At 41.9% G+C, this 57,671-nt stretch carries 62 protein-coding genes, 2 riboswitches and 1 other annotated feature (1 of these 65 running past the window's edge); of the genes, 7 read left to right on the forward strand and 55 right to left on the reverse strand.

Annotated features, from left to right (window positions below; translation table 11 throughout):
* Positions 1–107: 107 nt before the first annotated feature.
* Positions 108–245 carry a protein YhfH gene (gene yhfH, locus BLT18_RS02770; RefSeq protein ID WP_091270960.1) on the reverse strand — a complete coding sequence of 46 codons (138 nt, stop codon included), beginning with the start codon at positions 243–245 and terminating at the stop codon, positions 108–110.
* 202 nt (positions 246–447) lie between these two features.
* Between yhfH and BLT18_RS02775 the strand changes: the two genes are divergently transcribed.
* Both BLT18_RS02775 and BLT18_RS02780 read left to right on the forward strand, forming a co-directional pair.
* Positions 448–660: a hypothetical protein gene (locus BLT18_RS02775; RefSeq protein ID WP_091270962.1), complete on the forward strand. Its 213-nt coding sequence runs from the start codon at positions 448–450 to the stop codon at positions 658–660.
* A gap of 113 nt (positions 661–773) precedes the next feature.
* Positions 774–1,004, forward strand: coding sequence for a hypothetical protein (locus tag BLT18_RS02780; RefSeq protein WP_091270964.1), 231 nt, complete (start codon positions 774–776; stop codon positions 1,002–1,004).
* Positions 1,005–1,006: 2 nt separating this feature from the next.
* Here the strand turns inward: BLT18_RS02780 and BLT18_RS02785 are convergent, their stop codons facing one another.
* The 3 genes from BLT18_RS02785 to BLT18_RS02795 form a co-directional block, all read right to left on the reverse strand.
* On the reverse strand, positions 1,007–1,249 hold the full coding sequence (locus BLT18_RS02785; RefSeq protein WP_091270965.1) for a hypothetical protein: 243 nt from the start codon (positions 1,247–1,249) through the stop codon (positions 1,007–1,009).
* A gap of 64 nt (positions 1,250–1,313) precedes the next feature.
* The gene (locus BLT18_RS02790) at positions 1,314–2,801 is read right to left on the reverse strand and encodes a RecQ family ATP-dependent DNA helicase (RefSeq protein WP_091270966.1); all 1,488 of its coding nucleotides are present in this window, start codon (positions 2,799–2,801) and stop codon (positions 1,314–1,316) included.
* The gene (locus BLT18_RS02795; RefSeq protein ID WP_175487344.1) at positions 2,779–3,858 is read right to left on the reverse strand and encodes a helix-turn-helix domain-containing protein; all 1,080 of its coding nucleotides are present in this window, start codon (positions 3,856–3,858) and stop codon (positions 2,779–2,781) included. The genes BLT18_RS02790 and BLT18_RS02795 overlap by 23 nt, the downstream gene beginning before the upstream one ends.
* 167 nt (positions 3,859–4,025) lie before the next feature.
* Between BLT18_RS02795 and BLT18_RS02800 the strand changes: the two genes are divergently transcribed.
* Both BLT18_RS02800 and BLT18_RS02805 read left to right on the forward strand, forming a co-directional pair.
* Complete coding sequence (locus BLT18_RS02800) at positions 4,026–4,274, forward strand: ferredoxin (RefSeq protein WP_091270970.1); 249 nt, start codon at positions 4,026–4,028, stop codon at positions 4,272–4,274.
* A gap of 275 nt (positions 4,275–4,549) precedes the next feature.
* Entirely contained in the window at positions 4,550–5,041 is a 492-nt protein-coding gene (locus BLT18_RS02805) for an inorganic diphosphatase (protein ID WP_091270971.1), read from the forward strand.
* Positions 5,042–5,057: 16 nt separating this feature from the next.
* Here BLT18_RS02805 and BLT18_RS02810 read toward each other — a convergent pair whose 3' ends face one another.
* On the reverse strand, positions 5,058–6,134 hold the full coding sequence (locus BLT18_RS02810; protein WP_091270973.1) for a M14 family metallopeptidase: 1,077 nt from the start codon (positions 6,132–6,134) through the stop codon (positions 5,058–5,060).
* Between the two features lie 150 nt (positions 6,135–6,284).
* Positions 6,285–6,505: a binding site (T-box leader), on the forward strand.
* Positions 6,506–6,647: 142 nt separating this feature from the next.
* Between BLT18_RS02810 and serA the strand changes: the two genes are divergently transcribed.
* On the forward strand, positions 6,648–8,270 hold the full coding sequence (gene serA / locus BLT18_RS02815) for a phosphoglycerate dehydrogenase (RefSeq protein ID WP_091270974.1): 1,623 nt from the start codon (positions 6,648–6,650) through the stop codon (positions 8,268–8,270).
* Positions 8,271–8,365: 95 nt separating this feature from the next.
* Here serA and BLT18_RS02820 read toward each other — a convergent pair whose 3' ends face one another.
* From BLT18_RS02820 to BLT18_RS02960, 29 genes are all read right to left on the reverse strand, one after another.
* Positions 8,366–8,767, reverse strand: a complete 402-nt coding sequence (locus tag BLT18_RS02820) for a hypothetical protein (RefSeq protein ID WP_091270976.1) — start codon at positions 8,765–8,767, stop codon at positions 8,366–8,368.
* Between the two features lie 84 nt (positions 8,768–8,851).
* Positions 8,852–9,343 (reverse strand): M23 family metallopeptidase, encoded by a 492-nt coding sequence (locus BLT18_RS02825; protein ID WP_175487345.1) that lies wholly within the window; start codon positions 9,341–9,343, stop codon positions 8,852–8,854.
* 70 nt (positions 9,344–9,413) lie between these two features.
* On the reverse strand, positions 9,414–10,514 hold the full coding sequence (locus BLT18_RS02830) for a Ger(x)C family spore germination protein (protein ID WP_091270979.1): 1,101 nt from the start codon (positions 10,512–10,514) through the stop codon (positions 9,414–9,416).
* Positions 10,511–11,608 carry a spore germination protein gene (locus BLT18_RS02835; protein WP_091270981.1) on the reverse strand — a complete coding sequence of 366 codons (1,098 nt, stop codon included), beginning with the start codon at positions 11,606–11,608 and terminating at the stop codon, positions 10,511–10,513. Before BLT18_RS02835 ends, BLT18_RS02830 begins: the two co-directional genes overlap by 4 nt.
* Before the next feature lie 15 nt (positions 11,609–11,623).
* Entirely contained in the window at positions 11,624–13,126 is a 1,503-nt protein-coding gene (locus BLT18_RS02840) for a spore germination protein (protein WP_245705152.1), read from the reverse strand.
* Positions 13,127–13,578: 452 nt separating this feature from the next.
* A complete protein-coding gene (locus BLT18_RS02845) occupies positions 13,579–14,157 on the reverse strand; it encodes a cob(I)yrinic acid a,c-diamide adenosyltransferase (protein WP_091270984.1) in 579 nt (192 codons plus the stop codon).
* Positions 14,158–14,171: 14 nt separating this feature from the next.
* Positions 14,172–14,615: a bifunctional adenosylcobinamide kinase/adenosylcobinamide-phosphate guanylyltransferase gene (locus BLT18_RS02850; RefSeq protein WP_091270985.1), complete on the reverse strand. Its 444-nt coding sequence runs from the start codon at positions 14,613–14,615 to the stop codon at positions 14,172–14,174.
* Positions 14,567–15,172: a histidine phosphatase family protein gene (locus tag BLT18_RS02855; RefSeq protein ID WP_091270987.1), complete on the reverse strand. Its 606-nt coding sequence runs from the start codon at positions 15,170–15,172 to the stop codon at positions 14,567–14,569. Before BLT18_RS02855 ends, BLT18_RS02850 begins: the two co-directional genes overlap by 49 nt.
* Positions 15,130–15,930 (reverse strand): adenosylcobinamide-GDP ribazoletransferase, encoded by an 801-nt coding sequence (locus BLT18_RS02860; protein WP_175487346.1) that lies wholly within the window; start codon positions 15,928–15,930, stop codon positions 15,130–15,132. The genes BLT18_RS02855 and BLT18_RS02860 overlap by 43 nt, the downstream gene beginning before the upstream one ends.
* 2 nt (positions 15,931–15,932) lie before the next feature.
* The gene (locus BLT18_RS02865) at positions 15,933–17,429 is read right to left on the reverse strand and encodes a cobyric acid synthase (RefSeq protein ID WP_091270990.1); all 1,497 of its coding nucleotides are present in this window, start codon (positions 17,427–17,429) and stop codon (positions 15,933–15,935) included.
* A complete protein-coding gene (locus BLT18_RS02870; protein ID WP_175487347.1) occupies positions 17,426–17,980 on the reverse strand; it encodes a bifunctional adenosylcobinamide kinase/adenosylcobinamide-phosphate guanylyltransferase in 555 nt (184 codons plus the stop codon). The genes BLT18_RS02865 and BLT18_RS02870 overlap by 4 nt, the downstream gene beginning before the upstream one ends.
* Positions 17,974–19,056 carry a pyridoxal phosphate-dependent aminotransferase gene (locus tag BLT18_RS02875; RefSeq protein ID WP_091270993.1) on the reverse strand — a complete coding sequence of 361 codons (1,083 nt, stop codon included), beginning with the start codon at positions 19,054–19,056 and terminating at the stop codon, positions 17,974–17,976. The genes BLT18_RS02870 and BLT18_RS02875 overlap by 7 nt, the downstream gene beginning before the upstream one ends.
* Positions 19,043–20,008, reverse strand: a complete 966-nt coding sequence (cbiB, locus tag BLT18_RS02880) for an adenosylcobinamide-phosphate synthase CbiB (protein WP_091270995.1) — start codon at positions 20,006–20,008, stop codon at positions 19,043–19,045. The genes BLT18_RS02875 and cbiB overlap by 14 nt, the downstream gene beginning before the upstream one ends.
* Positions 20,005–21,489: a heme ABC transporter ATP-binding protein gene (locus tag BLT18_RS02885; protein WP_091270997.1), complete on the reverse strand. Its 1,485-nt coding sequence runs from the start codon at positions 21,487–21,489 to the stop codon at positions 20,005–20,007. Before BLT18_RS02885 ends, cbiB begins: the two co-directional genes overlap by 4 nt.
* Before the next feature lie 27 nt (positions 21,490–21,516).
* On the reverse strand, positions 21,517–22,560 hold the full coding sequence (locus BLT18_RS02890; RefSeq protein ID WP_091270999.1) for a FecCD family ABC transporter permease: 1,044 nt from the start codon (positions 22,558–22,560) through the stop codon (positions 21,517–21,519).
* Positions 22,541–23,527 carry an ABC transporter substrate-binding protein gene (locus tag BLT18_RS02895; RefSeq protein WP_091271001.1) on the reverse strand — a complete coding sequence of 329 codons (987 nt, stop codon included), beginning with the start codon at positions 23,525–23,527 and terminating at the stop codon, positions 22,541–22,543. The genes BLT18_RS02890 and BLT18_RS02895 overlap by 20 nt, the downstream gene beginning before the upstream one ends.
* 516 nt (positions 23,528–24,043) lie before the next feature.
* Positions 24,044–24,233: riboswitch (cobalamin riboswitch) on the reverse strand.
* Positions 24,234–24,284: 51 nt separating this feature from the next.
* Positions 24,285–25,013 (reverse strand): class I SAM-dependent methyltransferase, encoded by a 729-nt coding sequence (locus tag BLT18_RS02900; RefSeq protein WP_091271002.1) that lies wholly within the window; start codon positions 25,011–25,013, stop codon positions 24,285–24,287.
* A gap of 30 nt (positions 25,014–25,043) precedes the next feature.
* A complete protein-coding gene (locus BLT18_RS02905; RefSeq protein ID WP_091271004.1) occupies positions 25,044–26,831 on the reverse strand; it encodes an ATP-binding protein in 1,788 nt (595 codons plus the stop codon).
* Positions 26,831–27,547, reverse strand: a complete 717-nt coding sequence (locus BLT18_RS02910; protein WP_091271005.1) for a response regulator transcription factor — start codon at positions 27,545–27,547, stop codon at positions 26,831–26,833. The genes BLT18_RS02905 and BLT18_RS02910 overlap by 1 nt, the downstream gene beginning before the upstream one ends.
* Positions 27,548–27,633: 86 nt before the next feature.
* Positions 27,634–28,821, reverse strand: a complete 1,188-nt coding sequence (gene ccsA, locus BLT18_RS02915; protein ID WP_091271007.1) for a cytochrome c biogenesis protein CcsA — start codon at positions 28,819–28,821, stop codon at positions 27,634–27,636.
* 6 nt (positions 28,822–28,827) lie between these two features.
* The gene (gene resB / locus BLT18_RS02920) at positions 28,828–30,468 is read right to left on the reverse strand and encodes a cytochrome c biogenesis protein ResB (protein ID WP_091271008.1); all 1,641 of its coding nucleotides are present in this window, start codon (positions 30,466–30,468) and stop codon (positions 28,828–28,830) included.
* Positions 30,469–30,691: 223 nt separating this feature from the next.
* Positions 30,692–31,414 (reverse strand): pseudouridine synthase, encoded by a 723-nt coding sequence (locus BLT18_RS02925; RefSeq protein ID WP_091271010.1) that lies wholly within the window; start codon positions 31,412–31,414, stop codon positions 30,692–30,694.
* Between the two features lie 433 nt (positions 31,415–31,847).
* Complete coding sequence (locus BLT18_RS02930) at positions 31,848–32,381, reverse strand: spore maturation protein (RefSeq protein ID WP_091271011.1); 534 nt, start codon at positions 32,379–32,381, stop codon at positions 31,848–31,850.
* 2 nt (positions 32,382–32,383) lie between these two features.
* Positions 32,384–32,977, reverse strand: a complete 594-nt coding sequence (locus BLT18_RS02935) for a nucleoside recognition domain-containing protein (RefSeq protein WP_091271013.1) — start codon at positions 32,975–32,977, stop codon at positions 32,384–32,386.
* The gene (locus BLT18_RS02940; protein ID WP_091271015.1) at positions 32,978–34,105 is read right to left on the reverse strand and encodes a D-alanyl-D-alanine carboxypeptidase family protein; all 1,128 of its coding nucleotides are present in this window, start codon (positions 34,103–34,105) and stop codon (positions 32,978–32,980) included.
* Positions 34,106–34,251: 146 nt separating this feature from the next.
* Entirely contained in the window at positions 34,252–34,602 is a 351-nt protein-coding gene (spoVAE, locus tag BLT18_RS02945; protein ID WP_091271017.1) for a stage V sporulation protein AE, read from the reverse strand.
* Entirely contained in the window at positions 34,599–35,612 is a 1,014-nt protein-coding gene (gene spoVAD, locus BLT18_RS02950; RefSeq protein ID WP_091271019.1) for a stage V sporulation protein AD, read from the reverse strand. The genes spoVAE and spoVAD overlap by 4 nt, the downstream gene beginning before the upstream one ends.
* Positions 35,613–35,616: 4 nt before the next feature.
* A complete protein-coding gene (spoVAC, locus tag BLT18_RS02955; RefSeq protein ID WP_091271021.1) occupies positions 35,617–36,084 on the reverse strand; it encodes a stage V sporulation protein AC in 468 nt (155 codons plus the stop codon).
* A 12-nt stretch (positions 36,085–36,096) separates the two neighbouring features.
* Entirely contained in the window at positions 36,097–36,519 is a 423-nt protein-coding gene (locus BLT18_RS02960; RefSeq protein ID WP_091271023.1) for a hypothetical protein, read from the reverse strand.
* Between the two features lie 171 nt (positions 36,520–36,690).
* On the opposite strand from BLT18_RS02960, the gene BLT18_RS02965 reads away from it, so the two are divergent.
* Positions 36,691–37,389: a DUF421 domain-containing protein gene (locus BLT18_RS02965; protein ID WP_091271025.1), complete on the forward strand. Its 699-nt coding sequence runs from the start codon at positions 36,691–36,693 to the stop codon at positions 37,387–37,389.
* An 89-nt stretch (positions 37,390–37,478) separates the two neighbouring features.
* On the opposite strand, the gene scpB is transcribed toward BLT18_RS02965, so the two are convergent.
* Together scpB and BLT18_RS02975 are read right to left on the reverse strand one after the other, a co-directional pair.
* The gene (gene scpB, locus BLT18_RS02970) at positions 37,479–38,036 is read right to left on the reverse strand and encodes an SMC-Scp complex subunit ScpB (protein ID WP_091271027.1); all 558 of its coding nucleotides are present in this window, start codon (positions 38,034–38,036) and stop codon (positions 37,479–37,481) included.
* On the reverse strand, positions 38,033–38,782 hold the full coding sequence (locus BLT18_RS02975) for a segregation/condensation protein A (RefSeq protein WP_091271160.1): 750 nt from the start codon (positions 38,780–38,782) through the stop codon (positions 38,033–38,035). Before BLT18_RS02975 ends, scpB begins: the two co-directional genes overlap by 4 nt.
* A 176-nt stretch (positions 38,783–38,958) precedes the next feature.
* Here BLT18_RS02975 and BLT18_RS02980 point away from each other — a divergent pair, with 176 nt between their 5' ends.
* Positions 38,959–39,495: a DUF309 domain-containing protein gene (locus BLT18_RS02980; RefSeq protein ID WP_091271028.1), complete on the forward strand. Its 537-nt coding sequence runs from the start codon at positions 38,959–38,961 to the stop codon at positions 39,493–39,495.
* A gap of 55 nt (positions 39,496–39,550) precedes the next feature.
* Here BLT18_RS02980 and BLT18_RS02985 read toward each other — a convergent pair whose 3' ends face one another.
* The 19 genes from BLT18_RS02985 to xerD form a co-directional block, all read right to left on the reverse strand.
* Positions 39,551–39,934, reverse strand: a complete 384-nt coding sequence (locus tag BLT18_RS02985; protein ID WP_322787545.1) for a GNAT family N-acetyltransferase — start codon at positions 39,932–39,934, stop codon at positions 39,551–39,553.
* Between the two features lie 289 nt (positions 39,935–40,223).
* On the reverse strand, positions 40,224–40,697 hold the full coding sequence (gene ribH, locus BLT18_RS02990) for a 6,7-dimethyl-8-ribityllumazine synthase (protein ID WP_091271030.1): 474 nt from the start codon (positions 40,695–40,697) through the stop codon (positions 40,224–40,226).
* A 50-nt stretch (positions 40,698–40,747) separates the two neighbouring features.
* Positions 40,748–41,941 carry a bifunctional 3,4-dihydroxy-2-butanone-4-phosphate synthase/GTP cyclohydrolase II gene (locus tag BLT18_RS02995; protein WP_091271164.1) on the reverse strand — a complete coding sequence of 398 codons (1,194 nt, stop codon included), beginning with the start codon at positions 41,939–41,941 and terminating at the stop codon, positions 40,748–40,750.
* A gap of 47 nt (positions 41,942–41,988) precedes the next feature.
* The gene (locus BLT18_RS03000; protein WP_091271032.1) at positions 41,989–42,639 is read right to left on the reverse strand and encodes a riboflavin synthase; all 651 of its coding nucleotides are present in this window, start codon (positions 42,637–42,639) and stop codon (positions 41,989–41,991) included.
* An 11-nt stretch (positions 42,640–42,650) separates the two neighbouring features.
* Entirely contained in the window at positions 42,651–43,733 is a 1,083-nt protein-coding gene (gene ribD, locus BLT18_RS03005; protein WP_091271039.1) for a bifunctional diaminohydroxyphosphoribosylaminopyrimidine deaminase/5-amino-6-(5-phosphoribosylamino)uracil reductase RibD, read from the reverse strand.
* 220 nt (positions 43,734–43,953) lie between these two features.
* Positions 43,954–44,104: riboswitch (FMN riboswitch) on the reverse strand.
* A gap of 655 nt (positions 44,105–44,759) precedes the next feature.
* Positions 44,760–45,197, reverse strand: a complete 438-nt coding sequence (locus BLT18_RS03010; protein ID WP_091271040.1) for a peptidylprolyl isomerase — start codon at positions 45,195–45,197, stop codon at positions 44,760–44,762.
* 73 nt (positions 45,198–45,270) lie between these two features.
* On the reverse strand, positions 45,271–46,590 hold the full coding sequence (gene lysA / locus BLT18_RS03015; protein WP_091271042.1) for a diaminopimelate decarboxylase: 1,320 nt from the start codon (positions 46,588–46,590) through the stop codon (positions 45,271–45,273).
* 116 nt (positions 46,591–46,706) lie between these two features.
* Positions 46,707–48,242 carry a spore germination protein gene (locus BLT18_RS03020; RefSeq protein WP_281242325.1) on the reverse strand — a complete coding sequence of 512 codons (1,536 nt, stop codon included), beginning with the start codon at positions 48,240–48,242 and terminating at the stop codon, positions 46,707–46,709.
* 39 nt (positions 48,243–48,281) lie between these two features.
* Positions 48,282–48,704 carry a stage V sporulation protein AB gene (locus tag BLT18_RS03025; RefSeq protein WP_091271043.1) on the reverse strand — a complete coding sequence of 141 codons (423 nt, stop codon included), beginning with the start codon at positions 48,702–48,704 and terminating at the stop codon, positions 48,282–48,284.
* Positions 48,665–49,309, reverse strand: a complete 645-nt coding sequence (locus BLT18_RS03030; protein WP_091271045.1) for a stage V sporulation protein AA — start codon at positions 49,307–49,309, stop codon at positions 48,665–48,667. Before BLT18_RS03030 ends, BLT18_RS03025 begins: the two co-directional genes overlap by 40 nt.
* A gap of 97 nt (positions 49,310–49,406) precedes the next feature.
* Entirely contained in the window at positions 49,407–50,156 is a 750-nt protein-coding gene (gene sigF, locus BLT18_RS03035; protein WP_091271047.1) for an RNA polymerase sporulation sigma factor SigF, read from the reverse strand.
* An 11-nt stretch (positions 50,157–50,167) separates the two neighbouring features.
* Positions 50,168–50,608, reverse strand: coding sequence for an anti-sigma F factor (gene spoIIAB / locus BLT18_RS03040; RefSeq protein ID WP_091271048.1), 441 nt, complete (start codon positions 50,606–50,608; stop codon positions 50,168–50,170).
* Between the two features lie 2 nt (positions 50,609–50,610).
* Positions 50,611–50,961: an anti-sigma F factor antagonist gene (gene spoIIAA / locus BLT18_RS03045; protein WP_091271049.1), complete on the reverse strand. Its 351-nt coding sequence runs from the start codon at positions 50,959–50,961 to the stop codon at positions 50,611–50,613.
* A gap of 134 nt (positions 50,962–51,095) precedes the next feature.
* Positions 51,096–52,274: a D-alanyl-D-alanine carboxypeptidase family protein gene (locus BLT18_RS03050; protein WP_091271168.1), complete on the reverse strand. Its 1,179-nt coding sequence runs from the start codon at positions 52,272–52,274 to the stop codon at positions 51,096–51,098.
* Between the two features lie 516 nt (positions 52,275–52,790).
* A complete protein-coding gene (locus BLT18_RS03055; RefSeq protein ID WP_091271051.1) occupies positions 52,791–54,092 on the reverse strand; it encodes a pyrimidine-nucleoside phosphorylase in 1,302 nt (433 codons plus the stop codon).
* Positions 54,093–54,198: 106 nt separating this feature from the next.
* Complete coding sequence (locus BLT18_RS03060; protein ID WP_091271053.1) at positions 54,199–55,023, reverse strand: purine-nucleoside phosphorylase; 825 nt, start codon at positions 55,021–55,023, stop codon at positions 54,199–54,201.
* A gap of 2 nt (positions 55,024–55,025) precedes the next feature.
* Positions 55,026–55,841 carry a purine-nucleoside phosphorylase gene (locus BLT18_RS03065; protein WP_281242328.1) on the reverse strand — a complete coding sequence of 272 codons (816 nt, stop codon included), beginning with the start codon at positions 55,839–55,841 and terminating at the stop codon, positions 55,026–55,028.
* A 24-nt stretch (positions 55,842–55,865) separates the two neighbouring features.
* Positions 55,866–57,059: a phosphopentomutase gene (gene deoB / locus BLT18_RS03070; protein ID WP_091271054.1), complete on the reverse strand. Its 1,194-nt coding sequence runs from the start codon at positions 57,057–57,059 to the stop codon at positions 55,866–55,868.
* A 34-nt stretch (positions 57,060–57,093) separates the two neighbouring features.
* Positions 57,094–57,671: the 3' portion of a site-specific tyrosine recombinase XerD gene (gene xerD, locus BLT18_RS03075; protein ID WP_091271056.1), read on the reverse strand. Its footprint extends 310 nt past the window's final position; 578 of the gene's 888 nt are visible here — the last part of the coding sequence; the start codon falls outside the window, past its right edge; it ends in the stop codon at positions 57,094–57,096.

Here is a 57,671-nt window from a genome sequence, read left to right on the forward strand (position 1 = left end):
ACCGCTTACCGAGCACGTGGATATACAATGAACACTCACGTAATAAAACTTGCCAGCCGAAGGCTCATAATAAAAAAAGAAGAACGGCTTCCCGTCCTTCCCATCATCTATAGCGCTGCTTTCCTTAAGCATTTGTCGCATTTATTCATATATGATTCATGCATTTCATCCATAACATCCCCACAATCCTCACATTGTTTCGGCGGCAAATTTCTGAAAAACTCTGTTATTTTTTTCACTTCCATTTCCCCTCCCAATTGATGTTAATAACATTGTATTATAACAGTTTTGTTTTTGTCAACTTGTTTTAAAACAAAAAACTGCCCATTTTTATACCTGTAATAAGACACACTAAATTACCAATAAATACTCGCAGATTTTTCATAGCAAGAATCTGTCACAGTAGATTATAATAATAGAGAACTCACTGACAGGGAGATGACGCGCATGGATTTGACAGTTTTTCTTATCGGAACGGGATTATTCGGGGCAGGCTTTTTTTTACTGTTGTTCCTATTGTTAACAAAAAAACGTCTAATTGTTCCTTTTATATTAATGGGGATAGGTGTCGCTATCTGTTTTATCGGATTGGTCCTCTCTTCTCCTTTAACAGAAGAGGAACAAGCCTCAACAGAAGCACGGCACACTCTATCACGTTAATACATATGTTCATTCCTCTGTACGAGGAATTTTCATTTATATGTTTGAAAATTCTAACAAATTGGCGTATACTAACAGTAGTAAACTTCATGAAACACAGGGGGAAAAGGAATATGCTTTTAAACAAATTAAAGTGCCGCTCGCTTGTCACCGATGATGATGTCCGTTATAACTTCCGGCTTGGTATTCCTGTTGAAGTTTATTGTGTGAAAGCAAAATCAACATTGGTTTTTGGCCGAATTGAACATTATAATAAACAATATATTTGTGTGGCTGGTCATTGGTTTCATCGCGATCGTTTTATCTTTTTTGGACAGCGGCACCTCGAAAAAATAAGTTCTTAAACTTATGAATGGTACAGGGTCATCCATGCCAATACCGTAACACCGGTTACAATAAGCAAAAATACAACAAGCAGCACGCGTACAAGTGTCACACTTTTAATACGTTTTTTCTTTCGATGCACTTTTTTTCGCGGCGGCAGTGATAACACATCAACCGTATCATCGTCATTGCGCTTTTTTGTCTTTTGTTCTGTTTGGTAACGAAGTGTTTCCGCCTGCTCCCTTTGTCTCGAAGCTCCTGCCATATCACATCACCTTCTTTTTCACCTATTGCACACATACACAAACATTTTATCATAATTGTCTCTCTTATGGATGCAAAAGGGAAGCCAGGCGTTCTTGCCATGTCCGCTCTCCTGCTGCTTGATCCGCATGTCCTTTTTCCTGTCTGAGCGGGGAAATTCCACAAACATCACAACACTGTTTTAGACGCTGTTTTTGTTTTTCACCAAACGCATGCAAGAGCCTTTCCCTTCTGCATGAGTCATCACTCCACAACCATTGCTCAATTTGCCTCAGCTTTCTGTACTTCCATGTTTTTCGCTTATGAATAATTTCGAGCAAATACGTTTTCACTTCCTCTATATCCACATCTTGTGACGCTGTTTCTGTTTCCTGCCACTTTTTAAAATAATAATAAATAAAGCGGGCATGCACTTCCTCTAAACCGCATTGTTGTATTAAAAAAGTCAAATCCCATTGACGGCTTTTTTCTTTCCACCATGTAAGAACAGCACTCAACTCTTCTTCTGCTGGAAACTCTTTTTCAATTAAGTGCCGCGGCAAAAACAAATCATTTTCCGTTCGGAGAATAATGGAAGTGCTTCTTTGGCCGTCACGGCCGGCACGTCCCATTTCTTGTATATATGACTCTAAATCCTTGGGATAATCATAATGGATAACAAATCGGATATTTGGCTTATTTATCCCCATACCAAAAGCATTCGTACAGCATATGACATCGACTTCACCTTGTAGAAACTGCTGTTGAATAAGGTTTCTGTCTTCTTGTGTCATACCGCCATGATAATAAAATGCCGAAACGTCGAGACGGTCTGTCATAAGCCGAGTCAGCTGTTCAGCTTTTTTCCGGCTGGACACATATACCATTCCAGGCATAGGCATGCTTTTTACATAGTTCAGCAATGTTGTTTTTTTCTCTTCTGTCGTTGGTACAGAAGCTGCTTCGATGGAAATATTTGTACGATCAATAGAATCACAAAAAAGGACGGGGCGGACACACTCTAGTTGATATAAGATGTCATCTCTCACTTCTGGCGGTGCAGAAGCTGTTAAGGCCAGGCACGGCGGTGAACCTAATGCTCTTCGCACTTTGCCTAACTGCAAATAATCGGTACGAAATTCATGCCCCCACTGTGAAATACAATGTGCTTCATCGACCGCAAACAAAGAAATTTGTTGTTTGGCTAACGCTTCACACACGTTTTCCTGCTGAATGCTTTCCGGCGAAATATACAAAATTTTATACGAATCCAGGTGCTGCATAATCCAATTTTTCTCTTGAAAGGATAAAAAACTGTTATAGGCGGCGACTTGTTTGAGACCCTTTTGTTTTAACTCCTGTACTTGATTTTCCATCAATGCTAAAAGCGGTGAAACCACTACCGTTAAACCTTCATTAATAAATGCAGGCAGTTGGTAGCAAAGCGATTTGCCAGAACCAGTTGCAAGCATTGCAAATACGTCTTGCTGATTGAGGACTGCTTGAATAATACTTTTTTGATTTTCTTTAAAAGATGTGTAGCCAAAATACTTAAACAGGTAGTCTTCGAGCATGTTTATGCGAACCTCCGAAATACGCTAATGTTAAGCGGATAGCAAAATAATCAGCAGCGATGTTGTGCCATTCAAGGTGCTCTTTTATGACTTTTAAGCGAAATGTGCCTGTTGTCTCGGCTGCTTTCATGATGTCTGATTGTAAGGAAACGGGGACATAGCTGTGAATGGCAAAAGATGGTTCTTCTGAAGCAAGCTCGACTACATGATCTTCAATTGTGCTGCGCTTTAGTCTTCGGGCTTTCGCAATTTGATCGATATCCATGCCCTTCATCAAGTACATCCGTGTTTTTCTCGCCGTTTCCGTCAACACTTGCTTCTGCGTCAGGCCAGCAGCACATTGTGACAAATAGATGGTGGTTTTTGCATGTTCAATAAGGTCATGGAGCACTGCTTGAAAACGAAACGCACTTTCATCCTCGCCAAGATGTAAGCGGTAAGCCGCTTGATGTAAGGTTTGACCCGTACATTGGTAACCGGAAAGCCGATTTGTAAATAACACAGCATCTCGTTGCGGGACATTTTTTAAAACATTGTACAACTCGTTATGAAGTTGGGAAGCAGCAGCTTTTTTTTCTGCTTTGCTTTTTGGCCAGCGTTGTTTTAACCACTGCTGAACAGATACATCATCAAAAACGGGCAAAAAAGAGCGCTCGTTATGTATAGAAAACGATAAGCATTGTACGAATAACGCCAGCCGTTTCCAAAAAACCGGGGCGGCTTGTCCATGCTTAAATCCTTGAAAATAATGAGGCCATTCATATTTACTTAGAAATGCAGTGACGACTTCTTCACCTTTTGTTGTTAAAGAAGCTTGCTTTCGAGAATTCTCTGTAAAATAATGGCCTTTCAACGCATTTGCCTCTTTCTCAAATGAGGATGCACGCCAGTTTGTAAGCATAGAAAAGAATGGAGTTACCCCGTACCATTTAACGTCTTGAATTGTCTGTGAGGAACGCTTTCCTTGTAAAATATGAAAAATAGCATTAACGCTGCGGTCTCCATTGCACTTTTGCAGTAAGTACAAAAGCACGTAATGACGAAACGTAAGCTTCACACAGGCCGCCTCCATTCAGCTTCAATATATTGCAGATGAAGCATATTGCTTCCTGATTTTCTGTTGAAAAGTTTATCATGAAAGCATACAATATGAAATAGACAAAAAAACGTCTAACAGTATTATATTTTTATGGATAGGAATAGATTTTCAGGAGGGTTACACTCATGGCAAAATATACAATTGTAGATAAAGATACGTGCATTGCGTGCGGCGCATGCGGAGCTGCTGCTCCCGATATTTATGATTACGACGATGAGGGACTGGCAGAAGTTATTTTAGATGATAATACCGGAACGGTCGAAGTTCCTGAGGAATTAGAAGAAGATATGCTGGATGCTTTCGAAGGATGCCCGACAGATTCCATTAAAATTGCTGATGAATCATTTGACAGCGATCCGTTAAAGCATGAATAGATACAGCAGCAGACACCGGTGATAAACCCGGTGTCTTTTTATTGTAAATAAAACAAAAACATTTAAAGTTGGCGTTTTTTTATCTAACACAAGCACCCGCCTGCTCAGATGCTCACGGCGTGATTTCCTTCAGCGCTGCTACAAAACATGACGCTCTTAGCTGAATTTTGTGCTTGCGCTTTTTTTGTGAAAGATTTAAATTTTTCATCTCTACACTTTCCTGCTATAATCAAAATGGTAAGTTTATACTTATACATAATAAAGGAGGCGAACGTATGGCTGCAGAAAACAAAGTAGTAGACGCGGTAATTGAAATTCCGACAGGCAGTCAAAACAAGTATGAGTTTGACAAAGAAAAAGGAGTCTTTAAGCTGGACCGAGTCCTCTTCTCTTCCATGTTTTATCCGGCAGAGTATGGCTATATCGATGAAACATTAGCTTTAGATGGAGACCCGCTCGATATTTTAGTGCTTGTGACAAATCCTACTTTCCCTGGCTGCGTCATCGAATCCCGTGTAATTGGCTACTTAAACATGATTGATGATGGCGATGAAGACCAAAAGCTGCTCGCGGTACCTACTGAAGATCCTCGTTTTAAAGATGTGTATTCCATTAATGATATTCCACAACATAAGCTGGATGAAATTGCTCACTTCTTTAAAACATACAAAGATCTTGAAAACAAAAAAACCGAAATCGGCAGCTGGGAAGATGCAAGCGCAGCAGCAGAGCTTACAGACGCCTGCATCGAACGCTATCAGCAATAATTCACAACGGACTCGTTTACCGAGTCCGTTCTTTTGTGAAATCGAAAAATGTGAGACTTTCTAACAACAGCGGCAGTGCTGTCAGCCATATTCTTGCTGAGGCCTCAAACGGAAGCGGATTTTGTCCAACGCCTGTTTCCACTGTAAACCCCGGCCGTTTAAATTCTTTTATAAACCAATCTTTGTAACCAGCCTTGCTGTCCGCTGTTTGCACTGCTCGGTACGAACTTGCACGTGCCAGCCGGTGGGCAAATTCTCTGCTGACCGGCGGTTCTTGCTGTTGATAACCCCAATATATTTCCTCTCCTTGAGAATGAAACGCTATCACCGCACTGAATTCTTCTTTCATCGTTAATGTATAGATGGCTCTGGCTTCTGGTTCGGTCAGCGGTGCTTCCCCTCCATAATGCCTGAAAAACGGCCGGCTTGGGCTCGTTTGTGCTTCTTCATGCCACCCGGCAGGCCACTGGTGATTAAGATCCACCCCGCATGCGTTCGCTGACCAATGATGAAACTGTTGATACCCGTAATTTATCTTGTTAATTTCATCATAATAAGGGTGCCCGTCATAAAGCCCTTCTTGAACAAGCTCTGCTCCATCAGGATTAACGAGTGGAACGGCATAAATACTTGTCTCTTGCAGCACATTTTCTATATTTAACCCCCGCCAGCTTTCCTTTTGTTGTATTTTTTGCTGCAATGTCTTTAAAAACTCCATGAGCAGCCACGTGTTCAGCCATTCATTTCCATGCCACGTAGCAGATAAGAAAATTTTATAAGGACCGTCTCCGGCTTTAAATAACCATAAAGGCTTGCCCATTCGCGACTGGCCGATCGTTTCACATGTAAATGCCGTCAACTGTTGTTTGTCCTCTTCCAGTTCACGAAATCCATATTCGTAGCAGCACCTGATTTTATCGAGCATGATGTCTCCAGGTCCAGGATCTGGAATCTGCAAAAACGCTCCCGGTTTAATATAATCTTGTGCGGATAATAAATCTCTGTTGCAGGCAAGCAAATCTTCTGTCCGCACTTTATTGTGATAAGCAACTTTTGCTAATGTATCACCTGGCTTTACTTGATAAGAAACCATAACACCCCTCCTGTATAGAATACACAGTAACAACACAAAATGAATCTTTGCTGTCACAAACTGAATTGACATTTACATAATCATATGATAAATTGCAAACAACTAGTATTAATGTGAAACATTTACCGTTTATAAAGAAACAACCGCACAAAAAATGCATTGAAGAAGAATGATGAAATGTATGTCATGTCAGAGAGCCGGGTCAGCTGGAAACCGGTATGATTCATTTCTGATAGCACTTCTGAGCAGCCTCTCTGAAAGCAGCAGTAGGAGCGGACGGGTAACCCGTTATCTTGGAGCAGGAGCTCCCTGAGAATCAGAATCTTGTATTCTGCAATGAGGGTGGTACCGCGGAAACTTCCGCCCCTCACGAAATTATTCGTGTGGGTGGAAGTTTTTTTACATTGCAGGTTTCCCTCAACGTCTTGTGAATAAACCGGCATATTTATATAACCTTTACAAAAGGACTCCGGTTTACATATTCTTTCATATCAACAAAGGAGTGGAGAATGAATGATTCAACAGCCAGTAGCAGAGAAAGCAGAGGAACAGGTGCTAAACAATACGTTCCGAGTTCTTGTTTCCGACAATATGAGCGAACAGGGACTAAAACCATTATTAGACAATGACAACATGGATTGCGTACAGCAAAATGTAAATGACACCGATGATTTGGACGAATACGATGCATTGCTTGTACGAAGCGGCACAACAGTAACTGCAGCCTTAATGGACCAAATGAGCCGTTTGAAAATTATCGCCCGGGCGGGTGTTGGTGTGGATAATATTGACATTGATGCCGCAACTAAACGAGGCATTGTTGTCATTAATGCCCCAGATGGAAATACAATTTCTACAGCTGAGCACACATTTGCTATGATTATATCGCTCGCACGAAAAGTTCCTCAAGCTAATGCGTCTATTAAAGGCGGAGAATGGAATAGAAAAGCGTTCCAAGGAACCGAACTGCGTGGAAAAACACTAGGCATTGTTGGTTTCGGACGTATTGGCTCTGAGCTGGCCAAGCGTGCCCGCGGCTTTGATATGTCTACCATCGTGTACGACCCATTTTTAACGAAAGAACGCGCAGAAAAAGCTGGTGTACAGTTAGCAGACTTGGATGAGTTATTGCCGGAAGCAGACATTATTACCGTGCATACTCCTTTAACAAAAGAAACTAAAGGGTTGCTTGGCATGGAAAACATCAAAAAGACGAAGGAAGGCGTATTTCTCATTAACTGCGCCCGCGGCGGGATTATTGATGAAGATGCACTCAAGCACTACTTGGAAAATGGCCACGTAGCTGGTGCGGCATTGGATGTATTTGAAGAAGAACCTGCCCAAGATAATGAATTGCTAGCCTTTGATCAAGTTATTTCTACTCCTCATATTGCAGCGTCTACAAAGGAAGCACAATTAAACGTTGCAGCACAAGTATCAGAAGAAGTGCTGCAATTCTTAAAAGGCATGCCAGCACTGAACTCTATTAACTTGCCGGCTATGTCTAAAGAAAAATTTGAAACACTGCAGCCGTACTATGAATTGTCCAAAAAAATGGGGCATATTTTATCTCAAAGCATGACAGGACCTGTACAGGATATTAACGTTCAGTACAGCGGAGAAGTAACAGAACTAGAAACATCTGTCCTCACTCGTTCATTGATTGCCGGCTTCCTGCAAACCCGTATTGACGCTCCGGTTAATGACGTTAATGCTTCATTGATTGCGAAAGAACGCGGTATTAATTATGGGGAAAAACACCAGACAAATGCCCTTGGGTATTCCAACTTGATTCAAGCAACGGTTGAAGAAGAGAACCAAACATTTACTATTCACGGCACATATGTGAAAGAATATGGTCCACGCATTGTGCGCATTAACGACTTTCATGTTGATTTTTACCCGACGGGACACCTCATCTATATTAAACACACCGACAAGCCGGGTGTAATCGGCAAAATGGGACAATTGCTCGGAAAACATGAAGTCAATATCGCAACGATGCAAGTGGGACGTAAAGAAGAAGGCGGCGACGCTATTATGATGTTAGCTGTCGACAAAGAAGCAACTGAAGACGTACTAAACGACTTAACCTCCATTGAGGAGATTACGCGTGCCGATAAAATCGAAGTGTAATAACATTGCACAGCATAAAACCCCGTTCCTGTCAGCAGGACGGGGTTTTTACATGGTAAGAATATGTAAGTACTACGGAAAATCTACACTCGATGTTAAGGCCATATGTATTGTAAAATGTTATTCCACTGCTGTTTACGCGGCTGCCTCAAAAAACGCCTGCCTGCTTTTGTGATATAAACACGCTGTTCGTCTTTATCTATCCAATGGTTATCCAGCAAAACTCGTTCTATAAACTGATAATAAAAAACATCCCTTGGCTTTGTGCTTTTTGTTAAATGGTGGCTGCAGAACGCTTTCTCCATCCCTTTCCAAAAACGCCGGTGAATATTATGATTATCATCCAATCTAATTTGTTCATGCAGTGCTATTTTTTTTAATACAAACAAAAACCTCTCCAATATCCATTCTTCATCTTCTGCGTAAGTCTGCTGGTTTAACCACATTAAAAATGAAGTATGTAGCGGCTCGAGCTGCTCGTGTGTCTTTGTCTTCATTTCATCATCTTCCTTTACCCAAAGACTTCCCTTTCATTCTATCATGCAGATGGACTCTTTTTTGTCTCTTCTTTCAACCTTTCTCTATGATATTTCTTGTTTGTTTAACACTTGTAACGGATCAACAGCAAAAATTTTATCTTCTGTCCATTCCTTCTCGTGAAACTCAAAGTGCAAATGAGGACCAGTCGAACGGCCAGTGCTTCCTATCGTGCCGATCACTTCCTTTTGCTTGACATCGTCTCCTTCACTTTTCCACCTCTCCTCTAAATGGGCATACAGCGTCTCCTCACCCGATTCGTGAAGAATAATAATTACATTTCCATAGGAAGAAGAAAAATATGATTTCACTACTTCACCAGACTGCACTGCGTGAATAGGTGTTCCCTTTTCAGCCGCTATATCAATACCATAGTGTGTGCCACCACGCGTACCAAACATATCACTTAACTCCCCCTCTACCGGCCAGACATATTCACTGGCAGCATATGACGTGGACACTCCGATAAAAATGAAGATAAGAAACAGCACGGCTGAGAAAAAACCGACAATCATAAAACGCTGAATATAATTCATACGTACCTCCTGTACGATTAGATTCCTTGTAAAGGTATGACAACGAATCACGATTATGAACAATAAACATTTATTCAATGGCACCTGACTGCAGTATTTCCAAATGGACATGAACATTTGCTTCTATATTAGGATAAACGGTGTCTTTCCATTTCGTTGGATTCCAATCTCGCGTTTGGCTGCGGTACTTTTCGCCAAAACCTAGCGGGTCAATATTTGCGTCTTGAAATTTTTGGATTAACTTTTCACATTCTGTTTTTATCGATTGTTCTATCTGCTTTTTTACTTGGTTGACTGCTTTTGAATTATTTAAATTAATGTTTCCAGTAAAACTCGTCACTTCTGCTTGAACCTTCAAATCAACATCATAAACAGGATAAGGTTCTCTCGTTTTTTCTTTGTAACGCACATCTGAAAACACGTTTTCTATCACGACATATTCTTGCTTTCCTTCATGTTTCACGCTGAATTGATTGGTGCCGCCTTGATTTCCATCACGAAGCTGGCTGAAAAAATATGTTTCGTTTAAATCAATACTGTCTACATAACGATCACTGTCAAATAATGCTAATCCCTCAATTTGTGGTATTTTCTCTGCTTTTTTAATCAGCGGCAAATAAGCATCTTTTCCATCGCTATACATGTCAAACAAGAACAAATGCATATTCGTCTCAGGGATACTTTCAAACCGAATATTTTGTTCGATAAGATCAGAAAAATACAAACCAATCCGCTTTTGTTTCTCCCCTTCGATAGACATGACTTCTTCTGTTGAAGCATCTGTCACACTTAAATAAATGCGGCTTCCAATTCTTGGATTACGGTAAATAGACTTTACATACTCTTCCAGTCCCTCTTCTGCTACACTTTTCCCAAATAGTGTAACTCTGACTTGTCCGTAACGAAGCGGCTGCTGAGCACGCTGGTTTAAAATATTACGAGCTTCTTCCGTCGTTTCTGAGACAATAGACTGAACTTCCATACTTAACGTATTTTCTTCTCCCTGCTCTAAAAAGACAGGAAAAGTAACCGTGTATTTTAATTGATCTTCATCGTGCTTATCAATGCCTATCGTCTGGATAAGCAAAATTTCATCAATGATCTGTGTATCTATGATGCATCCAGTAGTGAACACCAGCAATAAGAGTGCAAGCATACTTTTTCGCTTCATGTTTCATTCTTCCTTTTCCACTTAGAATGAATAAACTGCACGGCACATAAAAAAGGAATATATGCAATGATAACCCAAAATCCAATCTGGTTTACCCACTCATTTAACGTGTTTACCGCTTGCCGGTTATCTATGGGCGGCACAACAATAATCAGCGTTAAAACCATAAACAAAACGACATAGCGTTGTTTGATGGAAAACAACCGCTTTAATCCGCGGCTTGCCCCCCAAAAAGCTGTCACGATGTTAGGAACAACGATAATCAGCCATAAGGAGATACCTAAATATTCAAATCGCTCAATAAATGGAAATTCAATAATTTTAAGCAATGTTAACGTCGGCCAAATCGTAATTTTTAACTGACCTTCACTAAAGAATGCCAGTGTCACAATCATTAACAGCGTATAAACGACCACACTTGCCCAGTGGCCGAGCTGTGCCCATTTATGCGATCGGTAGCCATGTTTAATAAATGGGTAAAACAATAGCAGCAGCTCAAAACCGATAAATGTCAGCGTTGTATCTTTTGCTCCAGCCAGGATGTCTTTTAACGAATGCTTCCATATCGGCAGGAAATTCAAAAAATCTGCGTATTCCAGCGGCATAAGCAAAATAAAAAATAAAATGGAAGGAATAAAAACACCCGCTACGCACAATCCGACAACTGTGCGGAAACCTCCTTTAATAACGTAATAGACAAAACCTGCAGCAAGCACCGTCAGCACCCAGGTCGGCAAATCTTCAAACACCCATACTTGAATAACTTCAATGTATGTTCTTAAAACGAGAACACCGGTCATATAAAAATACAAAATGAGTGCAAGACTTAGCAGGCCTCCAAGCCATTTGCCAAATAAATTCCGATGAACTTCAATCACGTCGTTATGATTTACCTTTAAGATGTAATACATCATGCGGATCACAAGAGAAATGACAACACCGGCAATAATCACCGGGATCCAGCTGTCATAACCACTGGACTTGGCGATAATTCGCTGAAATCCGAGCATGCCTACCCCGACCTGCATCGCATGAATAATAAAAAAAACCATTGGAGGAGACACTTGAAACTTTTCTTTTACTTTTACATGCATATCTGCCTCCTCCTTTTATTCATCAATATCTTTTTCTTTATCGGCCTTTGCCATGCTCATTCTTTTTTTCGATTCCGGCCGCATCTGTGTCGGACGCTTTGTGAATGTGCTGTACGGAAGGCGCACAAATGTATCTTTCCAATCTGCCAGACGAAGCGGATAAAATGGAGAAAGATACGGACGTCCTATCGATTCTAAGCGAATTAAATGCGCGAGAAAAAAAGCAAGTGTTAAAGCGATACCTACCGCTCCAAACAGAGCAGCAAAAATAATAAATGGAAAACGAATGACACGAACAGTATTGCCCATTTGATACACCGGCGCCGTAAAAGAGGCCAGCGCCGCTAATGCAACTACAATTAACAAAATATTGCTCGTCAATCCCGCTTCCACTGATGCCTGCCCGATAACAATACCGCCAACGATACCAATAGTCTGGCCGACTTTTGTCGGCAGTCGCGCCCCGGCTTCTCGTAACAGTTCAATGGTAAATTCTAAAAACAACGCTTCAAGGACCGGTGGAAATGGAATATTGCTTCGTGATGCAATAATTGTTGCCAATAAATCTTTTGGAATTAATTCATAGTGGTAAGTCAAAACAGCTACATACACCGGTGTTGCAAATACAGAAAACACGAATGAAAACAATCGGAGCACACGCACAAAGGAAGCAATGTACCACGGCAAATAGTAGTCTTCTAGTGATGTAAAAAACTCTACTAACGTCGATGGAGTTACAATCGCTTCCGGAGATCCATTTGTCATAAAAATAACTTTTCCTTCTGCTAGTGAAGCAGCAACACGGTCAGGGCGTTCCGTGTTGACAAACTGCGGAAATACCGTCATAGAGTGGTCTTGTATCATTTGTGCGAGCGCATTTGTACCGAGCACCTCATCAAATTGTACTTCCTTAATACGCTGCTCAACCGTTTGAACGTTTTCATCATCTGCAATACCATCAATATATAAAATCGCTGTCTCTGTCTTTGACAGCGTTCCAACTCCAATTTTGCGGATTCGCAAATCTTCAATCGGCAGTCTTTTGCGTACAAGAAAAATGTTTGTTTCCAGCTTTTCGACAAACGACTCCTGTGGGCCGATGACACTGAATTCGGTCTCAGGAACACTGACTTCACGCTGCACATCAGCGGGTGCATTAATAAACAGCACTTCGTTTTTATTATCTGGGAGCTGGCAAGCAGCAAACCCAGACAATAATTTATCATTGGCAACGGTAATATCACTTGTTACCTCCGTATTATCCACATAAACAGCTCGTTCAACATCACCTGCCGTTTTCCACGGCTGCGACTTTAATGGTTTACATATATCTACATTAAGACGCTCATGATCAATCAGGGAGTTATAATACCAAAACGTAAGATTGCCAAAAGGTGTTTGCAGCACCTTTTTAATAAAATCTTCATTGTTCTGAGAAAGAGCAGCCAGCCACTCCGACACGTTTTTTGACCGCGGTGAAGCTGCGTAAAACTGTTGCTTTCGTCGAAGAAATTTCATTGTCTGCTCCTTTCTGCCGAAGATGGAAGTCATTGTTAGTATGGAACATAACCATGCAATTATTCTTCCTCTGTTTTTAGGCAAACAAAAAGAGACTGGATCAAATCTAAAACAGGTTACTTAAAAGCCGAACAATAAGATATGAAAGCATATTTTAAGCAAGTGCCGTCAACATACGAAGACTCCCTCCGGAAAGCCGGCTAAGACCAGCCACATCGTGTGGCCAACGCCGACACCAGCACGTCCTGTGCATCGAAGTACGAGCTGAAGATCCACTTGGTAAAGGCCTGTTCGTTACCAAATCAGCTGAGGCCGTGCCCGCGGAACGCGACGTATGTCGACGGAGCAGCAACAGAAATTCCTGTGATAAATAAATAATCCGAACTGATTTATTAATAAATCAGCTCGGATTATTAGATGGTTCCTATACTTGTGTTCCAGCCTCTTTTTGTTTAGTCATTTTTCTTTTTTTTTGATCGAAACACAATCGCACTTCGCTCATATTCTACATCTTTAACGTGCAGGCGGTGATTGGCAACTCGTGCTGCCGCAAAAAAGTAGTCCGATAATCGATTTAAATATTTGAACACTTCATTGTTTATCTCTTCTTCTTTCATAAGGGCTGCAGTTGTACGCTCTGCTCTTCTTGTGATAGTCCGGCAGATGTGTAAATCAGCTGCTTCTTTTGAACCTCCAGGAAGAATAAAACGTTCTAGTTCTGGCGCTTCCTTGATATATACATCAATGCGCTCTTCGAGAAACGTAATCATTTCCGCATTCACTTTATAGGCAGCATCACTTTTTACATTCGCTAAATCACTGCCGCAGTCAAACAATTCGTGCTGAATTTTAATGAGCTCGGGTTGTATATCTGAAAAAATACTTTCGTCAAGTCCAGCAGCTGCTTTTGCTACAAACGCATTTAATTCATCACATGTACCGTATGCTTCAACTCGGATATGATCTTTATCTCTTCTGCCTCCGATAATGCTTGTTTTGCCTTTGTCACCGCTTCTTGTGTATAACCTCAACGTGACTCCCCCTCTTATAAAAGTTTTTTAGCAATTCCAAACCAAATCATATACATGTCATTAGCATGCTGGGATAAATACTGAAACAGCCGGCCTGTTTCATCACGGAACCGCCGGGTTTCCTGCTCCATCGGTACAACGCCTTTTGTCACATCGGTGCCAATAATAATCAATGTCCGTCCCGCACATGCTTTTTCCCAGTGCCGCAAAGGCTGCACAAACGTTTCATAAAATAGTGCGCCGCTGCGTCCGCTGCCTTCACTTGCATATGCTTTTAAACAATGCTCTATGCCTTCAATGACCACTGTATCCGCTTCTGTGTGCTGTAATTCTAAAATATCTGTCCAATCTTCTTGATAGCCGCAATACCAGCGGCAGCTATTCTGTATTTTTTCGTTAAAATTTGTAACTACCCACTGTTTTTTTCCGTTACATGCACCTCCTGTAATGAAATACATTTCCACTCTCCCCCTTCGATACGAAAAGTTATGGCCAGTCCGCCTCCATACGGGATGTGCCAGCGTCTATCTGCTTCTCGTTTGGATAAATACATTCTGCACCATTCTCGAATCCAGCCGCTGTGTGTCACCACCGCCATATTGGAACGGCTTTTCGTTGTCATTTCTGTCCAGCTTGCGTGAATGCGCTGCCTAAATGCTGCTAAGCTTTCTCCGCCCAAAGGAGTTTGGTGCTCAAAATCTTCTATCCAGCGACGATAAGCCGGAGACGATTTTAATTCTTCATACGTTTTTCCTTCGAAATGGCCAAAATACAGCTCGCGCAAATCTTTGTGAATGTTCATCACGGCATGAGGAAACAACAATGCTGCTGTTTGCACAGCACGCTGCAAATCGCTTGTCCACACTTCTTCTGCACACAGACAGCCGGCCCTTTCAGATAAAAGCTGCCGCTGTGAATGTAATAGAGGCGTGTCGAGCCAGCCGCAATACTGTTTTTTTTGATTGCTTTCTGTCATGCCATGACGTAAGAAATATACAGTACGCTCGTGAACCATATTACTGTTTCCACTCCTTCACATAACGCTCCAGCCATGTCTCCGTTAATTCCGCCAAACCATTTTATAAACAAATAACGTCCCAGCCAATATACGGCAGCCACTATCATGCCGATAAACATACCTGCCCCTATATATGATGGAGCCAGCAAAAATAAAAACAGAAGCCAGCAGCTAGAAATCAGAAGCAGCATCCATGCATCGTATTGTTTAGAGTCAGCCCGAAACCAAGCAGCTAACCCATCTTTTTTTGCCAGCGGAGCAGAAATGAGCAAGTGTCCCATCGCTGTACGTGCTAAAACCGGGGCGGTAAGGAGTACAAACCATATTGGCAAAACGTCGGTTTCTAATACATACATAACAAATAAAAGACGCCCCGCAAGCAAAAAGATCGTCGTCCAAACAGCTGCTGCACCTGTTCGGCTGTCTTTCATAATCTCTAATTTTTGCTCTTTGTCCCGCCAGGAAAACGCCGCGTCACTCACATCCATCCATCCGTCTAAATGTAAGCCGCCATGCAAGACGACAGACAGCAATACAATAAAAAAGGCCAAGATGTAAGCCGGCAAATACAGTGATTCCAGCACTATATACGCTGCCCATGTCACCAAACCAATAAGTGCTCCGCAAATGGGGAAGAAGAACACAGCATACCGGGCGGTTTTTGTATCCCACACAGCATTTTTGGCAGGAAATATACTAAGAAAAGCAGCCGCCATTTGAAATCCTTGCCAAAGCAATCGTTGTGTTTCTTTCATATTCATCTCTTTTCCATCATAGTTATCAAGTTATCTATATTTAAATGCTCTTCCAAAGCATCCGCCAGCTCATTTAAACGTTTTTCTTTATTAGCACTGTAAGGGACCAGGGCCTGCAGCTGTTTTCCTTGTGACTGCCTTAATTGATTTAACCACCAGTGCCGAAACGAATCATTATGAAAGAGATGGTGAATATACGTGCCGATAGTGGATGCATCACGGGACATCATGCCTTCCGGCTGTTTTTCTTCACTATAAAACAATGGTTTCCATTCGCTACCTTTGTCATCGATGTGTGCTAACCCGCTATGTATTTCAAAACCCGAAACGGCCATTGTTTTGCTTTCATCAAAGAACCTGCCTTGCCACTGATTGGTCTGTTTACTCGTCTCAAACGTCGTATAAAGTGGAAAAATCCCCATGCCTTCTGCAGTTTTGCCTGCGACTCCTGTATCTGCTCCATGTGCGTCAATCAACTGCTTTCCTAACATTTGAAAGCCGCCGCATATCCCCACAAGAAAGCGCCCTTGTTGATAATGTTCGATGATTTTCTCTGTTAACCCCGCAGCCGCTAAGTGATGGTAATCATGAATCGTGCTCCGTGTACCGGGAAGAATCACTGCATCAGGACAGCCAAATTGATTGGCTTCACGCACAATGCGAACCGCCACATCACGTTCAGCTAAAAATGGCTCCACATCCGTATAATTGGATACATACGGCATAGCGATAACAGCAACATCCAAGGCAGAAGACGTTTCAGCCTTCGTGTGAAGCGTAGAAAATGATAGTGAATCCTCCTGCTCGATGCGAATATCCATAGCGGGCAGCACGCCTTGCACAGGAATGCCTGTATGCTGCTCGAGCCAAGTGATGCCGCTTTTGAAAAGTGCCGGGTCTCCCCGGAACTTATTGACAATCACACCTTGGACTCGGTCGCGATAGTGTTTTGGCAAGAGCTGCAAGGTGCCGGTAATACTTGCAAACACCCCGCCTCTTTCGATGTTGCCCGCTAATAAAGCTGGTACATCCGCAATCGCTGCTGTTTCTAAATTAGCGAGATCTTTATCCATTAAATTAACTTCAGCTGGGCTCCCGGCCCCTTCCATTAACACCACATCATAGTTTGCTGATAATGTTTGCAACGAGTCAGCAACTGCTTGTTTGGCGATGGTGAAAAAATCACTGCGATATCTGGCCGCATCAGGACTTCCAAGTGATTTCCCTCGTACAATTACTTCGGATTTTCTGTCGCTTCTAGGCTTTAACAGAACAGGGTTCATATCTACAGTAGGAACAACGTTTGCAGCTTCGGCTTGCAATCCTTGAGAACGCCCGATTTCATGACCGGTTGCTGTCACATAAGAATTATTTGACATATTTTGACCTTTAAACGGAGCAACGTTTATTCCCCTGTTATAGAGCGCACGGCACAATCCCGTCACAATATAGCTCTTTCCGGCATCAGATGTTGTTCCCCAAACCATCAATCCTTTCAATTCAAAATCCCTCCTTTCATCACGACATGGTTTCCGCATTCCATTCTTACAGCAGTATCTGCTTTCAAAACAATATATTGATGCAGCTCTCCCAATACTTTTACATAACGAAACAACTGCGGATGAAAAGATACAGGCTCATGAAATATGTCATTACTTACAATAACGACGTGTTTTGCTGCAGCCTCTAATGCATGTACAGCGCATATCATTTTGCTTTTCAGTGCTTTTTCAGACGGCATTTCACCACTTTCTTGAAACATTTCGTTACTAAGCCACGTCGTTACACAGTCCAAAAATACCACATCATCTGTTGTAAGGTGCTTGGCAGCCTCTTCTAACTGCATAGACCACTCCAGCGTTTCCCATTGTTTTTGTTTAGCGCACCGGTCTTGCTGGTGTTTTTTTACCCGCTGCTGCATTTCTTCGTCTGTTGTCACGGCGGTTGCCAAATAAATTAACCTGCCGCTGTCTGTTTGCAGCTGCTCTGCCATCTGTTCTCCAAAACTGCTTTTCCCGCTGCGTACTCCTCCGCACACAAATATCAGCACGTGTGATTCCACCTTGTTAAACAGCAAAGCAGCTGATTATTTTCTTTTTCTGTTTTCACAGCCAAACGTATGTATCTTCCTTCTAACCCTGGAAAATGATACGTATGTCGTGCGTGCAGCCCTTCTTTCGCCATATATGTTAATAATGGCTTTACATCACGCTTGTCTTGCTGACGCAGTAAATAAAAGTTCACAGCCGATGGAAAGACTTTCAATCGGTCTAGTTGCTGCAGCTCGTTGATGACACGCTGCTTTTCCTTCTCTATCTGCTGCACCGTGTTTTTTACGAAATCCTCTTGTTCCAATAAGTACAGCATCGCTTTCTCTGCGATGCTATTCATATTCCACGGAGGAAGAAAAGATGCCAGCGTATGAATAACGTCTTCTGCTGCCAATATGTAGCCAAGCCGCAAACCCGGTACAGCATACATCTTCGTCATCGATCGCAGCAGCAGTAAATAGCGGTTGTCTCGCAGCTTATGGTGATAGGACACCGGCTCTTCCTGAAAATCATAAAACGCCTCGTCTATCACCACCCACTTCTTCTGTTGCTGTCCATAGTCTATAAGTTGTTGAAGTTCTTCTTGCCAGACAGCCGTTCCAGTCGGATTATTTGGGTGGCATAACCATATGCCATCTGCTTTCGAAATATATGGTTCTATTTGCTCAAATGTCCACTGCCAGTTTGTTTGTTCCGTCGTTTGAAAAGAAATGACATCAGCCCCGTTAGCCTGAAGCGCTTGTTTATATTCCGTAAAGGTTGGTTCCATAAGAACGACCTTTTTATTCGCAAATAACCGCGCCGCAGCAAAGATTAGTTCCGCCCCGCCATTTCCCGGAAGGACATTATTTTGATAGATGTCTAACTTTTCTGCTAGATGCTGCCGTACCTGCTGATGATTTGGATCCGAATAATAAAATACTGTCTTCGTCCATTCCATAAGCTGCTGCTGTAATCCAGGCGGCGGACCGTATGGATTTGTGTTTACACTGAAATCACTAACAGGGGGGGCATGGTCTTGCTGCAGCTGCTGATTGAGTGCACGCGGCATTGCCCCATGTTCAGGCCATGACATGTATTACACCTCCTATCATCCATAATAAACTGATAAAAAGAAGAATCGTTACGTGCCAAACCGTAATGCCTTCTGCAATAAGCACGTGCTGCACAGGACGTTTCCCTACACCGAAATACGGGCGTTGAACGAGCTTATCCGGATAAGGTGTCGGACCGCCTAATCTGATGGCTAGCACTCCTGCCATAGCTGCTTCCCCATATCCGCTGTTTGGGCTTTCATGTAAATGGGCAAAGTGTTTAATCACATACACCGCTTCTTGCCACGTGGCGGCTTTAATTTTCCAAACAGAGACGGTCATGACCGCTGCCGTAATACGAGCAGGAATTAGATTTAATACATCATCGAAACGCGCACTTGCCCAGCCAAATTGTTTTAACCGCTGCGATGTATATCCTAACATGGCATCAGATGTGTTAATATAACGATACAATACAGCCAGTGGTGCTCCACCTATCAGTGCATAAAATAATGGTGCCGTCACACTGTCCGAAATGTTTTCGCCAATACTCTCCAGAACTGCTCGGATAATGCCGGATTCTTCCATTTGGCTAGTATCTCTAGAAACAATCATCCCCGTTTGGGTACGAGCGTTTGACAGATTGCTATTTGACAGGCTTTCATAGATAGAGACTGCTTGTTTGACCATACTTTCCCCGCCAATCATCAGCCAAATAATGACCGCTTCAAACAACACGCCAAGCCAAATGGAAACAGAATAAGCACCGTACGTGAATGCAATGGCAGCGGCTAATAAAAAAGCAGCGGATATTAGGCAAAAAACAATACCTTTCCCTTTTCGAAATCGTCCTTGATTCAACCTTGTTTCCCCAAACTGAATGAGCTTCCCCATCAACACAACAGGATGCACCGCTGTTTTGGGATCACCAAATAAACGATCCATTACATACGCTGCTGTAACAGCTAGAAGATGCAGTATTACCCAGCTCATATTTCATTCCCAGACCTTCGTTTTAAATAGTGGTTTAATGTACGAGACACCGCGTCATACACAGCTTTTCCGATTGTTTTGCCAACAGGGGTGATGGTACCGCCGTATTCTATTTCCTCTCCTTCACTTAACGCCGCAACAAGCACGCTGTCTGTCGATGTCCCCGTAGCAAGTGTTTTCGTTTTTGGATCGTAAATACGATAGTCCATCAGCGCTTTTGTTTTTGCTTCGGTTGCTGTCATCATAATTTGTGCATATGCTGCTTCACTCAACCTGTGAGCAACAAATATCCAAAGGTTAATCGTTCCAGCCGTATGGTTCATGGAATAATATTCATATGACTTGGACACATCCACAGCATTAGACGTACCGGCTGTAGCGTACACAAATACATCATGATTGTCCCCTGCCATCCTGACAAAAGCGCCATCGTCAAGCCGGGCTGCTGTCATCATCGCTGCTGTATCATCTATATCTAATCCTATTTTTTTTAAATAGGCAGTATACTCTTGTTTCGGCTGATCACAGGCATAATCTTTATCGACGTGTCTGTTCACAAAATAACGATGCCAGCCAAACCCTGCCCCTACTACCGCTGATGAAAAGGTTTTCCAATGAAAAGGTGACATCAGACACACATGCCCAGGTGTTTTTTCTATGGAGAGAGAATCTAATACGTTCTCTCTTTTTCTTTCCAATGTGTCCGAAGACGGCTCTAGTGTAATAAGCGGACTTGGAACGGAAGGGTGTTCTTTTCTTTCTAAATGAGCCTGGTATACATGTTCTAATCTGTTTTTCTCCATTACAACAGATGGCTTATCTAATGCCTTTTGCCTGCCATCTTCTAGCAGCAGAACACGGTGGCTGTACATTGCTGCCATGTTTAAATCGTGAAGAACAGCAATAACCGTTAACTGCTTTGTTTTAGACCAGTCTTTTAATGTGTCCAGTAAATTTAATTGATAAGAAATATCTAAATGATTGGTTGGTTCATCCAGAAGTAAAATATCAGGCTCTTGTGCCAAAGCGCGTGCTAATAGTACTCTTTGTTTTTCACCGCCGCTTAAGCTGTCCATAGGGTGGTTGCTAAATGATAACACTCCCGTCTCTTGCAAGGCTTTATCAACGATGTGTTCATCTTGTTTTTGCTGAAAGGAAAACCAGCCTTTTTGATGAGGATATCTTCCTAATTCAACTACTTGCCGGACCGTATAGGAAAACGCAACGTCTGTCTGTTGTGGAAGAACAGCTATCTTTTTAGCTATATTTTTTTGCGTATAGGCGCCAAGACGCTTGTTGTCCACGATGATTTCCCCATCGTCAGGTTTTAGTGCTCCATACATACATTTTAATAATGTTGACTTTCCACTGCCATTTGGACCAATCACACCAAGTATTTCTCCAGCTTCCATATCAAAGCTAATATTTTCAACAACTGGCTTCATCCCGTACCCAGCTGTTACATTTTTCACCTGTATCACTGAATCATCTCCCGCTTATACCTCATGTTATCTTGTTTTTGTACGCCGTTGCTGAAATAGCAGCATGCCAAAAACCGGTGCACCAATAACTGCTGTAATGACTCCAATAGGCAGTTCCGTTGGTGCAATGATTGTCCTGGCAGCTAGATCTGTCAAAACGAGAAAGCCGCTTCCTGCAAACATAGACATCGGCAAAAGCAACTGGTGATTGGGACCGACTAACAATCGAACTAAGTGAGGAACCACCAGCCCAACAAATCCTATCGTTCCAGATACAGATACAGCCGCACCTGTTAAAAGTGAGGCACCTGCTAAAATGATTATCCGCCGCTTGTCGGTGTCTACGCCTAATGTTTTGGCTGTCTCTTCTCCAAACACTAGTGCATTTAATTCTTTTCGATTAGCAAATAAAAGGACAGCCCCAACGATAAAAAATGGGAGAATCAACCATATGTAATCCCAGCCGCGCATACTCACACTGCCCATCAGCCACGATATAATCTGCCGCAGTTCATCTCCTGTTAAAGCAATAACCAAAGAAATAAGTGAACCTAAAAACGAGCTCACAATAATCCCTGCTAAAATAATTGTTTCTGTGGACAATGTTTTTTCAATAAATCGTACAAATCCTAATAAGCCAAGTAACGTGAGAAATCCTGAAAAAATACTAATCACCGGGAGGGTAAAACTTCCTAACAACGGAAGCGACAGCCCAAAAAATAGAACGATTACTGCTCCCAATGCGGAACCCGAGGAGACTCCCAGCGTATAAGGATCAGCTAACGGATTTTTTAGTAATCCTTGAAAAGCCGCCCCGGCAAGAGCTAAAGAAGCTCCAACAAGGGCAGCCAACAACACACGGGGAAGGCGTATATCCAAAATGATTGCAGCATGCGTAGGAGAAATATCAGCTGGCATCTCTTTGGGCCAAACCGCCGTCCATAAAACGTTCATACTGCTGTGAAAGGGGATTGATAAGCTGCCGACGGATATGCCAACGACCACACTAACAAGCAGGAATATACAGCCGCACGCCAGCCACAAAAGCCAACTACTCTTCTTTAAATACATCCGGATACACCAGCTCTGCCAGTTGCTGCATGCCTTCTGTCAAACGCGGCCCTGGGCGGCTTACCATGTCATTGTGAATGTCATAAACCTCCCCGTTTGCAACAGCCGGTACTTCCTGCCAAGCCGCCCGCTCTTTAATTTCAGCAGATGGATTATCCACATAATAACCATACGTGGTGACAATCACATCAGACTGCAGGTTAACCGCTTCTTCTTCACTATAGGGAATCCAGCCTTCTTCACTGCCTGCAGCATTTTTGGCATTAATTGTTTCAAGCATTTCGTGAATAAATGTGCCTTGACCAGTTGTGTAGATTTCTGGCGGCGGCTGAATTTCTACCCATACGCTTTTTTGTTCCTCAGTGTCAATATTTTCGGCCTTTTCTTCTATTTCAGCAGCGTCTTTTTTCATATCAGCAATGATTTCCTCTGCTTTTTGTTCTGTCCCCGTCGCTTTTCCAATCATTTTCATTGAGTCATAGGCATCATCAAAAGATGCTGCGTCATTTACGACCAGGACATCAATACCGGCTTCTTTTATTTGTTCAAATCCTTCTTCACCTGCATGTCCAGAAGAAGCATGGGCAAGAACTAAATCAGGTTCTAAAGCCAAAAGTGTTTCCATATCAAAGTCCATGCCTCCAACACTCTGTTTTTCTGCTGCTTCCTCTGGATAATTGCAATAATCGGTTACTCCTACTATTTCATCATTTAACCCTAATGCAAAAGCAATCTCTGTATTACTAGGTATTAAACTGACAATGCGTTCGGGCTTTTCTTCGATAACGAGCTCTTCTCCAAGACCATCTGTTAGCGTGACGGGAAAAGCACCCTCTGTCTGTTCTTTTGATACATCTTCTTGTGCTGGTGTATTTTCTGCCTGTTCTGTTTCTTCTCCTGTTGCACATGCTGTGACATACAGAAAAGACAAAAGTGCAACAAGCACCAAGGAAAGCCTTTTTTTCATGTGTATGTCTCCTTTCATTATGTATATAGAAATGAATGAGCTTGTCTGTTAAACAGCTGTTCCGTGTGTTCCTCAAACTAGAAAAACGGCTCGTGCTGCCAAGACCAAATGACAAAAGGTATCGTTTTTAGATTGGCACACGGTTGAGGTGCATTGATAGAAGCTTTTTGCACATCAGGAAAGGTTTTCTCTGTTAAAGTGATGAAAGTTTAAGAAAGATGCAAACGCCCTAAAAGGATGACCCGGTTGATGGCGGTTAAAGGAGGCATCTGCGGGAAAGCTGCAGCGAAAAATTCATAGAGGATATATTCCCTAATGAGCTCAAAGCACTGTCCGCGGCAAATGAGCCGCGAGGACCATCCAACCAGAAATATCGTCATCCCAGCAAACTTCACAGAACCTATTTTTCGGGTATAAAAAAAGCTCCCCTTCATAAAGGAGAGCGAATGAACTGCTTTGTGATGTAAACGTACCTCTATCACAGACAAGTCATTCGGCTACCCTTTTCCTCGAAAGGTAAACACCGCACTACAGGCAGGTCTCCTGACTTGCGCTATATTGTTCGCCTTCCCGTCCTTCCTTTGACAGTGGCGTCATGAACAATATCCTTGCTGCGCTTACAGTGGCGGGACCGTGCCGGACTTTCACCGGACTTCCCTTTTAACATGCATGACCACCATGCATGACCTCTAGTAATCTCATTATTCATTTCTTCTTTCATTATACATAAAATCTCTTTACATGAAAGAGATTCGTATTATTTTTTCTGGCAAATAAAAATCTGGCGGGGCGATTCCTCTTTTTCATAACGGGAAGCGTCATAATCGCCAAAAACATGTAACACGTCGAATTGATTGCGCTTCAGCATCTCCATAAGCTGCGGCTGTTCATATAACTTCACGCGCTCTTGATACTCGCGTTTCATATCATTTTCTTGGATAGTAATTTTTTTGTACACAAAATCAGGTGACATTTCCCGCTTTTGCGTAATATGAAGACCGTCTTTCACTGATTCATCCTCTGGAACAAGATGATTGCGCACATAAGATGGATTTAAATAATCAAAGCAAAACCAGCCTCCGCTCCTTAATGCTTCCGTCGCGCGCGTGAACACCAGTTCATTTTCTGCATCATCGGTAAAATAACCAAAACTCGTAAACAAGTTAAACGCCACATCATACTCTGAAAGCAGAGGCACATCCCGTATATCCGACCGCTGATACTGAACAGGGAGATTAGAAGTTAAATCAATGGCTTTTTTTAAAAGCGCTGGTGATAAATCCACACCAGTGACGTGGAGGCCTTTTCGAGCAAGCCACCTGGCGTGTCTTCCATTCCCGCAGCATAAATCAATTGCCTTCATTCCAGCTTCTAGCGGGAGATAACTCATTATTTGCGATAACTCACTGGCTGCTTTTTCTTCATCTCGATGATCATAGATTCGTAAATAATCTTCTTGAAAATGTTCTTCAAACCATGCTTTCATCCTGCTTCCCCCAAACACATCACGCTGTTATCAGCCTTTATCTTTTTCCAAAGGCAAGTAAAAACGAAAGGTAGTGCCTTCATTTTGTTTACTATGGACTGTAATATCACCATTGTGGCTATCGACAATATTCTTAGCAATGGCCAAACCTAAGCCTGTACCACCTTTTTCACGTGTCCGTGCCTTATCGGCCTTATAAAAACGCTCAAATACATACGGTAAATCTTCTTCTGGTATGCCTGAACCGGAATCTTCCACTTCTATGGTTAGCTGCTTTTCGGTATTGGACACGATTATTTTCACATGTCCATCCACGCTAGTATGGCGAATAGCGTTGTGAATAAGGTTGGTTAACACTTGTTCAATACGATCAGGATCGAAGTATGCTTGACTATACTGATGTTTCTGTTCTAGCTCCAAGTCTACTGCCGCATCGTTCGCTAAACCTTGAAACTTTTTATATACTTTTTCCAGGAAGCTGGACACATCTACCCATTGTTTTTCAAGCTGAATATGACCAGCTTCCATTCTAGCTAAATCAAGCAACTCATTAACGAGCCTTCCCATCCGTCTCGACTCATCATAAATAATTCTCCCAATTTCTTGTGTTTCTTCCTTACTTTGCGCAATATCATCAATAATTGCTTCGCTGTAGCCTTGTAACATCGAAATCGGCGTTCGCAGTTCATGAGAAACGTTGGCAATAAAATCTTTGCGCAGCTTATCGTGCTGCCTCTCTTCTGTCATGTCACGTATAACAGCTACCGTTCCTCGAACAAACTGTTTATCATAGAGCGGTGTCATTAATACAACATACACCCGGCCTTGCACATCCATTTCAATCATTTGTTCTTTTTCCAAGGTCACTACTCGCTGAAACAATTTTTTTACTTCTTTTGGCAGGTGTTCGATTTCTGAATGGGTATCCGGTGCATGTTCATACGAATAAGCCTGTAAAAACCGATTGGCCGGGGGATTTGTAACAACCATCGTGCCTTTTCTATCCATTGTAATAACACCGTCAGCCATGCTTGTTAAAATCCGGCTTAATTGCTCTTTTTCTTGATTTAGAGCCATGATGTTTTGGTTTAACTCACGTCTCATTTTGTTAAATGCTATTCCTAGTTGTCCAATTTCATCATTGGTTACTACAGGAACTTTGGTTTCAAAATTACCTTTAGTCACTTCTAAAGCGAGCTCCCGCATTTTTCGAAGTGGTGCTGTTATTCTAGATGACAAAAAGACCGCAAAAAACGCAGTTAGTACAATAGCAATTCCTGCTGAAAATAAGATAATTTGCTTTGTTTCACCCGTTGTATCTTCAATAATAGACAACGATTGGTAAAGAAAAACAGATCCCGTTTCTCCTACTGCCGTCTCAAAAGGCATTCCAACGATAAATATTTCGTTATGAATCTCTTCCCCATTTTCATACGTCGGAAAATCACCATGTGTAATCACCGCTTCATTGTTGGCAACACGCGACAAGCGTTCGTCTTCTCTAAACAGTGAAAGCGGGAGGTGAACACCGGCATTGGGGCTTTCGGACTCCCACTCGCTTCCATTTTGAAACACAACGACCGTTGTATTATATGAATCTGCGATATGCTCGACAATATTTAATGCTTCCGATGAACTGTCGTATTCTTCTAGAATGTTAACAATTCCATTAGCGTGATTGGTTAATTGTTCTTCTGCTTCCGTGATGTGAAACCTTTCAAAAAACTGAAGCAGCAATATCGTTAACACGAGCAGAACAACGAGCACCAATAACAAAATCGTCACCGATAACTTCCCGACAACACTGCGCCAGATCATTATTCTTTCACAGCCTCAAATTTATACCCAACACCCCATACCGTTTTAATCATATCCGCCGCTTCCTGCGACACTTTGCTTAACTTTTCTCTTAAACGTTTAATGTGTGTATCAACCGTTCTCAAGTCACCAAAGAAGTCGTAATTCCATACATCTTTTAACAATTGTTCTCGTGAAAATACTTTATCCGGGGCTTGGGCTAGATAAAGGAGAAGCTCGTACTCTTTTGGTGTTAAACTAATCACTTCATCATTGGCTGTCACCCGGTGGGCATCATTGTCAATTGTAAGGTATGGAAAGACGAGCACATCTTTTGTTTGTGTGTCGGTTTGCAGGAATTTCGTCGACGAAGAGCGTCTTAACAAAGCTTTCACCCGCAAAATGACTTCTCTTGGAGAAAACGGTTTGACGATATAATCATCGGTCCCTACTTCAAACCCTTGAACTCGATTTGCTTCTTCTCCCTTTGCCGTCAACATAATGACAGGTGTCGCTTTTGATTTTCTCAACTCCTGGCACACTTCAATACCATCCATCCCAGGCATCATTAAATCAAGCAAAATGACATCATAGTCTTTATTTAACGCTAAATCAAGTGCTTTCTCACCGTTTTCTGCTTCTTCTACGATGTATTCTTCCCGCTCTAAATACATTTTTAATAGTCTGCGGATACGCTCTTCATCATCAACCACTAAAACCGTTGCGTTCTCACTCATCATTTATTCCTCCTGCTGATTACTCATTTTTCACTTATAAAACAGCTGCTCCTTACCACAATGAGGAACAGCTATTCATGTCATCGTTAAGCATAGGAGTGTAGACCGGCGATAACGAGATTTACAAATATTAAGTTAAACATAATGATAGCAAATCCAATCACACACAGCCAAGCAGAACGTTCACCGTGCCAGCCTTTGGATAGACGTAAGTGCAGATAAGCAGCATAAAACAAGAACGTCACCAATGCCCATACTTCTTTTGGATCCCATCCCCAAAATCTCGTCCACGCAATCTGTGCCCAAATCATCGCAAAAATCAAACCGCCTAGTGTAAACACTGGAAAGCCTATCGCAATCGCACGATAGCTTACTTCATCCACTGTTTCGGGATGGATGCCTTTTAGCAGCGGTTGAATCGCTCCACCAATCGGCTTGCGCAAAATCAGGCGAAGTAATGCATACAATACAATACCTGCAAGTAATGACCAGAGAACCGTATTGGCATCGTCACTTCTCAGCCAAGCCGGCATGGACAGCAGCGGCTGCATTGCTCCATCCGTTAAAAGCTCTCCTTCATTAGGACCCAGTATTGGAGGGAGGTTGTACGTCATTTCTGCATCATTGCCGTTTTCATCCACATATTGAAAAGACGCCTCATAATTTGCGATAGCAAAAATATAGCGGATAAGTACAAAGCTGACCACACTGACCAAACTATACATAATGAACTCAAGCCAAAAAACTTTTTTCCCTCTGGCGGTAAAGTCCAGAGTGCGTACAAGGTAAATTAAGCCAGCCGCAAAACCAATTGATAAGATACCTTGACCAATGGCCGTAGTGGTAACATGTATCTTTAACCAATTACTCTGCAAAGCCGGAATCAGCGGCTCTACTTCTGATGGGAAGACCGAAGCATACGCAATAATCAGCATGACAATCGGCATGGTAAACATACCTAATACATTCGTTTTGTAAATGCCATACAAAATGATAAATGCAAAGCTAAGAGCTATGCCTAAAAATGTCGTATATTCAAACATATTACTGACCGGAGCGTGTCCAGCTGCCATCCACCTCGTCACAAAATAACCGACAGCAGACACAAAGCCGATAATGGTTGTAATAAAACCGAAGGTGCCCCAGCGGTTGCCAGACATATCTCCTTGTTTGTTACGCCACTTTTTCCCTGTTACAGAAACAGTAAAAAAAATCGTTGCTAGTAAATACATAAAGAAGGTGATTAGTAATAAGTTTCCGCTCAGCGTTTCCATACCTCGTCATCCCTTTCCTTCGCTTTCCTTATCGTTCTTTTGTTTCAACTTATCTTCTGGCATGACTAACCCAGTTTCGTCAGATAAGGATTGGAAGTCTTTCCTTAAAGATTCCCAATGTTTATTGGCATGGCCAGCTATCCACACGTCCTTGTCTTTTTGTTTTATCCAAATACGACGGTGTGACCAATAGGAACCTTGAATCAAACCAATCATAAAGATAGAGGCCCCTACAATAATAAACGGCAGCGTTAAATCTTTTCGAACCGTCAAGGCAGTTACATTCTTCGTATTCACATCACGAAAGCTCATTTGATAGTCATTTTCTTTGAACACGTCTTCGTTTCTCTGAATACCTACAAAGCTGTATTCTCCATCAGGATGCTCTGGTGAAAACATTTGAAAAATAAACGCAGGGTTGTCCGGTATGCTTGAGGTAGTTGATGGCTCCCCATCATCATTGAATTCAAAATTTGGAAAATACGAATCAATGACCACCTTATAACCATCACCAAGGTCATACTCATCTTTTGGATCAAACAAATCTATTTCAATGGTGTCAATGCTCTCACCTGTTTCACGATTATCGAGCGAAAAAGTCATAGTATTTAATTCATTTAATTTATAATCAAGCTGATACAAAGCAAAGTTATCAAAACGAAGCGGGTGGTTGACACGTATGTCTTCTTCCTTTACTTCCTCTAATTCTGGCGTTGTCCCTACTACGCTTGTGTCCGCTCTTTTATATAATACAGCATCCGTTTGGAAATTTTTCACTGTCGGGCCGCCTGCTCGTTCTAAAGCTTCTTGAAACGTTTCATCATTTTCATCATACAACTCTACGATAAACCGTTCATTTTCAATAAAGTATTGGCCATCCGTTCCAGGAATAACTTCGGTTTCTCCTTCTCTTACCCAAACAATGTCATCCACATACATCCCTGGGAAAAACCGAAGCATAGCCCCGGTTAAAAAGATAACCAAGCCTAAATGATTAACATAAGGCCCCCATCTGGAAAAGCGTCCTTTTTCCGCTAACAGGCTGCCGTTTTCTTCCCGGATATTGTAACGTTTCCCTTTAAGCACCGCTTTCGCTTTATCAAGCGTATTGTCTGCATCCCGAACAGTCGTATGGCCAAATAAACGCTGCCTTTTTAAAAATGCTTCGTTTCGCGGTACCCGCTGATTTTTTAATGCTTTATAAAGCGGCACCACACGGTCAATACTGGCAATGATTAAAGAAATACCGAGAGACGCAATCAGTGCCATATACCACCATGAACCATATAAATTATGAAAACCTAACGTATAATAAATTTGACCAGCAATGCCGTATTCGTCTTTGTAGTGCTCGGCCGGATCTACCGTGTTGGGTATGTACATTTCTTGTGGAAATATAGTGCCAATGGACGAGGCAACTAATGTTAGTACAATAATCCATATTCCTACTTTTACCGAAGAGAAAAAATTCCATATCTTATCCACCATTGATTTGTTGTACGTTTGCGATCTTCTTGCAGCACCTTCATAACGCATGTCTACCATGGACGCATTTTTTCCCTTTTCTTCCAACGGCTTGCCGCAATTCTGGCATAACTGGGTACCATACGGATTAACGTGTCCGCAGTCACATTTTATTTCGTTCATAAGAACACCTCGATAAGACAAAGCAATGACAATTTCCAGCAGCAGCCCAAATTTCTCTCCTATATTTAAAAATACTTACAGCTGTGCCGCTCTCGCATTGTTTTAAATGTCATTTTTCGATTGTAAATTGTATGAGCCTCTCATTTTTGTCCTAAATAAGAATCCGCTCATCACTTATTATAACGCCATGATACCGGTTCATATAGATGTCGTTTTATGAAACTTATGTGACAGCACTTTCTTTCAGTTTCTTCACTTCAAAAGGTTTTAGTACGCGCTTTTCTCCTGGCTTTAAATGACCCAGTGTCAAATAGCCGTACTTTTCACGCTTCAGCTTCTTTACAGGATGACCAGCTGCTTCAAACATTTTTCGAACCTGCTGGTTTCGCCCTTCGTGGATAACGATTTCGATAATAGAAGCGTCCGCTTTTTTATTCGCTGATTTTACCCTTACTTGTGCTGGAGCTGTCTTTTTGCCATCGATATGAATGCCGCGCTGTAATTTTTGCAGCGTTTCTTTACTAGGTTTTCCTTTAACTTTTGCGATGTACGTTTTAAGAACTTTACTTTTTGGATGCATCATCACATTTGCAAACTCACCGTCATTTGTAAGCAGCAAAAGTCCAGAAGTGTCGTAATCGAGACGTCCAACTGGAAATATTCTTTCCTCGACTTCTTCAAAAAAGTCAGTTACTACTTTCCTGCCTTTATCATCTTTAACAGCAGAAATGACTTGCTTTGGTTTGTAAAACAAAAAATACACTGGTTCCTCTTTATCAATCGGAACACCATCCACCTCAATCGTGTCTTTTTGAGGCGAGACTTTCGTTCCCAGCTCCCTTACCGTTTCCTTGTTTACTGTCACTCTGCCTTCTTCAATTAACTTTTCTGCTTTGCGCCTGGATGTCACTCCAGCATGTGCAATCACTTTTTGTAGTCGTTCCAATGCTTTTCACCTCATTGTCCATCATACCCATCCACGTCTGTTTTCACAAGCGTTTAACCAGGAGAAGTTGGTATAGAAAAAATTCAGATATTTTATGCAAACAAAGCGCAGGCATCTTGCTCACGAACCGAAGGAATCTCAAGCGAGCAGGCGCTTGCACTAGACCATGCAAACGCCACACTTTTACCCTTTCTCCCGCTGTAAGAAAAACGGTGGTTGAGAACCTACTCAACCACCGTCCTTGTCACCGTAGAAGTTGCTGTTTGAAACGCATCTGCTGCAGACGGGGCGCTTTCCGCGGACGTGCCCGCGGAACGTGACGTATGTTGACGGAGCAACGATAGACATTCCTGTGATAAATAAATAATCCGAACTGATTTTTCATAAATCGTTCGGATTATTATATAGTTCCTATACTTGTGTCCCAGCCTCTTTACATACCAAAAACAATCGTTACGATTACAATAGAAGCCGCAATCCCTGCTGCATCCGCCAAAAGTCCAACCTTCAACGCGTCTCCCATATACTTAATACCCGCCGCCCCGAAATAAACCGTTAAGACGTACAATGTCGTATCCGTACTTCCCTGCATCGTCGAAGCTAACCTGCCAATAAAAGAATCGGGGCCGTGTTCGCGAATTAAATCTGTTGTCATTCCTAATGCACCTGCACCAGAAATGGGACGAATAACAGCAAGTGGAACGATATCTGCCGGCACACCAATTAAAATAAGGAACGGTTTTAATGCTTCCAGCAAAAGTTCCATTGCACCAGAAGCACGGAAAACCGAAATAGCAACCATCATTCCTACTAAATACGGTATTAATGATACAGCAAGCTGAAATCCATCTTTTCCGCCTTCTACAAAACTATCATATGCAGGCACCCTTTTCACCGAAGCATGAAGCAGGATGATTAACAACAAAACTGGCAGAATCCATAACGACACTGTGCTCATCCAACTCATTTTTATCCTTTCCTTTTCTTTTGTTTTCGATAATAAAAATAACGGTCTATGCATATCGCTGCAATCGTCGAACAAGCTGTAGCTGCAATAGTTGTCCCAACAATTTCGGCTGGATTGGCGGAGTTATAGTTCATTCTAATAGCAATAACAGTCGTCGGAATAAGCGTTAAACTCGCTGTATTTAAAGCCATAAGTGTAACCATCGGCCTGCTTGCTTCCTCGCTGTCGTTGTTCAGCTGCCTTAATTCCTTCATCGCTTTAATTCCCATTGGTGTCGCAGCATTTCCCAGTCCCATCAAATTGGCTGTCATATTTGACATAATATAGCCCATGGCCGGATGTTTAGGAGGAACATCTGGAAAGAGCCGTACAGCTACTGGCTTTAACAGTCGTGTAAATATATCCATCAACCCGCTTTTTTTTGCAATATTCATCATGCCCAGCCAAAACACCATAATACTGATAAGACCAAAACACAGCGCCACTGCTTCTTCTGCTCCATTAAAAATCGCTTCAGACACGTCTTCCATGCGTCCGTTAAACATCGCCGTAATGATACCGGCTGTTAACATGATTATCCAAATAGCATGGACCATTTATACGGACCCTCCTGTCAATGTCCGTATGAATTCTCCCATCTTATGAAAAAAGCCTTCCTTTGCCGCTTGTTCTCTTTCATACATGAGGGGCATGCTGTAAATATGTTCATCTCCGATATACCACTCTATCTTTCCAGCTGCTGTTACATTAGCGGTACCATGAAAAAAGCGATCATTTAATATGACTTTTTTTCTTATTTGCTGCTTTTCTTCTTCTTGCAGTGGGTAATACAGGGTATATGGTAAATAAAATGTGCCATCTTCAACACTTTCCACCGTAACTTCTTCCCGTTTATCTGCTAACTGTTCTTGATGAAAACTAGAAAAGCCCCATTCATACATCGTGATATGATCGTTCCAGTCTGATGGCGCATCTAAGGTAACAGCAACAAGTGACATCCCATCCTTTTCAGCAGTAGTAACAAGTGTTCTTCCAGCTGCTTTAGTATAACCGGTTTTTCCTCCTGTACAATGTTTGTACATCGACGTTAACAGCTTGTTTTTGTTTGTCCAAATCCGATCCCATCTTTCCCCTTCTTGCGGGGCGCGATACTTTTTTGTTTGTGATATCTCTTGAAACTGTTCATTTTTCATTGCATACTGCATTAACAGTGCCATATCATAAGCAGTTGAATAATGCGAATCTCCGTCATCCAAACCATGAGGGTTCGTAAATTGCGTATTTTCCATGCCAATTTGTTCTGCTTTTTCATTCATTAAATACACAAATCCATCCACACTGCCTCCAACATGTTCAGCAATAGCTACAGCAGCGTCATTTCCAGATCTCATCATTAAGCCATACGTTAAATCTTTTAACGTAATGTTCTCACCGGGTTTTAAGTAGAGCGAAGACCCTTCAACACCAGCGGCATTGCTGCTAACTTTTACTGTTTCTTCGAACTGCCTGGATTCAACTGCCAAAATGGCGGTCATGATTTTTGTAATACTTGCTATCTTTCGTGGTTCATGTTCTTCCTTTCCAAATAATACCCGCCCGCTGTCTTGTTCAAGTAAAACTGCCGTTCGGCCTGATACACTTAGGTGGTGATCAGCATTCACTGAAGGAGGAGTGCCTGCGATAATGATAATACTTAAAACGATAAGAATGATAAGTTTTTTCATGCGCCACCCAGCTTCCTTGTACGTATTTCTTTTCTCTAAGCTTGTTTACATTGTATGAATCCTGTTAAAGAATATGCTCGTACACACTTGCAAAATAAAACGCCTTCCTCATGTGTCAAAGGAAGACGCGGCGTGATTCGCTTTTATTATCCTTTTGGCTTGAAAATGAGTGCTGCTAAAAATGAAAATATGATCGCTGCTGAGATACCAGCACTTGTTACTTCAAATATCCCTGTAATAATCCCAACAATGCCGTGCTGCTCCGCTTCTGCCATCGCACCATGTACAAGCGAGTTACCAAAGCTTGTGATTGGAACCGTTGCACCGGCTCCGGCAAAGTCAATTAATGGCTCATACCAGCCAATACCGTCTAAGACCGCTCCTCCCACAACTAGTGCACTTAACGTGTGACCAGGCGGAAGTTTCGCTACATCTATTAATAATTGACCAATTACACAAATCAGCCCTCCAACAACAAACGCCCAAAAGTACATCATTCCCAATCGCCCCTTTCAATTGAAACTGCATGGGCGATGCATGGAATAGACTCTTTCTGCTGATAAGACAATGGACTTAACAAGGCTCCGGTCGCAACTACTAACATCTTGTTGATTTCTTTCTTTTTCATTCGATTTAATAAATGTCCGTACACAACAGCTGCGGAACAACCAGAACCGCTTGCTCCTGCCTGTACTTTTTGGTCTTCATTATAAATAAGCAGCCCGCAGTCGATGCATTGCTCATCGGTTACCTGGACTCCTCTTTGCTGCAGCAATTCTTTCATGAGTGGATGTCCGACGCTGCCTAAATCTCCAGTCACAATGTAGTCATAATAAGAAGGGTCTCGATTGAAATCTGTAAAATGAGCTTCAATCGTGTCAGCAGCAGCTGGCGCCATCGCTCCTCCCATATTAAAAGGGTCTTTTAATCCCATATCTACAACTTTTCCAATGGTAGCCGATGTCACCATTGGTCCATTTCCTGTTTTTCCAACAACAGCAGCTCCCGAAGCAGTAGCCGTCCACTGTGCTGTCGGCGGCTTTTGCGCTCCATATTCGGTAGGATAGCGAAATTGTTTCTCTACAGCCGCGTTATGGCTTGCTGTGCCGGTCAGCACGTAATTGCCTCCGTTATTATCAACGATAAAACTAGCCAGCGCTAGTCCTTCCATTGATGTCGAACATGCTCCAAATAAGCCAATGTAGGGAATCGATAACGTTCGGCAAGCAAAGCTGGTTGCGGTAATTTGATTGATTAAATCACCCGCTAACACAAATTGCATGTCTTCTGGTTTTTTATTGATTTTTGCCAGAGATGCATTGGCTGCTTCTTCCATTAGTTTCGTCTGTGCTTTTTCAAATGATGCTTCTGACATCCAAAGGTCAGAAAACAAATGGTCAAAATCTCTGCTTAAATTGCCTTTTGCTTCAAACGGGCCCCCGACGACACCTGTAGATAAAATGACGGGTGAATTAGCAAAAGTCCATGACTGACTGCCTTGCAGCATATTTTCACCCTCCTAGTTGAATGATAATCGTTTTAACCAGTGCGACGATAAATGCCGCTGTTGTCCCAAATACGATGACCGGGCCTGCTAATTTAAACATATTCGAGCCAATCCCAAACACCGGTCCTTCTGTTCGATGTTCAATTGCTGCACTGGCCATTGCATTTGCAAATCCAGTTACAGGAACAGCTGTGCCGGCCCCAGCATACTGCGCAAATTTGTCATACACCCCAAACCCCGTCAGCAGTACTGCAATCAAAATAACCGTTGCTACAGTAGGATCACTTGCGGTTTGTTCATTAAAATCGAAGTTATATAAATAAAAGTTTTGAATCGCCTGACCAATCACACAAATGAGCCCGCCTATGATAAAAGCTTTAATGCAATTCATGATAACCGGACGTTTGGGCTCGTCTTTTGAAGCAAACTGCTGATATGTTTTTTGGATATCTTCTTGACTGGATTGACCCATATCTACCACCTGCTATCCTTTCATAAATTCTTCAATTTTAGTTAGACGTTTTTCCTGGTCTTTTTTTCCAACCTTCTTCTCTCCCATGTCATTGTTTAACTTTTGCAGTTCCATTAGTGCTTTTTTGTCTGTTGAAAAGTGAATATTATGATCGGGCCAGCGTTTCGACAGCCGGTTGTACCCTTGTTTTCTAATGGATTCAAGTTGAAAACGATTCATATGTTTAACCTCAGCAGCAGCATACATTTTATCATCATTTGTAATGACGACAGCCGATGTAATAGGATCCATGTCTTTTAACAATTCTTCCGCTTCATTTGTTTCTTCATTTATGACATGTTGCGGAAGCTCCGACGCCTGCTGATTACATCCTGCTGCCAGCAATATTAAAAAAACAACGTTCATACCAATTATGATACGAAAATTTTTTCGCATATCTTTCCCTCCATAACAAACTGCATTTATAGTATGAAAAACCGCAGTCGTTTTTATGAACAAAAACAATATGTAAAAATATGGATCAAAGAACAGCGTAGCTTCCTCAAGGGTATTTTTTAAAAAACAGACCATACTAAAAAAAGCATAACTGACAACAGGAGGCCAGCTATGCAGTCCACTAATTTTTTGCATTTAACAATTGAGCTTATTGTTGGTTTTTTCGCTTTATTAGTTATTACGAAAATACTTGGAAAAACCCAAATCAATCAACTGACACCATTTGACTTTATTTCCGCACTAGTCCTTGGTGAACTAGTCGGTAATGCTATATATGACAACGAAATTGGTTTGCATTACGTACTGTATGCCATCGTTTTATGGGCGATACTCATCAGCACGATTGAAAAGGTCACCCAAAAGAAAAAAGGGACAAGAAGCCTGCTTGAAGGCAAGCCTGCCATTGTTATTCGAGAAGGTCAACTTGATTATGAAGCCATGAAAAAAAACAAGCTGGATTTAAACCAGCTGCAGCATTTATTACGTGACCGTGATGTCTTTAGTATTCAAGATGTCCACTATGCCATTTTAGAAGCAAACGGCACCATTAATGTGCTTAAAACAGCTGCAGCTTCCACACCCAAAAATAAAGAATGGCTGCCAGAGCTTCCAGCTGAGCCTGCACTGCCATTCTCCATTATTTTAGACGGAGAATGGGTGGAAGACAATTTAACGGAAGCAAATGTCTCCAAAAAACAAATTCTTCAACACCTTCAATCAAGAAACATCCCTGATATAAACCGGGTGTTATACGCTGAATGGGACGGGGCATTTCCACTATATATTCAAACATATAATGACAAACCGTAAAAAAACTCGGCTGGATGCCGAGTTTTTTAGTGATAGCCAATGTTTTCTCTCTTATACCTAATATTTCTCCTGATCGGTGAGTGAACAAATTACGTCAGCCGGTCAAAAAATAGATCGGCTTCTTTTGTTGATGCAGAATCATTCTCTTTTAATTCTGGCAGCTCTTCTAACGAGGACAGCCCAAAGTGTTCCAAAAAACGATTCGTTGTTTGATATAACTTTGGCCTGCCAATACTTTGCGCTCTGCCTGACTCTGTAATCAACGCTTTATTCATTAACGTCTGTACTGACTTTTCTGATTTCACCCCGCGGATATCATCAATTTCAATTCGCGTGATGGGTTGATTATAAGCAATAATAGCCAGCGTCTCTAACGCTGCTTGTGACAATTTCCCTTTTTCCGGAACATGAGCGTATGTTTCAATATAAGAAGCAATATCAGATACAGTAACAAGCTGATACGTATCACCTGTTTGCTTTATCTCTAATCCATCAAGACATTGGTGTAATTTTTCTTGCACGCGGTATAGTGCGTTCATCGCTTCTTCTTCTGTCACCTCTAACACGTTTGCCAGCTCTTTTACTGTTATTCCTTGGTCGCCTGCAACGTATAAAAGGCCCTCTATTGCAGCTTCTTGCTCTTTCACGAAGCAGTATCCCCCTTATATTCAACCATTATCTCGTCAAAGTTTTCTTTTTGCTTGCAGCGTATTTCATTGTGCTTGACCAGCTCTAATACAGCAAGAAATGTCGTCACAATGTACGGCTTTTCCTGTATAGGAAACAAATCTCCAAACCTTGCTGGCTCTGCACGCTTTTTTAAAGTGCTTACAATATCATTCATGCGCTCTTCCATGGAAATTTCCTGTGCCTTTACGGTTGTTTCAGCCGAAGGAGCGTGGACACGTTTCTTTAACTGCTGGTATGCTTCAAGCATATGATACAATGTCACCTCTTCCGATACGTCATTCACGTCGTCGTTTTCCTGCTCATCCACTGCCGTTGGTGATTTAGCATAATGCATACCGGCAGACTGCTCTTTTTCCTTTAGATGAGATGCAGCCTCTTTATATTTTTTATACTCCACAAGCCTGTCTAATAATTCTTCACGAGGGTCTTCCTCTTCCCATTCATCGGTCCTCTCAAGTACTTCCTCCGTATGGTTAGGCAGCAGCATTTGGCTTTTAATCTCAAGCAATGTGGCTGCCATAACAAGATATTCGCTGGCGATATCTAATTCTAACTCCTGCATCGCGTGTACATACTGGAAGTATTGATCTGTAATCGCTGCTAGTGGAATATGATAAATATCGACTTCTGCTTGCTGTATTAAATGCAGCAATAAATCAAGCGGTCCTTCAAAACTGTCGATTTTTACATTGTAACGTTTCATATACATCTCCACCGTTTCTCCAACCTAAAATACATTCTCTATCAATAATATCACGGAAACAGCTGATAAACAGAACCAAATTGCAGCAAACACCATATTATACATTACTTTCTATATATGTTACACTAAAAATTGTTATTGCAACGAACTTGGTGAGGAAGAAAGTAGGATGTTTGATGCATTATCCAGAGGCATACGTTCAGTATTTAGTACAATTTCATGGACATAGAGATTTTTTTGAATGTCACGAAATACTAGAAGAACATTGGAAAGAAAAACCTTCAGGTTATCGTGATAAACATTGGGTTGGGCTGATTCAGATTGCTGTTGGCCTTTATCATCACCGCCGAGCAAATTGGCGAGGGGCACAGAAAACGTTTCGCAACGCCCGCCGTATTGTTCAAGAATATTCAGCATCCTTAGAAGAGTTAGCACTTGATACAGACCAACTTCTTTTTCTTATGGACCAAAGACTTTCTGATATTTTATTGCAACGAACCTATACAGATATGAATTTACCCATTACAGATACTTCTTTGACAGATCAATGTTTTCGAATGTGCGAGAAAGAAAACGTTGACTGGCTGGGTGAAAGCGATATGTTTAATGATCACCTTGTACACCGTCATATTTTACGAGACCGTACAGATATTACTGAAGAACGCATACAACAAAAATGGCTGCGCGAACAAAAAAAGCTGTCCCGGACTTAAAAAGTCGGAACAGCTTTTTCATTTATATAGACGAGATGTGCAGAATGAAAATGAACTATCCGCTCACTTCTCTTTTAGTTTTTATCCCTTCTTTACAAACATCCAGAAACTCGATGGTCTCCTCACGGCCCACCAGTTCCCTGTCTATTTTTTCTTGTATCGTGCGTACCATCTTTTTCCCTATGCCTTCATCACGGTATGATGGGTTGACACATACATGTTCTAACCTAGCCATATGGTCATCGGGAAAAGACAAACCGAGAACACCAACAATATCATCGTCTTCTTTCCATAAATAAAGCTGCCAGTTCTCATTTTCCTCATACACTTTAATGGTTTCTTGCAGTTTTTTCACATCTTTTTCTTCCGGCATGTAAGAAAGCAATCCCATGGCAATTTTTTTGTAGGCTGATTTAAATTTAATGAACATAGTCATCATCCCTTACTCCTGAGAGAATTGATTGCCACTAAGCAACTTGCTGTTAATTGCTATTCTCTCTCATTATACTTCAAATTTTTGGTATGAAAAGAGGGTGCGCAACATTTTATTTTACTTTTTTTGTTAATCATTATATCTACATTCTATACAAATTGTCCGCCAACTTTCGCCCATTTTACTTCCATGGACTACACGCCTGCTTGAACACAAAAATATTGACAAACGTAAACACGTAGGCAAGAAGAAACATGACGGTATATACCGTCATGTTTATATCACCTTCATTAGTTTACTCTTTTTTGATGCTTTTATCAAGGTTTGCCATTTCAATAGCTGCTGCAGCGGCCTCTGCACCTTTATTTCCTGCTTTGGTCCCCGCTCTTTCAATGGCTTGTTCAATAGTATTCGTCGTAACCACACCGAATATAACCGGAAGTCCTTTTTCTAAAGATAAATTTCCAACACCTTTCGTGACTTCACTGCAAACATAATCAAAATGAGGTGTGGAACCTTTTATGACCGTTCCTAATGTAATGATGGCATCATATTTACCTGTTTCCGCCATTTTTTTTGCTGCAAATGGAATTTCAAAAGCCCCTGGGACCCAAGCTACGTCCACATCACTTTCAGAAACGCCATGCCGCTTTAATGTATCCTCTGCACCGCCCAAAAGCTTACTCGTAATAAATTCATTAAACCTTCCCGCTACAATACCGATTTTCAATCCTGTCCCAACTAAATTCCCTTCAAATACATTTGCCATTATTCGTCTTCCTTTCTTTCCTTCGTTGATATTTTTATTTTTTACGATATTTAAAAGTGCAGCATATGTCCCAATTTGGCATACTTTGTACGCATGTACTTTTCATTGTCTTTGTTATATGGAAGTTGTAATGGAACACGCTCTACCACTTCCAGGCCATACCCTTTAAGTCCTGTAATTTTTCTTGGATTATTTGTTAATAACCGCATTTTTGTAACGCCAAGTTCTCTTAGCACTTGGGCGCCAATCCCGTAATCCCTTAAATCCGGCTTAAATCCTAGTTTTTCATTTGCTTCTACTGTGTCATAACCTTCTTCTTGAAGCTGATAGGCTTTCATTTTGTTAATAAGGCCAATCCCTCGTCCTTCCTGCCTCATGTACAATAAGACGCCTTTGCCTTCTTTTTCAATCTGCTGCAGTGCTGCCTGAAGCTGAGGCCCGCAATCGCAGCGGTGTGACCCAAACACATCGCCTGTCAGACATTCAGAATGTACTCTCACTAGTGTTGGCTCACCGGGGTTAATTTGTCCTTTCACAAGGGCAACACTTTCTTTGTCATCCACTACAGACGTATAGCCAATCGCTTTAAATTCACCAATATCTGTCGGCAGTTTGATTTCTGCTTCTCGTTTGACTAATTTATCTTTTTTATGGCGATATTGAATAAGATCTTTAATAGTAATCATTTTTAAGTCATGCTCATCGGCAATCATTCTTAAATCAGGGACACGTGCCATTTCCCCATTGTCTTTAATAATTTCGCAAATGACTCCTGCCGGTTCTGCTCCTGCGAGCCTGGCTAAGTCAATCGAAGCCTCTGTATGTCCAGCACGGCGTAAAACTCCGCCATTTTTAGCGATTAAAGGGAATACATGGCCCGGGCGTTTAAAATCATGACTTTTGCTGTTGGGATCCAGCATGGCTTTTATCGTATCCGCACGCTCATGTGCTGATATTCCCGTTGTCGTCGAGCGGTGATCAATACTAACTGTAAAGGCCGTACCGTGCGGATCCGTATTATGATCAACCATCGGAACCAATTCCAGCTGCTGAGCCCGGTCTTCTAGAATCGGCGCACATACTAATCCACGTCCGTGAGTAATCATAAAATTAATTGTCTCCGGTGTTACTTTTTCAGAAAGTGCGACAAAATCTCCTTCATTTTCGCGGTCTTCATCATCGCACACAATAACTACTTTTCCTTGAATCAAATCATAAATAGCTTCTTCAATTGGATCAAAAATTCGCTCTGTCTGTGCCATTTTCTACCCCTCTTTTCCGATTAGTCCGTTTATATAAAGCCATTTTCTTTTAATGTGGATGTTGTAATGGATGACTCGTTTTTCTTATCCGCCCGCAGCAGATGCTCTGTGTATTTCATCAACATGTCCGTTTCGATATTTACAGGATCACCTGCATGCTTATCACTCAACACTGTTTCCTGCCATGTGTGCGGAATAATAGAAATTGTCAAAAGATTGTTCTCTGCATCTGCGCCAAACACAGTCAAGCTGATTCCATCAACTGTTACAGAGCCTTTCACCATCATATAAGGCATAATATTTTTTGGCAATTCAATCGTGATGTAATAAGCATTTTCAACGGGAGTAATCGTGCGAATGGTCCCGGTTGCATCAACATGCCCTGAAACAAAATGGCCGCCAAACCGGCCGTCAGCAGGCATCGCCCGTTCAACATTTACCGCTGCGCCTTGTTTTAACATTCGTAAACTCGTATCTTTCATCGTCTCCGGCATGACATCCACCGTAAAACAATGACCATCGATGGAAGTAACGGTTAAACACACGCCATTTACAGAGATGCTATCCCCAAGATGGATGTCTTTCATAATAGTATTTGCCTGAATCGTCAATACCATTGCATTATTTGTTTGTTCCATTTTTTCGATAACAGCTTTTTCTTCAATAATGCCTGTAAACAATTGCCTCACTCCTATTTCTTTGGCACCGCAACGATTTTAATATCTGAACCTAACTGCTCTAATGTGACTATCTCCAGTTCACTGACATCGGACATAGCCCGGATGCCGTTTCCTGCAATAACAGAAGGAGCAGAATGCCCGCCAATCAATTTTGGCGCAAGATAACTAACAACTTCCTGAAAAGCACCAGCTTCTAAAAAACTTCCATGAACAGAAGCTCCGCCTTCTACATACAGTGATTGAATCTTCAAGCTGCCTAACAGCTGCAGTACTTCATGTATATCAATAGCGGCAGAAACCGGGAACAGCTTGGCTCCTGCTTGTTCTAACTGCTTTCGTCTAGAACTTTCTGCTTCCGGCGAACAGATAATCCAAACCGGTGCTTTTTTGTCACGTAACATATTAGCATGAACAGGCGTTTTTAAATGGTGATCTAAAATAATTCGCACCGGATGAATGCCTCCATTATAAGCTCTTGCTGTCAGCGAAGGATCATCTTCTAGGACAGTATTCACACCAACTAATATCGCATCATGTTCATGACGCAGAATGTGGCCGTCATCGCGTGCCTGCTCTCCAGTAATCCATTTGCTTTCGCCCGTTTTGGTCGCTGTTTTGCCATCCAAAGATGCTGCTGTTTTTAAGGTGACATACGGGATGTTCGTTCGGATATAGTGAAAAAAATACCGATTTAACCAATTAGCAGCTTCCCGCTCTATCCCTACGCTCACCTCTATACCTGCGTCTTTTAGTTTTTGAATGCCGGTCCCTGCCACTTCAGGATTAGGATCTTCTGTTGCAATAACAGCTCGTTTAATGTTTTTTTCAATAATCAAATCAGCACAAGGAGGGGTTTTTCCGTAGTGGCTGCACGGCTCTAGTGTGACATAAATGGTTGCTCCGTCTGCTTCATCTCCAGCCATGTTTAAAGCGTGAACTTCCGCATGCTCTTCACCTGCTCTTAAGTGCGCTCCAAATCCGCAAACTCTTCCGTTTTTTACAACAACTGCTCCAACAACAGGGTTAGGGGATGTTTGGCCTTTGGTTTGTCGAGCCATCTGCAGAGCCAATCGCATATGTTCTTTATCTATCATCAGCAAAACGCCTCTTTTCTTCCAGCAACGATACATATATTAGAAGAATTTTCTTGTCTGTCCATAATAAAAACCCTCAAGAAAACAAGGTTTCTTCAGGGTCAACATACGTGCTCAAATAAACCTTTACATGTGAAAGGATTGCCATCTACTTTTATGCTACCGACACGTAAAAAGATACACGTGTCCCTAGGCTTTTGTATGACTAAGCTTGAACACGGCTGTCCTTCTCCCATCCAGACTGTCACTGTCGGCTCCGGAATTGCACCGGATCCACCGTAAAGGAAAAACCGATACGGGTCACGGACTGAAAAGCTGCTTCTTGCTTTATCACCGCCGGTTGGGACTTTCACCCGACCCCGAAGGCACCGTTTTTTTATCATCATTATATAAATATTCTATCGTATAAACTGATTTTATCCTTTTCTACATAAATCGTCAACTCCCATGTTCGTTATGGCTTTTTTCGTTCAGCACAATCAAAGCAATACAGGTTTTTATGATCGTCTACCACACCATGTAAAAAGCCATTTAAACAAAAAATCTCTTTATGACAATCACAGCAATGTCCGACCTTTTCTTCCATAGCCACCACCTTCCGAAAGAATAACTGCACACAAAAATCAATTTGTTCATATTATTTCTTAACTTGCAAGCAAAAACTATTACTACTCTGTATATTCTGTTTTTTTAGATGTTAATTATCTGTATTTAAACACATGCTTGTCAATCTATCGATGCTTTAGCAAAGGTTTCAGTATCAACGTCTGATACAGCTGCCAATTCATAAAACGTCAACACCCCAGCCCATCATATTAATCGTTCCAGAGAAGGTGTTCTGCCGGGGGAGGTTGAACAAATTTTAGAAAAATGCCTGAAGAAATGTGCGTCGCCGCTGTTGTTTGCATACCGATTTATTTGGAAACACCTGCACCATAACACATTACTTAGACCAGCCTTCCTGTTCATGCTAAAAACCTGACCTAATAAAAATTAGGTCAGGTTGTCCATGCTAAAGACACAATGTTATTCGTCAAACACTCTTACTTCCTTCATCGTATCATTTGGCTTGATATTTAATACTTCTTCCATACCGCTCGTTACTTTCCCAAAAACAGTATGAACACCGTCTAAATGAGGCTGCGGTTCATGCACAATAAAGAACTGGGAAGAACCCGTATCCTTTCCGGCATGAGCCATCGATAATGAACCTGCTTCATGTTTATGCGGATTACCTTCTGTTTCACATTTAATGGTATAACCAGCTCCACCCGTTCCTGTTCCTGTTGGGTCTCCCCCTTGAGCAACAAAGCCGGGAATCACGCGGTGGAAAATCACTCCATCATAAAACCTGTCATTTGCCAGTTTTTCAAAATTGGCCACTGTGTTCGGGGCCTCATTCGGATAAAATTCCATTTCTATTTTATCTCCATTTTCCATTTGAATGTAACCACGTTTGCTCATTCTACTCTCACACTCTTTTCTTCCAAAATTTCTTTCGCCGCTATGTTACCAGCATAGGTGTCTTTAAACTTGATTATACACGTTCTTTTGACCGAAAGGGAAGGTCATTTTTTGTAATATCTTCTAATGACTCTCCTTTCACAACGAGATCTGCTTGGCTGTCTTCTACAAAAACGACCGGGGGTCTTGTAATGCGGTTATAATTATTTGCCATCGAATATCCATACGCACCTGTACAAAATACCGCTAAAATATCACGGTGCTCTACTTCTGGAAGCGGTAATTTCCACATTAACATATCGCCGCTTTCACAGCACTTTCCTGCTACCGCAAACGTGTCAGCAGCTGTTTCATTAGCACGGTTGGCAAGTACCCCTTCATATTCCGCCTGATATAAAGCAGGACGAATATTATCCGTCATGCCGCCATCAACAGATAAATACCTTCTCACTCCTGGTATGTCCTTTGTGGACCCAACCGTGTACAGTGTCGTACCGGCATCACCTGTAATAGACCGGCCCGGCTCAATCCAAATCTCAGGCACAGCCATGTCTGCTTTTGCTGCCTCTTTCTTAACAGCTTTTACTAAATCGGCCACGTAATGTTCAGGAGGAAGTGGTTCATCACCTTCCACATACCGAATACCAAAGCCGCCGCCCGCGTTTAAAATTTCCGGCACAAAATCATATTCCTCTTTCCAGCGTGTGAATTGGGAAAACAGCTTTTCAACCGTTAGTACAAAGCCGTTTGTGTCAAAAATTTGCGAGCCGATATGGCTGTGGACCCCGCGCAGCTGAATATAAGCATCATCTTTTAGCATTTTTATCACTTTATCTGCTTGACCGCTCGCTAAGTCGAATCCAAATTTTGAATCTTCCTGGCCAGTGGAAATATATTCATGCGTATGTGCTTCAACCCCTGGTGTCGTGCGAATTAGTGCATCTACTTTTTGATTTTTGGACAATGTTTTTTCCTGCAGCAGCGACACTTCATAAAAATTATCCAAAACGAAGCATCCGACGCCAAAATCCAGGGCCAAATCTATTTCCTCAGGGCTTTTATTATTGCCATGAAAATGGACTCTCTCCATCGGAAAGCCAGCTTTCTTAGCAGTCATAAGTTCACCGCTTGATACTATATCTAAACTCATCCCCATTTCATCAGCCAGCTGCACCATCGCAATGCAGCTAAACGCTTTACTGGCATAAGCTACTTGATACTTTACATCTGCTTGTTCAAATGCTCGCTGAAAGCCGCGGGCGCGTTCGCGAATCAATGCAACATCATATACATATACCGGTGTTCCAAACCGGCCAGCTATGTCTACTGTATCAACTCCGCCTATTTCCAAGTGGCCGAGCTGATTAATTGTACTTGTTCCGTGTAAATACATGGCATGTTCTCTCCTTATCTGCGACAAATCAATGTATACATTTTAGCATCATTTCTTCTCTATAAAAAGGAGGAAAACACGAAAAGAAAAGTGTTGAACACAACACGTTCAACACTTTACTCTGATACCTGCTTGACTGTATCCTGCGGATCAACAATGGCTGGCCGCTTTCGTAAATTTGGAACCGTTGTCCGAATCGCAATCTGCCATAATTCGCGTACGTCAAAAGGCAGGAACGGCCACAGGTACGGCTTGTTAAGCGAACGAATACGGGCAAGCATCAGAAAAATCACCGTACATGCTATCACAAATCCAATGCTTCCAAAGCTTACAACCACCACTAGTAAAAACAACCGTATCATTTTAAAAGCAATGCCTAGTTCATAACTAGGGTTAGCATATGAACCAATGGCAGATAATGCGACATACAATACAACTTCAGACGTGAACAATCCTACTTCAATAGCAATTTCACCAATCAACAGTGCTGCTACCAGCCCAAGTGCGGTTGTCAGAGCTGATGGCGTATGAATAGCGGCCATTCGTAATAATTCAAGACCGACATCTGCCAAAAAAATCTGCATAAACTCTGACACATTCGCATCTTCACTTGGTCCGATGTATGCTAACTCATCCGGCAGTAAATTTGGTTCTAAAACCATAAGAAGCCACAACGGCAGAATAAAGATAGATGCAAACATCCCAAAAAAACGAATCCACTTGACAAATGTCCCAATAAACGGAGCCTGCCGGTATTCTTCTGCATGTTGAACATGGTGAAACAACGTCGTTGGAGTAATAATCACACTCGGTGATGCATCCACCATAACTACAACGTGTCCTTCAAACAAATGGACGGCGGCGACATCCGGACGCTCGGTGTACCGAACGAGCGGAAATGGGTTGCCCCCTTGATTAACCATATATTCTTCCACTACTTTTTCCGCCATCGGCAGACCATCCACTTCAATGTTTTCAAGTTCTTTTTTTATAATATCGACCAACTTGGGATCGGCAATTCCGTCAATATAAGCTATACAAATGTCCGTTTTTGAGCGGACGCCTACACGCATAATTTCATGACGCAGCCGCTCATCTCTAATTCTCCTTCTCGTCAGCCCTGTATTTTCAATAATGTTTTCTGTATACCCATCCCTTGCCCCGCGAATCACTTTTTCATTATCCGGCTCTTCTGGCCCTCGTCCCGGATAGTTGCGCACATCGATAACAAATGCTTCGTCTTCATCCTCTACTAAAATAAATATAAGCCCCGATAACATTTCGACGATACAATCTTCTAATGTTTCTTTGTATTCGACCTGCACATGAGTTAGATGATTTTCAATCGCTTCTTTGACATTATCGGTTCTCCTGCGTCTTGCTTCCAAATCCATGAGCTCTTTTAAAATTTCAATGATGTATTCAATATCACAAAGGCCGGTGACAAAATATATTTGAATCTCTTTTCCTAAAATATCCAGCTTTCTAACACCAACATCAAAGCTTGTTCCAATACCAAGCCGCTCTTTTAAAATTTTTTCATTAAGTTCAATATCCTTTGAAATCGGTGTTTCACCTTGACCTTCGGCTTGGTTATTTTTGTGATGATTAGGTTGAAGACTTCGGAGTCTCCATTTCATACGTCGAATCATATACCAAATCTCCAATCCATACATTGTTTTCTTTTGCGCTCAGTACGTGACAAAAAAGATCCAATGAAACAGCGAACCTAAAATCTTACCAGCAACAATTGCCATCACAAGTACCATAATGTTTTTCTCCATCCCTATCCGTCGTGCCAATATAGGGAATACATTGAGCACTTCCGTTAAAGCTGCTGCCAGCATTCCGACAAACATTCCCGCAAACAGGCCTACTGGAATGGTGAATATTTCTGGAAACGCTCCTTTGATGTCATGCAGCGTAGCAATTGAACCGATGACAGCACCAGTAATGACTGCTGTCTCATATGCTTGAATTGCTTTATCTGTTCTTGTCAGCTGCACCAATCGAGGTATGATACCTAAAACAGAAATAAAAGCCACAAACCCGCTTCCAACAGCCAGTCCCCCGCTTAGTCCGATGAAGACTGCGAATAATGCTTCGACTGCCAAGACTTTGAACTCCGGTCGGATTCTGTATCACTGATGTACTTTTCAATGTCTTTCTGGTAGTGAAACATCTCAATTTCAAGCGGGCTGGGCTCTTCATTAATTCTCTTTTTGAACACATGGTTAAAAAATAATATCATTCCAAGACCAAGACCAATCGAATACGGTATTTGCAAAAGCAGGGGCTGTTCAAGCTCTGTACCGGTAATAAGCGCGTATAATTTTTGGTGTACTTGCAGCATGCTGACATCCTCGTGAAAGTTCATAATAGCAAGTGCTGCCCCAATAAACAGCAAAAACCACACAAATACCAGCATAAGTGGAGATATTACTTTCTTTTTTATTTCTATTTCAACAACCGTTTGCTCGGGTCCAATAACGACAAGGTCTATATCCGGATATTCTGTATGAATTTCTCTTAAGATTGTTAATAAATCTAAAACAACATGGGTTTTATCTTTCCGGCTGAGACGATAAAGGCGCAAGTTCATCAACGATGCTAATTCATTCTCTTCTCCCTCAAGCCGGGCAACATCTTTTAAGTATATATCCTGACCTTCTTGAGCCGTGATTCCAGCATATAACTGCATATATATTTTTTGAGGCATCGTGTGACCCTCCTCTTTCGTTTAGTATGAACGAAATGAAAGGAATCATACTTCACCTTGCTGAGCAGGAAAGATGAACGCACAAAAAGCCAGCTGTCTATTCAGACAGCTGGCTTTTCATCTTATGCAGAATCCGCTTTTCGAGCCGGGAGACTTGGACTTGTGATATTCCCAGCCTTTTTGCCACTTCTGATTGTGTTTTATCTTTGTAGTATCGTAAATACACAATCAAACGTTCTCGTTCCTCGAGCTGTTCGACCACTTCTTTTAAAGCGATTTGATCAAACCACTTCGTATCTCCTTGGTCAGCGATTTGGTCCATTAGCGTAATTGGATCGCCATCATTTTCATAAACCGTTTCATGCAGGGAAGACAAACTGCGCGTTGCTTCTGTGGCAAACACAATTTCTTCCACCGGCAGATCCATTGCTTCAGCAATTTCTTGCAGAGCCGGAACTCTTCCTAATGATTTTGTTAAGTCCTCTTTTACTTTACGTACTTTATTGTTTAATTCTTTTAACGAACGACTAACTTTTACCGTACCGTCGTCACGGATAAAACGCTGGATTTCTCCGATAATCATGGGAACGGCGTACGTAGAAAACTTCACATCATATGATAAATCAAATTTGTCGACGGACTTAATTAAACCGATAACGCCGATTTGAAACAGATCTTCGGCTTCATACCCACGATTAATAAACCGTTGTACCACCGACCAGACCAGCCTGGTGTTGCTGTGAACGATCTCTTCTCTAGCCAGCTCATCTCCTTGCTGGCTTTTTTTAATAAGTTCACGTACTTTGTCATCTTGAAGAGGCTGGTGCTTTTTTAATTTTACATCCATACAGACTCTCCTTAATTACAAAGTGATCTGCTTTTAGCAAGACGTTTTTTTAAGTACACCGTTGTGCCTGTACCAGGATTTGAAATGACTTCTACTTCGTCCATAAAGTTTTCCATAATCGTAAAACCCATGCCAGAACGTTCTAATTCCGGTTTTGACGTATACAATGGCTCTTTGGCTTTATCGATATCTTCCATTCCAATACCATTATCTTTTACGGTTAACTCAATCATTTCTGCATCCAGTTTCACCATAATGGTAATGGTCCCATTCGGATTTTCGTTATATCCGTGTATAATCGAATTAGTCACTGCTTCGGATACTACAGTTTTCAGCTCTGTCAACTCATCCATGTTTGGGTCAACCTGCGCGGCAAAGGCTCCAACACTCACTCTTGCAAATGATTCATTCTCACTCACCGCGGAGAATTCCAATTTCATCTCATTTTTCATGATTACGCCACCCCCAGTTTTCGTAATGCATCGGCCTCTTGGCTTTCCAAACGCAAAATCTTAAACAGACCCGACAGCTCAAATAAACGCTTGACTGGTGTGGATATGGAACACACGACCATTTCTCCTCCCATTTTGCTCACTTGTTTATACCGTCCTAAGATAACTCCAATCCCTGAACTGTCCATAAACACAAGCTCTTCTAAATTTAATACAATATGCTGCGCATGATGACTTTCTAAATGATTATCCACTTGGCTGCGCAGCTGTCTAGCGGAGTGATGATCAAGCTCTCCTTTCAACCGTATACATAACACCTCATCAATTTGTTCAAGATTCACCACTAAACTCATCGTAACTTCCCCCCTCAACAGTAGTTATCGATTGGTTAATGAAAGATTCGCTCTGTTTTATTATTTTCCTTTACGGATGACAAAACTAGTGTTCATTCGGTAAAAGAAGCATGATTTTGCTACAGCTGGCATGTTTACGACAACTGGCCGGTTAAGCGAGACAGTGTTCGTTTAAACAACACATACCAGCTGGCGGATGGGGCATCTTCTGCTAACACAAGTTCTATTTCAGCCAGCTTCCTATCTCCATCATAAAATTCCATTACACCTGCTTTTGTTCCTTTGTCGGCAGGAGCTGTGATCTTCTCCATGGTCTTTGGCCGTTGCTCAATATTTTTGATGTCTTGTCCTTTTGGCAGCACCACTGCTGCATCTTTATCAATCGTAACCGCTGCATCATTGTTTTTCCCCTTTTCTACAGGAAGCATTGCCAGCTGATCACCTTTTTTGGCTAATACGTGTTTATTGTAATGAGAAAAGCTATAATCCAGCATTTTCGTGGTGATTCGATTTCTTTCTTTTGGTGTTTCTGCTCCCATCACGACTGTAATCACCCGCATACCATCTCGCTTGGCAGTAGCAGTTAAATTGTATTTCGCTTCAGAGGTATACCCTGTTTTTAAACCATCTACTCCCTTATAATGTTTGACTAAACGATTGGTGTTAACGAGCCAAAATTCATTATCTGTACCTTGACGCAAATAATCCTCGTAAATGCTCGTATATTCTAAGACTTTTTCGTGTTCCAGCAATGCTTGGCTGATAACCGCCAAGTCCTTCGCTGTTGTATAATGATTATCAGTAGACAACCCCGTCGTATTGGAGAAGTGGGTGTGTTTCAGTTCCAATTCTTTTGCTTTCTCGTTCATTTGCTTAATAAACTTTTCTTCTGATCCGGATATGTGTTCAGCAAGTGCCACGGACGCATCATTTCCAGAAGCCACCGCAACACCTTTCAGCAGCTCATGAACGGTCATTTGTTCGCCTTCTTCTAAAAAGATTTGCGAACCGCCCATCGACGCGGCATGCTCACTCGCTGTTACCTGCTCATCTAATGTAATGTCTTCTCGTTCTAACGCCTCCATGACAAGAAGCATCGTCATGATTTTGGTCATACTCGCTGGAGGCAGTTTCTCATTTTCATTTTTTTTGTATAATACCTCTCCTGTGTCCATTTCCATAATAATTGCTGACTTTGCCTCTTCACCGACATCAGTTTCCTCTTTCTGTTCGTTCGCAGACACAGACTGTACATGTATCAATAGAATCAGCGACATTGCCCAAATTAAACTGGTTTTTATTCCCGCTGTCATATTTACCAATACCAGACACCTCCCATGATGATAATTATATTTTTTCCATTATTTTCTTTGTATATACCATTATTTTCTAACCGTGTTCTCTCACTAAAAAAACTTGGCTGATCATCAAGGGGTAACGGGAATATCATAATTTTTCTGATACACTCACTCATAGAAAATATAAATGTCCAAAAGTTCTAGAGACATTCAGCTTTATTACTGACCCTTTAGCGTTTTTTGTATATGCTTAACAGAACTATGTACACGTCTCTAACCATAAGTGTTCTATGACATGCTGTTGTTGTTTTGCCAGCGGTCCCTTTGAAAAATGTTTGTCACAGCAACTTTTTTTGAGATGTAATAAGCTGTATGCCTCGCTTGTTTACTGGTTCATGCTTTTCCCACAGGTACTGCCGCTTGTCGCACCGATAACTATATCGTTAAGTACATAACGTCCATTTGTAACAGGTGACAAACAAAAAACCCGGCCGTGGCCGGGCTTTTTGGGATATAATGATTGAACGTTTTCTATCGAATAGTATCATAAATCAACGTTGGTGCCGTTATCGAATTTTCTCCAATAGTGTAGGCGTTTTGTACCATCTGTTCTACTGCTGCTGTTTCCTTATTACTCGTGTACAGCGTGGCAATGGTTTCATTTTTTTCCACATGGCTGCCGACTTTTTTGTGGAGCTCTATGCCCGCTGTATGATCAATGACGTCTTCTTTTGTCGTCCGGCCTGCTCCTAACATCATCGCCGCCTTTCCAATATCAGCTGCATGAATTGCTTGGACGTATCCTGCTTTGTCTGCTGTCACGTCCTGCTTTACCGCTGCTGTTTGGAGCATTTCGGGATGATCTACTGCGCTTGCGTCGCCGCCTTGGCTTTGTACAAATTGTTTCATTTTTTGAACCGCGCTGCCATCAGCAATCACTTTTTCAAGCATTCGTCCTGCTTCCTTTTCGTTTGCTGCCTTTCCGGCTGATACAGCCATGTGCGCGGCCAGCGTTACACTTAATTCATGCAGGTCTTTCGGTCCATTTCCTTTTAACGTTTCCACCGCCTCTTTCACTTCCAAGGCATTCCCTACATAACGGCCGAGAGGCTCATCCATATTAGAAATAATCGCCATCGTCTTTCGGTCAAGTGAGTTTCCTATCCTCACCATAGCCTCAGCTAACTTCTTTGCATCTTGTACATTGTCCATAAAAGCACCAGAACCTGCTTTTACGTCTAAGACAATCGCATCTGCTCCCGCAGCAATTTTTTTACTCATCACAGAACTGGCGATAAGAGGAATAGAATCTACCGTTGCAGTAACATCGCGCAATGCATACAATTTTTTATCAGCAGGAGTGAGATTGCCGCTTTGACCAGCCACAGCAATTTTATTTTCGTTGACTAACCGAATAAATTCTTGCTGTGACAGTTCGGTTTTTAAACCTTGAAACGATTCCAATTTATCAATCGTTCCTCCCGTATGACCGAGTCCTCGTCCAGACATCTTAGCTACCGGGACACCAATAGACGCCACTAAAGGGCCTAAAATCAATGTCGTTTTATCACCTACGCCACCCGTAGAGTGCTTGTCCACCTTCACTCCTTCTACTTTCGATAAATCCAGCTGATCGCCTGAAGCAGCCATTGCAAATGTCAATGCTGCAGCTTCCTCTTGTGTCATGCCTTGAAAATATAATGCCATCGCAAAGGCAGAAGCTTGATAATCGGGAATATCATCGTTTGTATAACCTTCCACAAACCATTGAATTTCTTCTTTTGAGAGAATGTGTCCGTCTCGTTTTTTGGCGATAATATCTACCATTCTCATGCGGGCGTATGCTCCTTTCCAATTTTTGCTGTGCACCCCTATTCATGACGTAAGAAAACAGGGCAAACAAGCACTGCTGTCACGTTCAGCAGTGCTTTCTCCGCTATCATTCCATTGTTTCTAAAATTTGTTTAACGAGTGCCATAAAACGCGGCTTTGTTTTGCTGGCCGTTTCCATCACTTCTTCGTGTGAAATTCCTTCTATCTCCTCACCAACTGCCATATCTGTAATGCAAGAGATACCAAGCACATTTAAACCAGCGTGACGAGCTGTAATAACTTCCGGAACGGTTGACATTCCGACAACATCTCCTCCTAAACGACGCAGCATGACTAATTCAGCAGCACTTGAAAAGGACGGCCCAGAAATACCAGTGTAGACCCCTTTTTGCAAAGAAAATCCTAATGTTTTCGCTGCATTCAACGCCGTTTGCTGCAAGGTCCTGTCGTATGCCTGGCTCATATCGGGAAAGCGCGGGCCCAGTTTTTCATCATTTTTTCCAATTAACGGATTAGCGCCCGTCATATTAATGTGATCGTCAATAATCATTAAATCTCCCGGCTGAAAAGATGTTGTCAGACTGCCGCAAGCATTTGTCACCACTAACGTTTCAATACCAAGTTCTTTCATGACCCGAACCGGAAATGTTACTTCTTGCATCGAATACCCTTCGTAGTAATGAAAACGGCCTTGCATCGCCACAACGCTTTTTCCTTTAAGTTTCCCCATAACTAATCTGCCCGCATGGCCTTCAACAGTCGAAACAGGAAAATGAGGAATGGCACTGTATTCGACCTTGACTGCCCCTTCCACTTCCTCCGCCAGATCTCCCAAACCAGATCCTAAAATCAGCCCTATTTGCGGCTTCTCCGTTATTTTTTCTTCTAAATATCCAGCTGCTTCTGCTGTCTTCACTCCAATACTTTCCATTTCTATGCCTCCCCCTTGCCAATGACAAGTAAAATTTCTTTCATAAGCGCTAAAAAGTCTTCTTTTACTTTATTTGTTGTTTCTATTACTTCATCATGACTTAACGGTTGATCCAAAATTCCTGCAGCCATATTAGACAAACAGGAAATACCGAGTACCTTCATGCCGCCATGCACAGCTGTTACTACTTCCGGAACCGTTGACATCCCAACAGCATCAGCACCCATCGTACGAATCATCTTCACCTCTGCAGGTGTTTCATAATTAGGTCCAGTATTGGCTGCATATACGCCTTCTTGAAGAGATATATTTTGTTTTTTAGCAGCTTCTCTTGCTTTTTCCATTAACGCAGGAGTATAAGCAGAAGACATATCAGGAAAACGCGGCCCTGTCCTTTCATCATTTTTTCCGATAAGCGGATTGTCTCCCTGTAAATTAATATGGTCTTTAATAAGCATTAATTGCCCAGGCGCAAATGATTCATTTACACTGCCTGCAGCATTAGTTACCAATAACGTATCGACTCCCAATGCTTTCATCACTCGAATTGGAAAAGTTACCTCTTGTAATGTATATCCTTCATAATAATGAAACCTGCCTTGCATGCTGACAACAGGCACTCCCTGGAGGCGTCCGAAAACAAGCTGGCCTGCATGCCCCTCAACTGTAGATACAGGAAATCCTGGAATATCTTCATAGCGCACTTTTACAGCGTCTTCGATATCTTCTGCCAGGACGCCTAAACCAGACCCTAACACCAAACCTGCTTTTGGCTTCTCGTTAATTTTTTCTTCTAGCATCTCTTTTGCGTCATCGATTAGATGTTCTGTTGTCACGGCGTATCATCCCTCTTTTATAATATCTTTCAAAAAACTTATTCCGTTATCTGGAAGATTCACACTAAAATTATCCGCTACAGTCGCACCAATATCTGCAAATGTCTGCCTTTTCCCTAAATCACTGCCCGGTTGATAACGAGGCGTATAAACGAACAAAGGCACCAGCTCTCTTGTATGATCAGTACCATGATGAACCGGGTCATTGCCGTGATCAGCTGTAATAATCAACGCATCATCATCTGTTAACTCCTGCAGCAATTCAGGCAGCCTTTCATCAAATGCTTCTAATGCTTTGCCATAACCAATAGGATCTCTTCGGTGGCCAAACTTTGCATCAAAATCAACTAAATTTAAAAAACATGTCCCTGTAAAATGTTTGCGTGCCGTTTGGACAATTTTATCCATACCATCATCATTCGAACTCGTTCTTAGTGATTCCGTAATACCTTCACCGTCATAAATATCACTAATCTTCCCAATCGAGATGCTGTCAAGGCCAGCATCTTGAATATTATTCATCACTGTGCGTCCAAACGGCTTTAGTGCATAATCGTGGCGGTTTGCTGTTCTTTCAAACGCACCTGGCTCCCCGATAAACGGCCGGGCTATCACTCTGCCTATCATGTATGGAGCTTCATATGTCATTTCCCGTGCTTTCTTACATATATCATACAGCTCTTCAACAGGAACAACATCTTCATGAGCAGCAATTTGAAGAACAGAATCTGCGGATGTATAAACAATGATGTCTCCTGTTTCCATATGTTGCGGCCCAAGCTCTTTAATAATTTCTGTACCAGATGCCACCTTATTACCAATCACGCTGCGTCCAGCCGCTTCTTCTAACTTTGTTATTAATTCATCTGGAAATCCATTTGGAAATGTACGGAAAGGCTCTTTAATGTGAAGGCCCATGATTTCCCAGTGCCCTGTCATAGTATCTTTACTGTGCGAGGCTTCTTGCATCACTCCGGTATGAGCAGACGGCCTTTCTGCAGGATGTATACCTTTCGCCCGTTTAATGTTGCCAAGCCCCAGCTTTTCCATATTTGGCATCGTCAATCCATTCATTTCTTCAGCAATGTGTCCTAATGTGTCGGCTCCTTTATCACCGTATTCTTCTGCATCAGGGGCTTCGCCGATACCAACCGAATCCATGACAATAATAAACATACGCTTAAACGGATAGTCTGGCATGTTATAACACCTTCCTCTTTATTATTTAGTATTGTTACGCTCTTGGATGAAACTGAAGGTAAACATCTTTTAGTTTGTGATTAGACACGTGCGTATATATTTGTGTCGTAGAAATATCTGCATGCCCTAACATTTCTTGTACAGCCCTTAAATCAGCACCATTTTCCAACAGGTGAGTAGCAAATGAATGGCGGAGAGTATGAGGAGTTAATTTCTTATGAATATTAGCTTTTGCAGAAGCGGTCTTTAATATTTTCCAAAATCCTTGTCTGGACAGTTGATTGCCATGATGATTCACAAACAAAATGTCATGTTGTTTCTTTTTCAATAATTGCGGGCGTCCTTTTTGTATGTATCGCTCCAGCGCTTCTTGTGCAATATTTCCTAACGGGATAATTCTTTCTTTATTACCTTTTCCTAAACAATGGACAAATCCCATTTGCAAATGAATATCTCCAACTTTTAATTCACAAAGTTCTGTTACTCTTAAACCGGTAGCATACATTAATTCCAACATTGCTTTATTTCGAAGTGCAAAAGCAGTCGTGCCATCAGCAGCAGTTAACAGTTTTTCGATTTCCTTCATGGAAAGGACATCAGGAAGCTTTTTTT

The organism is Alteribacillus persepolensis (genome assembly GCF_900099605.1).
Lineage (GTDB): Bacteria > Bacillota > Bacilli > Bacillales > Marinococcaceae > Alteribacillus > Alteribacillus persepolensis.

What these genes read in the sequence shown, in the direction of transcription:
- yhfH (WP_091270960.1), bottom strand. Translation starts at nt 245, where the DNA reads ATGGAAGTGAAAAAAATAACAGAGTTTTTCAGAAATTTGCCGCCGAAA.
- BLT18_RS02775 (WP_091270962.1), top strand. Translation starts at nt 448, where the DNA reads ATGGATTTGACAGTTTTTCTTATCGGAACGGGATTATTCGGGGCAGGC.
- BLT18_RS02780 (WP_091270964.1), top strand. Translation starts at nt 774, where the DNA reads ATGCTTTTAAACAAATTAAAGTGCCGCTCGCTTGTCACCGATGATGAT.
- BLT18_RS02785 (WP_091270965.1), bottom strand. Translation starts at nt 1,249, where the DNA reads ATGGCAGGAGCTTCGAGACAAAGGGAGCAGGCGGAAACACTTCGTTAC.
- BLT18_RS02790 (WP_091270966.1), bottom strand. Translation starts at nt 2,801, where the DNA reads ATGCTCGAAGACTACCTGTTTAAGTATTTTGGCTACACATCTTTTAAA.
- BLT18_RS02800 (WP_091270970.1), top strand. Translation starts at nt 4,026, where the DNA reads ATGGCAAAATATACAATTGTAGATAAAGATACGTGCATTGCGTGCGGC.
- BLT18_RS02805 (WP_091270971.1), top strand. Translation starts at nt 4,550, where the DNA reads ATGGCTGCAGAAAACAAAGTAGTAGACGCGGTAATTGAAATTCCGACA.
- BLT18_RS02810 (WP_091270973.1), bottom strand. Translation starts at nt 6,134, where the DNA reads ATGGTTTCTTATCAAGTAAAGCCAGGTGATACATTAGCAAAAGTTGCT.
- serA (WP_091270974.1), top strand. Translation starts at nt 6,648, where the DNA reads ATGATTCAACAGCCAGTAGCAGAGAAAGCAGAGGAACAGGTGCTAAAC.
- BLT18_RS02820 (WP_091270976.1), bottom strand. Translation starts at nt 8,767, where the DNA reads ATGAAGACAAAGACACACGAGCAGCTCGAGCCGCTACATACTTCATTT.
- BLT18_RS02825 (WP_175487345.1), bottom strand. Translation starts at nt 9,343, where the DNA reads ATGAATTATATTCAGCGTTTTATGATTGTCGGTTTTTTCTCAGCCGTG.
- BLT18_RS02830 (WP_091270979.1), bottom strand. Translation starts at nt 10,514, where the DNA reads ATGAAGCGAAAAAGTATGCTTGCACTCTTATTGCTGGTGTTCACTACT.
- BLT18_RS02835 (WP_091270981.1), bottom strand. Translation starts at nt 11,608, where the DNA reads ATGCATGTAAAAGTAAAAGAAAAGTTTCAAGTGTCTCCTCCAATGGTT.
- BLT18_RS02840 (WP_245705152.1), bottom strand. Translation starts at nt 13,126, where the DNA reads ATGAAATTTCTTCGACGAAAGCAACAGTTTTACGCAGCTTCACCGCGG.
- BLT18_RS02850 (WP_091270985.1), bottom strand. Translation starts at nt 14,615, where the DNA reads ATGTATTTCATTACAGGAGGTGCATGTAACGGAAAAAAACAGTGGGTA.
- BLT18_RS02855 (WP_091270987.1), bottom strand. Translation starts at nt 15,172, where the DNA reads ATGGTTCACGAGCGTACTGTATATTTCTTACGTCATGGCATGACAGAA.
- BLT18_RS02860 (WP_175487346.1), bottom strand. Translation starts at nt 15,930, where the DNA reads ATGAAAGAAACACAACGATTGCTTTGGCAAGGATTTCAAATGGCGGCT.
- BLT18_RS02875 (WP_091270993.1), bottom strand. Translation starts at nt 19,056, where the DNA reads ATGTCATGGCCTGAACATGGGGCAATGCCGCGTGCACTCAATCAGCAG.
- cbiB (WP_091270995.1), bottom strand. Translation starts at nt 20,008, where the DNA reads ATGAGCTGGGTAATACTGCATCTTCTAGCTGTTACAGCAGCGTATGTA.
- BLT18_RS02890 (WP_091270999.1), bottom strand. Translation starts at nt 22,560, where the DNA reads ATGTATTTAAAGAAGAGTAGTTGGCTTTTGTGGCTGGCGTGCGGCTGT.
- BLT18_RS02895 (WP_091271001.1), bottom strand. Translation starts at nt 23,527, where the DNA reads ATGAAAAAAAGGCTTTCCTTGGTGCTTGTTGCACTTTTGTCTTTTCTG.
- BLT18_RS02900 (WP_091271002.1), bottom strand. Translation starts at nt 25,013, where the DNA reads ATGAAAGCATGGTTTGAAGAACATTTTCAAGAAGATTATTTACGAATC.
- BLT18_RS02905 (WP_091271004.1), bottom strand. Translation starts at nt 26,831, where the DNA reads ATGATCTGGCGCAGTGTTGTCGGGAAGTTATCGGTGACGATTTTGTTA.
- BLT18_RS02910 (WP_091271005.1), bottom strand. Translation starts at nt 27,547, where the DNA reads ATGAGTGAGAACGCAACGGTTTTAGTGGTTGATGATGAAGAGCGTATC.
- ccsA (WP_091271007.1), bottom strand. Translation starts at nt 28,821, where the DNA reads ATGGAAACGCTGAGCGGAAACTTATTACTAATCACCTTCTTTATGTAT.
- resB (WP_091271008.1), bottom strand. Translation starts at nt 30,468, where the DNA reads ATGAACGAAATAAAATGTGACTGCGGACACGTTAATCCGTATGGTACC.
- BLT18_RS02930 (WP_091271011.1), bottom strand. Translation starts at nt 32,381, where the DNA reads ATGAGTTGGATGAGCACAGTGTCGTTATGGATTCTGCCAGTTTTGTTG.
- BLT18_RS02935 (WP_091271013.1), bottom strand. Translation starts at nt 32,977, where the DNA reads ATGGTCCATGCTATTTGGATAATCATGTTAACAGCCGGTATCATTACG.
- BLT18_RS02940 (WP_091271015.1), bottom strand. Translation starts at nt 34,105, where the DNA reads ATGAAAAAACTTATCATTCTTATCGTTTTAAGTATTATCATTATCGCA.
- spoVAE (WP_091271017.1), bottom strand. Translation starts at nt 34,602, where the DNA reads ATGATGTACTTTTGGGCGTTTGTTGTTGGAGGGCTGATTTGTGTAATT.
- spoVAD (WP_091271019.1), bottom strand. Translation starts at nt 35,612, where the DNA reads ATGCTGCAAGGCAGTCAGTCATGGACTTTTGCTAATTCACCCGTCATT.
- spoVAC (WP_091271021.1), bottom strand. Translation starts at nt 36,084, where the DNA reads ATGGGTCAATCCAGTCAAGAAGATATCCAAAAAACATATCAGCAGTTT.
- BLT18_RS02960 (WP_091271023.1), bottom strand. Translation starts at nt 36,519, where the DNA reads ATGCGAAAAAATTTTCGTATCATAATTGGTATGAACGTTGTTTTTTTA.
- BLT18_RS02965 (WP_091271025.1), top strand. Translation starts at nt 36,691, where the DNA reads ATGCAGTCCACTAATTTTTTGCATTTAACAATTGAGCTTATTGTTGGT.
- BLT18_RS02975 (WP_091271160.1), bottom strand. Translation starts at nt 38,782, where the DNA reads ATGAAACGTTACAATGTAAAAATCGACAGTTTTGAAGGACCGCTTGAT.
- BLT18_RS02980 (WP_091271028.1), top strand. Translation starts at nt 38,959, where the DNA reads ATGCATTATCCAGAGGCATACGTTCAGTATTTAGTACAATTTCATGGA.
- BLT18_RS02985 (WP_322787545.1), bottom strand. Translation starts at nt 39,934, where the DNA reads ATGATGACTATGTTCATTAAATTTAAATCAGCCTACAAAAAAATTGCC.
- ribH (WP_091271030.1), bottom strand. Translation starts at nt 40,697, where the DNA reads ATGGCAAATGTATTTGAAGGGAATTTAGTTGGGACAGGATTGAAAATC.
- ribD (WP_091271039.1), bottom strand. Translation starts at nt 43,733, where the DNA reads ATGATAGATAAAGAACATATGCGATTGGCTCTGCAGATGGCTCGACAA.
- BLT18_RS03010 (WP_091271040.1), bottom strand. Translation starts at nt 45,197, where the DNA reads ATGAGCAAACGTGGTTACATTCAAATGGAAAATGGAGATAAAATAGAA.
- lysA (WP_091271042.1), bottom strand. Translation starts at nt 46,590, where the DNA reads ATGTATTTACACGGAACAAGTACAATTAATCAGCTCGGCCACTTGGAA.
- BLT18_RS03020 (WP_281242325.1), bottom strand. Translation starts at nt 48,242, where the DNA reads ATGATTCGACGTATGAAATGGAGACTCCGAAGTCTTCAACCTAATCAT.
- BLT18_RS03030 (WP_091271045.1), bottom strand. Translation starts at nt 49,309, where the DNA reads ATGCCTCAAAAAATATATATGCAGTTATATGCTGGAATCACGGCTCAA.
- sigF (WP_091271047.1), bottom strand. Translation starts at nt 50,156, where the DNA reads ATGGATGTAAAATTAAAAAAGCACCAGCCTCTTCAAGATGACAAAGTA.
- spoIIAB (WP_091271048.1), bottom strand. Translation starts at nt 50,608, where the DNA reads ATGAAAAATGAGATGAAATTGGAATTCTCCGCGGTGAGTGAGAATGAA.
- spoIIAA (WP_091271049.1), bottom strand. Translation starts at nt 50,961, where the DNA reads ATGAGTTTAGTGGTGAATCTTGAACAAATTGATGAGGTGTTATGTATA.
- BLT18_RS03050 (WP_091271168.1), bottom strand. Translation starts at nt 52,274, where the DNA reads ATGACAGCGGGAATAAAAACCAGTTTAATTTGGGCAATGTCGCTGATT.
- BLT18_RS03055 (WP_091271051.1), bottom strand. Translation starts at nt 54,092, where the DNA reads ATGAGAATGGTAGATATTATCGCCAAAAAACGAGACGGACACATTCTC.
- BLT18_RS03060 (WP_091271053.1), bottom strand. Translation starts at nt 55,023, where the DNA reads ATGGAAAGTATTGGAGTGAAGACAGCAGAAGCAGCTGGATATTTAGAA.
- deoB (WP_091271054.1), bottom strand. Translation starts at nt 57,059, where the DNA reads ATGCCAGACTATCCGTTTAAGCGTATGTTTATTATTGTCATGGATTCG.